Genomic DNA, 57,671 nt, shown 5'->3' on the forward strand with positions numbered 1-57,671 from the left:
GAGTACGCCGAGCGCATCGAACTGGTCAAAGGCCCTGGCGCCCTACTCTATGGCATGTCGCCCAATAACGCGGTGGGCGGCGTGATCAACGTGGTGCCCAAGCGTTCACTGGACGAGGACCTGACCCGCTTCACCGCCAGTTATGCCCAGGATGCACAGCTCGGCGGTCACCTCGACGTCAGCCGACGCTTTGGCGACGAACGCCGGTTCGGTGTGCGCCTCAACGGCAGCACGCAGCTGGGCGACACCGTCATTGAGGATCAATCCCGCCAGGTCGACATCGGCGCAGTTTCACTCGACTATCAAGGTGAGCGTCTGCGCACCAGCCTTGACTGGCTCAACCAGAAAGAACGCTTCGACGCCGCTTCCCGCCCCTTCCTGATCGCTTCGGGCGTGGACATACCCTCTGCTGCCAACGGCCGCACCAACGTGAGTCAGGACTGGGGCTGGTCGCGTACCCGGGACCAATCGGCCCTGCTGAGCGGGGAATACGACCTGAGCGACGCACTGACGGTTTTCGCCCATGCCGGCGGAGGCCAGTCTGAGGTCGCACGGATGTCCGATCAGACCCCGACCATCACCAGCGCGGCGGGCGATACGTCATCGACGCCCGGCTATTACCGATTCGAAGTGCAACGCCACACCGTCGATACCGGTGCCCGCCTGCGTTTTGATACAGGCCCGATCAGTCACCGAACGGCATTGCAGGTCAGCCGTTACAACGACGTATTGTCACGCGGGATTACCTCAAGCGCGGCGGTGCTGTCGAATATCTACCACCCGGTTGATCGGCCCCAGCCTTTGATCCCCAGACCCGATGCCCCGAAGGTGTCCGAGAGCGAACTGACCGGCGTGGCGCTGGCCGACACGCTGTCGGTGCTGGATGAGCGCGTGCAGATGACCCTCGGCGTACGCAGACAGAACATCAAGTCCGACAATTACAACGCGACTGGCGTCGTGACAACGTCCTACGACGACGGCCGTACTACGCCGCTGTTCGGCGTGGTGCTCAAGCCCTGGGATCATATTTCGCTCTATTACAACTACCTTGAAGGCCTGAGCAAGGGTGACATCGCGCCTTCCACCGCCTCCAACGCAGGCGAAATCTTTGCCCCTTATGTGTCACGCCAGCACGAGGTCGGGATCAAGGCCGACTACGGCACATTTGCCACCACCCTCGCCCTGTTTCAAATCACCAAGCCCAGCGGCGAACTGGCGTCGGGCGCGTTTTCGGTACAGGGCGAGCAACGCAACCGCGGCCTCGAGCTGAATGTGTTTGGCCAGGTTACGCCAGGCACCCGGCTGCTGGGTGGCGTGACCCTGCTCGATGCCGAACTGACTCAGACCGCTGTCGCCGGCAATCGCGGCAATACGCCGGTTGGCGTGCCGCAGGTCCAGGCCAACCTGTGGGCTGAATGGGACACCCCATGGACCGAAGGTCTGACGCTGACCGGTGGCGCCATCCACACCGGCAGCCAATACGTGAACCAGGCAAATACCCAGAAACTGGATGACTGGACGCGTCTGGACATCGGCGCACGCTACACCACTCGCATCCGTGAACGACCCACCACGTTTCGCGCCACCGTGCAGAACGTTCTGGACACCGAATACTGGTCGGGCGTCGCCTCTTATGGCGCGTTCTCCCAGGGTTCACCGCGCACTTTATTACTGTCGGCGACTGTCGATTTCTGAAGCGTTCAGCCGGACTGCGGTGGGAGCCGCCAACCGACCTGACTTTTGCAAAAGGCTTTGACCATGGTGACTTTTGATCGACGCAGCCACGCTTTCGCAGCGCTGCTACTGGCCGGGCTGCTGGGCCTGGCAATTTGCCTGATGACTGCCCGCGACGTCCAGGCCGCCGAAGCAGACTCGGCCCGCACCGAGGTGACCGACCTGCTGGGGCGCAAGGTCCAGGTTCGTTTGCCGGTCAGACGCGTGATTCTCGGTGAGGGCCGCCAGCTATACCTGGTCGCCGCCCTCGACACGCAAAACCCCATCGAGCGCATCGTCGGCTGGCGCAAAGACCTGATCCAGTCCGATCCCGACACGTATAACGCGTACCTGCGCACATTTCCCGACATTGCCAAAATCCCCACCTTCGGCGGGTTCGAAAATGGCACCTTCGACATTGAACAGGCCATTTCCCAGCGCCCGGACGTGATCATCCTCAACATCGAAGCGCAGCATGCCACCGAAGATGCGCGCTACATCGAAAAGCTCGACGCCTTGGGCATCCCGGTGGTGTACGTCGACTTTCGCAACAATCCGATGAAGAACACCGAACCGACCATGCGCCTGTTCGGCCAGCTGTTTGGCAAGGAACAACAAGCCCAGGCCTTCATCGACTTTCGCAACCAGCAGATTCATCGCGTGACCGATGTCATCGAGAAACAACACCCGCCCCGGCCTCGAGTATTCATCGAGCGCATCGGCGGCTACACCGACGACTGCTGCCTGAGTTTCGGCAACGAGAATTTCGGCCTGTTCGTCGACATGGCCGGGGGCGACAACATTGCCCGCAGCATCATCCCCACCACGTTCGGCCAGTTGAACCCTGAACAGGTCATCGTCGCCAATCCTGCGCACGTCGTCGTCACCACCGCCAACTGGGAAGCATTTGCCCCCGGCGGCCACTGGGTGGGTGTCGGTCCGGGCGCGAACATGGCGCAGGCCAGGGAAAAACTGGCGTGGTACACCCGGCGTCCGGCCTATGCCGGCATCAAGGCGCAGGAAAACCAGGCCTTTCATGCCATCTGGCACCAGTTCTACAACAGCCCTTACCAGTTCGTCGCCATCCAGCAACTGGCCAAGTGGTTCCATCCAGAGCTGTTTGCCGACCTGGATCCGGACGCGTCATTTCGCGAGCTGCACGAGCGTTTCCTGCCGGTGCCATACGAGCCCGGCTACTTTGTCAGCTTGCCGCAAACCGGGGTCAAACCATGAATGGCGGGGTTGACGCCGTGGTGGTACAGGGCGACACCTATCGCCGTCTGGTGCTGCGCAGACGCCTGATCCTTTCCGGGCTGCTGTTTTTGCTGACGTGCAGCGTGCTGCTCGACCTGGCCCTTGGCCCGGCGAGTTACAGCCTTGGCGAAGTGCTCGACGCGCTGTTCTCGCCGGCCAGCGCATCCCCTCAGGTGCGCGTTGTGATGTGGGACATCCGCCTGCCCGTGGCGTTGATGGCCGTGGCCGTGGGCGCAGCGTTGTCGCTGGCCGGCGCGCAGATGCAGACCATCCTCAACAACCCACTAGCCAGCCCGTTCACCTTGGGTATTTCCGCCGCCGCCAGCTTCGGCGCAGCCCTGGGCCTGGCCTTCGGCGTCGCGCTGTTTCCCCTGGCGGCGCAATTCATGGTGCCGCTGAACGCCTTTATCATGGCCATGCTGTCGGCGCTGCTGATCCATTTTCTAAGCATGCGGCGAGGTGTCACGGCTGAAACCATCGTCTTGCTCGGCATCGCCCTGGTATTCACCTTCAACGCGTTGTTGGCGCTGGTGCAGTTCTTCGCCACTGAACAGGCGGTGGCCGCCGTCGTGTTCTGGACCATGGGCAGCCTGACCAAAGCGACCTGGCCAAAACTCGGGATTATCTGTCTGGTGATCGTTATTACCTTGCCGATCTTCGCCAAGCGCGCCTGGGCCATGACCGCCCTGCGCCTGGGCGACGAAAAGGCCGCCAGTTTCGGTATCAACGTGCGCAGCCTGCGTTTTCAGACGCTGATCATGGTCAGTCTGCTCGCCTCGTTTCCGGTGGCGTTCGTCGGTACGATCGGGTTCATCGGCCTGGTCGGGCCGCACATCGCCCGCATGTTGATCGGTGAAGATCAGCGCTTTTTCCTGCCGGCCTCGCTGCTGACCGGCTCGCTGATCCTGTCTGCCAGCTCCGTGGTCAGCAAAACCCTGATCCCCGGCGCGATCTTCCCGATTGGCGTGGTCACGTCGCTGATCGGCGTACCCTTCTTCATATCTCTGATTCTGGGCGGAAAGAAAAACTCATGGTGACGTTACAGCTTGAGAATCTGGGTGCCCGCTACGGCCAGCGCGAGATCCTTCGCGACGTATCGACCACGACGTTTTCCGGTGGCCATGTGGTGGCCGTCGTCGGCCCCAACGCGGCAGGCAAATCGACGTTGTTCAAGCGCATGGCCGGGCTGATCGACGGTGCCGGGCAGGTGATCCTGCAAGCGTCCAAAAAAGGACACACGGGCATCAGCTACATGCCCCAGGGGCTCAACGCCAGCGCACGGCTGACGGTGTACGAGTCGGTGCTGCTGGCGCGCAAGCAACTGACGCCGGGCTGGGTCGTTCACGATGAGGAGTTGCAGCGGGTCGATGAAATTCTTACGGCGCTGGGCATCGATGAACTGTCCTTTCGCAACCTCGGTGAGCTCAGCGGCGGTCAGCAGCAACTGGTGTCCATTGCCCAAACCCTGGTGCGCGAGCCGGAAATTCTGCTGATGGACGAACCCACCAGTGCTCTGGACATGCATCGGCAGATTCAGGTGCTGAATTTCATGCGCAGTCTGGCTCGAAAACGCGAGGTCATTGTGTTTATCGCCATCCATGACCTGAACCAGGCGCTGCGTTTTGCCGATCAGGTGCTGGTGATCGCCGACGGCACTGCACAAGGCAGTGGGCCAAGCCACGACGTGATCACCGAATCGATGCTGCGCAGCGTGTACAAGGTCCAGGCCCGGATCGAGCAATGCAGCCGCGGTCAACGGCATATCGTGATTGACGGTATTGTCTGATCGTTCGTAACGACGCCCCGCTCACTCGATGGTCGTTCTCGGTATCGCAATCCGTTCACCACACTGTTGATGCTGGTGGGCGTGCTGTTGCTGTTCATCGTTCCGGAAGTGATGACGGCGTTCACGATTGTGTCGACGGTGTCAGCCATCCTGGTGATCTTCACCTGGTCGACCATCCTCGCGTCTTACATTGCCTATCGTAAAAAGCGGCCCGACCTGCATGCACAGTCGACCTACAAGATGCCCGGAGGCGTGCCGATGGCCTGGTTCTCTATGGCATTTCTGGGATTTGTGCTGGGGCTGCTCGCCTTGAGGCCCGACACCCGCATTGCGCTGATGGTCATGCCGGCCTGGTTCATCTGGCTGGCCATTGCCTACTCACTGACACACCGCAAAAAATCCCGATCCGCAGCCGATTCGGCAAGGCTGTACACCTGACACCTGCCGACTGGAATGCCAAACGCAAGGGCCGTCAGGTGTACCTGACGGCCCTTTGCGCGAACGCCTGACGGTATTTGCTCGGGTTCAGGCGCCCTGCTGTTCCAGCTTCCAGGCCCGCTTCCAGCTGTCCAGCGCTGTCAGACGCTGCAGGTACGCCTGCAAATGAGGGTATTGCGCACCAGCCTGCAATTGTTCAACCACGGTAATCGCGACAAAGGCCAGCATGAAGTCCGCGCCGGACAACCTGTTGCCGACAATAAAGGTCCTGTCTGCAAGCACACCGTCCAGAAAACCCAGGACCTTATTGAATTCGGTCCGGGTGTAGCCGTCCAGAAATGCCAGATGGGTCCCGGCATCGATCTCGAACTGTGTGAACACCTTGAGCAGTACAGGCACCATCGCCGAACTTTCCGCAAAATGAACCCATTGCAGGTACTCCAGGTAGTCCGGCGAACTGAACGCTGGCTCCAGTTGCGGAGCAAAGCGGCGGATCAGGTACTCGACAATGGCCCCTGATTCAACCAGCACGTGACCGTCGAGTTCAACGACCGGCGACTTGCCCAGCGGATGAATGCGCTTGAGTGAATCCGGGGCGAGCTGGGTGGCCGGATCGCGCTGATAACGAACCAGTGTGTAAGGCTCGCCGATCTCTTCCAACAGCCAGAGGATACGCAGCGATCGGGACGCATTGAGATGATGAAGTGTGATCATGATAACGCTCGTCGATGAGGGCGAAGCGCCTGAGCGCCGGCCGGCACTCAGGCCTGTTCAGAGGCTAGTTGAGTTGGGCGACCAGCGCCTTGGCAACCGCTTCGGAGCTGGCCGGGTTCTGGCCAGTGATCAATGTGCCGTCTTCGATCACGAACGGTGCCCAGTCAGGCCCTTTTTCATAAAGCCCGCCCAGACGCTGGAACTCGTCTTCGATCAAGAACGGCACCACATCGGTCAGCTCCACAGCGGCTTCCTCACCGTTGGTAAAGCCCGTCACGCGGCGTCCCCTGATCAATGGTGATCCGTCGGCCGCCTTCACGTGGCGCAGTGCGCCCGGTGCATGGCAGACAAAACCGATGGGCTTGCCCGCCCGTTCAAATGACTCGATCAGCGCGATGGAAAGCGGCGACTCGGCCAGGTCCCACAACGGACCATGTCCGCCTGGGTAGAACACCGTGTCGAAGTCCTCCTGGCTGACGGTATCCAGCCTGACGGTTGTTGCAAGCGCGTGCTGCGTTGCAGGGTCAGCATTGAAACGATGAGTCATTTCAGTCTGGAAGTCGGGCAGTTCACTCTTCGGGTCCAGCGGAGGCTGACCGCCCGCAGGCGATGCCAGTACGACTTCGGCACCGGCGTCTTTGAAGACATAGTAAGGGGCGGCGAACTCTTCGAGCCAGAACCCGGTTTTCAGACCCGTGTTACCGAGTTGGTCGTGAGACGTCAAAACCATCAGAACTTTCATGTATATCCCTCGCTTTTGCAGTTAGGCCCGTGACGACAATCAACGTCTTGGGCAGAGTCAAAAATGGATCACACTGTCGTCGTTCTAGCCGTTGAAGAACGCCTGGAGCGCTTGTGCTTTATCGCCATAGGGCGCACGCAGACGAAGATTGGCGGCCCCGTCCGGGCTTTGCACGACCACTGGTTTTGCATGCGTGAAGCGACGAAAACCGTGAATGCCGTGATAGGCCCCCATGCCCGACGCGCCTACTCCACCGAACGGCAGGCTGTCGATTGAGGCATGTGTCATGACATCGTTGATCACCAGGCCGCCCGATGTGGTTTGTCGGGTGAATTGCTGCTGGTCATTCAGGTCGTCGCTAAAGTAGTAAGCCGCCAGAGGGCGTGGATTGGCATTGATGTAAGCGATGGGCTCAGCGGCGGTGCGATAGGTTTTAACCGGCAGAAGCGGCCCGAAGATTTCTTCTTGCATGATTGCCATCTCATCAGTCACATCAAGCACAAGGTGCGGAGCAATCGTGCGGGATGTGGCATCGAAGGCCAGCTCACTGTCCGGGGACAGCTTGATCAGCCTCGCACCTTTTTTCTCTGCGTCGGCCAGCAGGCCAACCAGCCGGTCGAAATGACGGTCGCTGATAATCGAGGTGTATTCGGGATTGCCGATAACGCAGGCAAAGCTGGTCGCGATAAAGTCGCGGCTGAACTTGATCAGCGGCTCCACGGCGTCCTGCGGCACCATCATGTAATCCGGCGACAGGCAGATCTGGCCGGCATTGAACGTCTTGATGGTCAGCGTGCGCTCCACGGCGGTGCGCAGATCGTAGCCTTGCGCCACAACCACCGGAGACTTGCCGCCCAGTTCAAGCGTCACCGGAACCAGGTTTTGCGCCGCAGCACGCATCACGTGACGGCCGACGCCGGTGCTGCCGGTGAACACCAGATGGTCAAAGGGCAACCCGCTGAACGCAGCGCCCACGTCCGCATCACCCAATACCACGGTCAGTTCGACGGGATCGAAATAGCCTGCAATCAGCTCGACCAGAAGCTCGGACGTTCTGGGGGTCAGTTCCGAAGGCTTGAGCATCGCCGTGTTACCGCCAGCGAACACGCCTGCCAATGGGCCGAACGCCAGATTGATCGGAAAATTCCATGGACTGATGATGCCGACGACACCCAGTGGCTGCGACTCGATCCACGCTTGCATGCCCGGCCCTGGGCTTTGCACCGACTCAGGCTGCATCCACTGCTCCACGTGTTCAGCGGAGTGTTCAAGCATTTTGACGGTGGTAGCCAGGTCCGCAATCATCGACTGATAAACACTGCGATTGCCGAAGTCGGCACTGATAGCGGCACTGATGGTGGAATGATTTTCACGAAGCAGGCGTGCCGCGCGCAACAATCTATCCGTTCGGGCCGATGCATCGACAGGCCCTGCAGCAAGGTGCGCTCGTTTCATGCTGCGCAAAATCGTTTGCAGGTCGTTGGCGTCTGGCTGGTATCCCATCTCTCTTCCCCTGAACATCTGTGTATGGATGAATAAGTGCAGCCGCCTGACATCCCCAGTGGTCGTCGACAATCAGCTGCGTTCAAACGTGCCGTCATCCTATGGGGCTGGCGCCGGAGTAAAAAGACAGGTTATTTTAGGTTTCATATAAATAATTTTATGGATAGCGCATGTCACTCCTGCGATTACGGACGTTTATAGAGGTGTTTCGGCAGCGCTCCATAAGCGGAGCCGCACGCACCCTGAACCTCACGCAACCGGCGGTTTCTCAGCACATTGCCGGTCTTGAGGCCGCCATTGGCAGAAGCCTGTTTGATCGGCAGGCGCGCGGGGTCGAGCCCACCTCGGCAGCGAAGGAATTGGCGGCGGATATCGGCGACAGACTGGATGAGGCAGAAAGCGCACTCGCCTCTGCAAGAGCACGTTCGGTAGAACTGGCCGGCGCACTGCAGATCATCGGCCACGCCGACTTTCTGGCTGAGGTTGTATCCAGGCAGCTCAAGCCCTTACTGGAAGAAGGCATCCGTATCAGGATGCAGAGCGGTAACCATGAACTGATCTGCCGCATGCTGATCGATGGTGACTGTGACCTGGGGGTCTCGGCAGCGGCTCCGGACAATCCTCGTCTACGCGGCGAGTTGCTGTACACCGATGACGTGATAGCGGTCGCTGCGCCTGCGGTGGTCGAGCGACTGGTTGCGGCGGAGCATTTTGTCACTGCACTGGCGGCCGAACCTATCCTTGCCTACAGCCTCGCGTTGCCGTTGATCGACGCCTGGCTGGCCATCAACCGAATCGAAATCAAAACCTCGACGCCGGCCATGGTCGGCCAGGACTTGAGAACATTGCGTACATTACTGATCGATGGCTGTGGCTGGAGCACCCTTCCCGCCTACCTGTGCAGACCGCACATCGCACGGGGCGAGTTGCAGGAAATTCCTGCGCCGGTGGGGCACTCAAGCCGCGACTATCACTTGATCTGGATGCCAAGCGCATTGCGTCAGCCCCGGGTTGCGCATGCCAGGCAAGCCCTGCTGTGGCGGCTTAGAGGCAGTCGTCGCGAAGAATGAGTCAACGCGCTCAGACACCCAGCAGCCGCATCGTCGTCGCCATCGCCCTGTCCAACGACTGCCCTGTGCGCTGCAGCTTGTTCAGCAGACTGGCGCCCAGCCAGAGCTGGTAGAGGGTTTCCGCCAGTTCAAGGGCATCCCCTCGGGGAAGGCTTTTTTCAGCCTGCCCCTGTTCGATACAAACGGCGATGCGCGACACCACTCGCTCGGCACCATCACGCAAGGTAAGGCGCATGGTCTCGGACAGGTCGGAGACTTCGGCACTGAGCTTCACCACCAGACATTCGTCGCCATGTCCGTCCGGCACACAACGGGCCTGCCAGCCCTGCCAGTAATCCATCAACCGCTCGCAGGCGTTCAGTTCCGGCAGTGTCAGACGTCGCTCCATGTCGGCCAGATACCCAACGAAGTAATCCTCCAGCAGCGCCTGGCCGTACAGCTCCTTGGATTTGAAGTAATGGTAGAACGAGCCTTTGGGCACGCCTGCCGCCAGCAGGATTTCGTTCAGGCCAACGCTGGTGAAACCACGCTCGGCCATCATCCGGTGGCCGGTGTCGATCAGGTGCTGGCGGGTGTCGTCATAGGTCGGTTTCATGGGGAGGATTACCAGGCAATAGACCAGTCGTATTCGAAGGACCGAGAGTTTGCCACATTCGATAGCGAAAAATCCCCGAGTAAAAAAACTCTAGACGACTGGTCTAATTTGAAACTATGCTGCGCCCCGTCAACCTATTCCACAGGTGTTCAGTACGCGCAAATTCGTTGCAGTCGCTGATGCCTGATCAATTACAGGGTGCGCTATGAAAATCTTGATGGTTTTGACTTCACACGATCAACTCGGCAACACCGGCAAGAAAACCGGCTTCTGGCTGGAAGAATTCGCCGCCCCCTACTTCGCCTTCAAGGACGCCGGCGCCGAGATCACGCTGGTGTCGCCGGCCGGTGGTCAGCCGCCGCTGGATCCGAAAAGCGATGAGCCGGACGCACAGACCGCAGAAACCGACCGCTTCCGCAACGACTCCGCCGCTCAACAGGCGCTGGCCAATACCGGCCTGCTGGCAGACGTCAACGCCGATGACTTCGATGCCGTGTTCTACCCAGGCGGCCATGGCCCGCTGTGGGATCTGGCTGAAGACAAACATTCGATTGCCTTGATTGAAGCGTTCGCCCGTAGCAACAAGCCCCATGGCTTTGTCTGCCACGCGCCGGGTGTGCTGCGTCACGTTGTCGGGGCAGACGGCAAACCATTGATTCAGCATCGAGAAGTCACCGGCTTCACCAACGCCGAAGAGGCTGCAGTCGGCCTGACCGATGTCGTGCCATTCCTGATCGAAGACGAGTTTCAACGCCTCGGCGCACGCTATTCCAAAGTCGCTGACTGGCAAGTGCATGTGGTGGCTGACGGACAACTGGTCACCGGCCAGAACCCTGCCAGCTCCGCGGCGGTCGCCGAAAAACTGCTGAAGATGCTTGGTTGATCGACCTCGCCGACACCTCTTGCAGCACGTCCTGAAAAACCGTGTGCCTGTCACACGGTTTATTTTTTATCCGACTTCTAGTCGACTGGTCTAATTAGACCTGAAAGCAAGGTACACCCATGAACAACAGCAGTTTCTTCAAGCCCGCCACGCTGGGCACCCATACCCTTAAAAACCGTATCGTCCTGCCGCCACTGACCCGTCAGCGCAGCACACAACCGGGCAACGTCGCCAACGAGCTGATGGCCGAGTATTACCAGCAGCGCGCCGGCGCCGGCCTGCTGGTCACCGAAGGCACGCAGATCGAGCCCCGCGGTCAGGGGTATGCCTGGACACCCGGCATTCATACCGCCGAGCAAATTGCCGGCTGGCGCAAAGTCACCGAAGCCGTGCATGCGAAAGATGGAGTGATTTTCGCTCAACTCTGGCACGTTGGCCGGGTGTCCCACACCGCCTTGCAGCCGAATGGCGACGCCCCGGTGTCAGCCTCTGCGGTTGCCACTGATCGCGTCAGCGTGTTCATTGAAACGGCCCCCGGCGCAGGTGAACTGGTTCCACCTTCAGCGCCGCGCGCGCTGAGCACCGATGAAGTTCAGGAACTGATCCAGCTCTATATCCAGGCTGCCCGCAATGCCATGGACGCTGGCTTCGACGGCATCGAACTGCACTGCGCCAACGGTTACCTGGTCAACCAGTTCATCTCAGCACACAGCAACCTGCGTACCGATCAATATGGCGGTTCCCTGCAAAACCGCCTGCGTTTTCTGCGTGAAGTGGTCGCGGGCGTTGCCGAATGCATCGGCAAGGAAAAAGTCGGCGTACGCTTTGCGCCGCTGTTCACCACAACCGATGAAGCCCGAACCTACCTGGGCATGGTTGAGGAAGACCCACACACCACTTACATCGAGGCGATCAAGGTGCTTCAGGACGTGGGCATCGCCTACCTGTCCATCGCCGAAGCCGACTGGGACAACGCCCCGGCCATGCCGGAAACCTTCCGCCGCGCAGTGCGCGATACCTTCAAGGGCGCGATCATCTACGCGGGTCGTTACAACGCTGAGTCAGGCGCAAAATTGCTGGAGTCCGGGCTCGCAGACTTTGTGGCCTTCGGTCGCCCGTTCATGGCCAACCCTGACCTGCCTGCGCGGATTGAAAATGACTGGCCGTTGAACGAGCTGAACCCGGCAACGGTGTATGGCGGGAGCGCTGAGGGGTACACGGATTACCCTGTTTATCGCGATTGACCCACAGGATCTATCAGGCGCGCGCTCTTAAAAGAGCGCGCGCCAACCCATCAGCACACCTACCTGCCGCATTTGCTGCAGCTCATGCGGACCACCGACTGCTCTGGCACCTCATTTGCGTGTGAATTTGGCACACACATATGCATGGAGCACTGAAATGAGAGAGTGGATAACCGATGAAAAGGTCGGTGGTGATTTTCTGCAGATCATCAGAAAGGGTGTTATCGACACCGGACGCAATTTGTCCGAGCCACTAGGCGGAAATGCCAAAGACATTGCCTGTGCGATTACTGAAGACTCCAGGCTGATGGGAGGTGCTACAGGTCGTACTGAGTTTGGCCGTCTGTTTGTCAACTTCCTGTGGGTCGATCCACAATGGCGCGGAACCGGGCTCGGTGCCGAGGCGCTGCACACGCTCGAAGCGCTGGCAATCGAAAGAGGCTGCGTGGATTCAATCATTGAAACGCTGGATGATGGGGTTGCTGACTGGTATCAACGCATCGGCTATGAGCTGATCGCGCAGATCCCCAAGTATTGCGGACCGTGGAATCGGCACATTCTTTTGAAGCCACTCACTGGATGATTCATCGATGCGCAGACTGTCTTGCGTTGACCCGCTCTTCAACGTGATCGAACGCATGGCCAAATCGCCACAGACAACGATTTATTTGCAAAAAAAGCTGACCTCACAGCGCTGCTTGGTCACAAGGATGTTCTCACCATGTCGTTACAACGTATTCGCCCCCTCGCCATCTGCATCTTCCATCACCAAGGGAAGATTCTGGTAAACGAGTTCTATGACGATGCCAAACAGCAGACCTTCTTTCGCCCCATCGGCGGGGGCATCGAGTTTGGCGAAAGAAGCCGCGATGCGGTTATCCGGGAAGTGCAGGAAGAACTGGGACTGTCGATCAGCAACTTACGACTGATCGGCACGCTTGAGAGTATTTTCACCTACGCCGGCAAGCCGGGGCACGAGATAGTTCAGGTCTACGACGCGACGTTTGATGATCCTGGTGCCTACGAAAAAACCTGGCTGGACGGCGAAGAGACCGATGGGTCCTCATTCAAGGCGTCGTGGCATTCAGCGTCCAGCTTCACGACCCAGTCTCCACTCGTACCCGAGGGCCTGCCGGAGCTGCTCAAGGCGGCTTCGCTGCTTTGAGGTGCCGCAAGGCCTTGAAAACGCTGTGGCCCGGACGTGATGTGCTGAATAAACCGGGCCTGCTGCGGGAGGGAGCTTGCTCGCGATACGGGTGTTCACGCGCCACATCAATGACTGAAAGGACGCCATCGCCGGCAAGCCGCCTCCCACGGGTGATGCATTCATTCCGGCGCTTTGGCTTTGGCCCCGTTTCGCGCGTCTTCCGAGCCTCAGGGTTACACGCAAGTCCTGCTGCAGCCACCGGACTGTGGGAGGGAGCTTGCTCGCGATACGGGTGTTCATGCACCACATCAATCGCTGAAAGGACGCCATCGCCGGCAAGCCGCCTCCCACGGGTGATGCATTCATTCCGGCGCTTTGGCTTTGGCCCCGTTTCGCGCGTCTTCCGAGCCTCAGGGTTACACGCAATTCCTGCTGCAGCCACCGGACTGTGGGAGGGAGCTTGCTCGCGAGACGGGTGATCACGCGCCACATCAATGACTGAAAGGACGCCATCGCCGGCAAGCCGCCTCCCACGGTCTGATATGTCCTGCGCTGACTCACTTTGAGCACGCCATTCAGCGCAGCCGCTATCAACCATTCCCCATCATCTGCCAAAACGACGCCCCCACCCCGGTCATACTCTCCCCCGCAATCAACCCCGCCGCTGCGGTAATCGCGAAACGCTCGGTCAGGCTCGGCCAGCGGCGGCTCACCAGCCAGGTCAGGATCGCGCCGAGCGCCATCATCAGCGATACCGACGCGGGCAACACGAACGCGAGACCCAGCGCAGCCGTGCTAGGCAAAAATCTGGCACGGCTTGCAGGCAGCACGCTATCGAGAATGCCCAGCAGCACGCCAGCGAGGCCGCCGATGAAGATCGCCCAGCGGATGCTGGCGGACAGCGAGTCCAGCCCGTGGGTCAGGGTTTGTGCCACCGCTTTCCAGGTGGCGACTGCAGGTGCAGGCCATTCTTCAGTGAGCAGCATGCTCTGCGGGTCGGGAATAAGGGCCAGGTACGCGCACACGTCAACGATGCTGCCGACGAAAATTCCCAGCGTCTGCGCGATCAGCTGTTTGCGCGGCGTTGCGCCAATGGCCTTGCCGACTTTGAAGTCGTTCATGAGATCGGTGCACTGTCCTGCTGACCCGCCAGCGGTATTGGCGCTCATCAGGTTGATCGGCACCTGCCCTGGCGCAACGATGCCAAAGCTCAACTGGGACAGTTGGCCAATGGCACCGATGGGCGGAATCCCGGTCGCGCCGACCACGCGGGCGGCGACGGCGGCCAGACAGATCGCCAGCGGGATGGTCAGCAGCGCCATCCACAGATTGATGCCGAACAGCATGGCCTGAAGACCCACCACCAATACGATTGCCAGCAGAAAACCGGCGGCAGGCCCGACTTTGGGGACCGTCCACAGCGTGCCGCCGCCGTGCTTGTTGGAGCGGTACAACGACCACAGTCGAATCGCCAGCGAGGCCAGTGTCGAGCAGACCATCAGGCTCACGCCCGGCCACAGCAACCACTCCACCAGTGCGGCGAACTGTGGACCGCTGCTGTCGGGCGGTAACTGCACCAGGCCTTGCTCCAGCAGCCAGGGTGCCAGCCCGCCCCACGCCAGCAAAGCGCCGAGCAGCAGGGTCATGCCCACACGAATACCGATAATCGCGCCAAAACCCACCAGCAGCAGCGACGGGTCAGCAGTAAAGGTCAGGCGCTCCAGTTGGGCGCTGGGCGACCAGCGCGGCAACGTCCACATGAACGTGTCGACCCATTTGACCGACGCCGACAACAACGCGGCGCTGAGCAGGACCTTCAAACGCGTCGCGGCTTCATGGCCGTGGTTGTAGATGTGCAACAGGGTTTCCAGGGTTGCCATGCCTTCGGGGAACTTCAGCGCCTTGTCATTGAGCAGTGAAGGCCGCAGATACCAGGCGATCCAGATACCCAGAAAGCTCACCGAGAACACCCAGGCGATCATCGGGATGGCGTCCAGTTGCTGGCCGGTGAGCAGCGTATAGGCAGGAATCGGCGCGACCAGCCCGCCGGAAATGATCGATGCCGCGGCAGACGCCACGGTCTGATTGATATTGCTTTCGTGCAGGGTCCAGGGCAGTTGCGTGGTCGAGCGACGGGCCAGCCCTTGCCAGATACCGTAGCCAATCAGTAAGGCAATGATCGACATGTTGAACGACCAGCCGATCTTGAGTCCCGCGTATACATTGGAGGGTGTCAGGAGGATACCGAGCACGATCCCGGTAACGACAGCGCGCAGGCTTAGCTCACGTTCTACAGGTCCGGCCAGCGAAGTCGTCGACGAAAGCGATGGCGAGGCTTGGTGCATGCGAATTCCTTATCGGCAATGAAACAGAGCGGTCACTCAACGCGGCGGCTTAACAAGTGAGCGCTGTATCGTCGGAAGGTTCAGGGTGCGGTGCATAGCTGCCGGGCAAGGTCGATGAAACTGTCGGCTTCATAGTCCCAGTCCTGGGCATAATCCGCGTCGGGCGCAGGGGCTCCCCCGTACTCCATGGGCCGATGGACAAAAGCCGTCATCAGGCCGCAATCCCTGGCTGCCGCCAGATCGCTGTGATGGCATGCCACCAGACATAATTGCTGTGGTTTCAGGCCCAGTGCATCGACTGTCGTCAGGTACGCAGCAGGTTCCGGTTTATAGGTCTGGGCAAACTCCGCCCCCAGCAGTGCGTCCCACTGCAAACCGTTGTACCGGTTCATCGCGATCATCAGTTCTACGTTGGCGTTGGACAACGTCACCACGGGGAAAAGAGTGCGCAGTCGAGCCAGCCCTTCAGGCACATCGGGCCAGGGATCCAGCCGACGCCAGGCATGGGCAAGCCGCCACAATTCATCGGGATTAATCTGACTGACGTCCAGGCCATGAGTCGTCAACAGTTGTTGCAGTGTCTCGTGGTGCAAGGTGTCCAGCACCACAAAGCCTCTCGCCTCGTTGATGCACTCACGCATGGCCGGGGCGTACAGTGCGCGCCACTGCAGTGCAAACGCTTCAGGGCTGATCGAAGGCAGGTGGCTGGACAGGAACGTTGCCGTCTCACGCGCGATGCCTGAATTCCAGTCCACAACGGTTCCAAAGACATCAAACGCCAGCGCTTTTGGGAGCGTCATAGGGTTCCTCCTGAAGTTGCCATCGGAACCACTGTAGTGAGTAAACGCGGGCCTGGCGAACATGTATTGCCCGACCACCCTCTCGCCAGATCAATTGGTCTGACGAGACGGCTGACCGTGCAATAGCGGTTTTGCTTCCAGTTTCAAGGTTTTACGGATGGCCGCATCCAGAAAACCTGCTGGCGCGAAGCGACGCATGAACTGCAACTGACCTGCTGACTTACCGGCGGTGTAACGCAGCTTCGGGCGCTCGGCGCAAGCGGCCTTGAGCACCACCTGGGCGACGACGTCGGGGATGTCGGCATGGGCCATCGCGTGGTTGACCACTCTCGAAACGCTCGCGCGAATGTCCTGGTAAAGATCGAGCTTGGCGTCGGCCTCAAGGGTGTTGTTCTCGAACTGAGTCCGGGTGTAACCGGGTTCGTGGTCCACAGACTCCGAATAGCCCTCGACCGCATGCTTGCTTGCGGCATAGAGCGCCACATAAGGCAGCGACACAACACCCAGGAAGTTGGTATCGAAAAGGGCCTTGGCCTGCTCGATAGAGCGCTCCCCGGCGGCGGCAGGCGCGAGGCCGATGCCGGATGAAGCGCCGGTCACCAGCGCTACGGGTTTGTGGGTCGCCATGGGGTTTGCTTCGCAAAATGGACGGACTGAAGATGGCGCTATGATGACGACCACAATCTTAATACGTCAGCCACGTTGATGCCGAATCGGCATCATCCTATCTCGCGCGCCAGAACCGCTCTGCTTAGCGCCTATCGTCCGGTCACTCATCATTCCCGATGATAGTAACCTTCGATTTATTCGATTCGTTAATAACACCCACAGCGCAACAGAATCCGCCCCATCCTTTACTATCGGCGGAACTTCTCATGTCCCAGACAATCGCTCATCTGCGCTATCCCCTCACCGCCCTTGCCCTGGTTGTGATCAGCGCCTGTGGTCGCGCGCCTGAGGCCACTCAGGCACCGGCCGCCGCCAAGGTCAGCGTCGCCAGGGTGCTGGAACAACCCGTCAACGAATGGGACGAGTTCACCGGCCGCCTGGAAGCACCGGAAACCGTTGAAGTGCGCCCACGGGTGTCCGGCCAGATCGATCAGGTGGCGTTCACCGACGGTTCGCTGGTCAAGAAAGGCGACCTGCTGTTCCAGATCGACCCGCGTCCGTTCCAGTCTGAAGTTCGTCGCCTGGAAGCCCAGTTGCAACAAGCGCGTGCGGTCGCCCTGCGCAGCGATAACGAAGCCCAGCGCGGTGAGCGTCTGCGCACCAACAATGCCATTTCCGCAGAGCTGGCCGATTCGCGCACCACGTCGGCGCAGGAAGCCAAGGCTGGGGTCGCAGCGATTCAGGCACAGCTGGATCTGGCCCGCCTTAACCTCAGCTTCACCCGCGTAACCGCCCCGATCACAGGCCGCGTCAGCCGTGCCGAGATCACCGCTGGCAACATTGTGACCGCCGATGTCACACCGCTGACCAGTGTGGTCTCCACCGACAAGGTCTACGCCTACTTCGACGCCGACGAGCGTGTGTTCCTCAAATACACCGAACTGGCCCGCAAGGGTCAGCGCGGCCAGACCACCCCGGTTTATCTGGGCCTGTCCAACGAAAATGGCAACCCGCACCTGGGCCAGATGAACTTCGTCGATAACCAGGTCAACCCGCGCACCGGCACCATCCGTGGCCGCGCCGTGTTCGACAACAGCGATGGCAGCTTCACACCTGGTCTTTACGCACGCCTCAAGCTGGTCGGCAGCGGCACCTATTCTGCCGTGCTGATCAACGATGAAGCTGTCGGCACCGACCTGGGCAAGAAGTTCGTGCTCGTCATGGACAAGGACAACAAGCCGGCTTATCGCCCGGTCGAGCTGGGTCCGAAAATCGAAGGGCTGCGCATCGTACGCAACGGTCTTGGCAAGGACGACACCATTGTCGTCAAAGGTTTGCAGCGCGTACGCCCCGGCCAGCCTGTGGACCCTGAAGTCACGCCGATGGCCAGCGCCGACACCCTCGCCCTGCTGCTCAAACAACGTCAGGCCCTCGAAGCCAGCAATCCGCAACAGTCGGCGCCCAACGCGACCGCCAAACTCGCCAGCGCCACCGCGCCTCGCGGCTAAGGGACTCGTTCGATGAACTTCTCAAAATTCTTTATCTCGCGGCCGATCTTTGCCGCCGTGCTGTCACTGTTGATCCTGATCGCCGGTGCCATCTCGCTGTTCCAGTTGCCCATCAGTGAATACCCGGAAGTGGTGCCGCCCACCGTCGTCGTGCGCGCCAACTTCCCCGGCGCCAACCCCAAGGTGATCGGTGAAACCGTGGCCTCGCCACTGGAACAGGCCATTACCGGCGTCGAGAACATGCTCTACATGTCATCGCAGGCCACTGCCGACGGCAAACTGACCCTGACCATCACCTTCGCCCTGGGCACCGACCTGGACAACGCGCAGGTGCAGGTGCAGAACCGCGTGACGCGCACCGAACCCAAGCTGCCTGAAGAGGTGACTCGGATCGGTATCACGGTGGACAAGGCCTCGCCCGACCTGACCATGGTCGTGCACTTGACCTCGCCGGATCAGCGTTACGACATGCTGTACCTGTCCAACTATGCCGTGCTCAACATCAAGGATGAGCTGGCCCGCCTGGGCGGTGTGGGCGATGTGCAACTGTTCGGTATGGGCGACTACTCGCTGCGTGTCTGGCTCGACCCGAACAAGACCGCCTCGCGCAACCTGACCGCCACTGACGTGGTCAATGCGATTCGCGAGCAGAACCGCCAGGTTGCCGCAGGCCAGTTGGGCGCCCCGCCCTCGCCCAATGCCACCAGTTTCCAGATGTCGATCAACACGCAGGGTCGCCTGGTCACCGAGGAAGAGTTCGAGAATGTGGTGATCCGCGCCGGTGCCGATGGCGAAATCACCCGCCTGAAAGACGTGGCCCGCATCGAACTGGGTTCCAGCCAGTACGCCTTGCGTTCGCTGCTCAACAACCAGCCGGCCGTGGCGATGCCGATCTTCCAGCGCCCGGGCTCCAACGCCATCGATATTTCCAACGATGTGCGGGCCAAAATGGCCGAGCTGAAAAAGGGCTTCCCCGAGGGGATGGACTACAGCATCGTGTATGACCCGACCATCTTCGTGCGCGGCTCCATCGAAGCGGTGATCCACACCCTGTTCGAAGCACTGATTCTGGTGGTGCTGGTGGTAATCCTGTTCCTGCAGACCTGGCGTGCCTCGATCATTCCGCTGGTGGCCGTGCCGGTGTCGCTGATCGGTACGTTCGCGGTGATGCACCTGTTCGGCTTCTCGCTCAACGCGCTGTCGCTGTTCGGGCTGGTGCTGGCCATCGGGATCGTGGTGGACGATGCGATCGTGGTGGTGGAGAACGTCGAGCGAAATATCGAGTTGGGGCTTGAACCGGTCGCAGCGACTCACAAAGCCATGGGCGAAGTGACCGGGCCGATCATCGCCACGGCGCTGGTGCTCTGTGCGGTCTTCGTGCCGGCAGCGTTCATTTCCGGCCTCACCGGACAGTTCTACAAACAGTTCGCGTTGACCATTGCCATCTCGACCGTGATCTCCGCGTTCAACTCGCTGACCCTGTCGCCTGCACTGGCTGCCGTTCTGCTCAAAGGCCATGACGCGCCTAAAGACCGTTTCTCACGTTTCCTCGACAAGCTGCTGGGCGGCTGGCTGTTCCGTCCGTTCAACCGCTTCTTCGAGAGGGCCAGCCATGGCTACGTCGGCACGGTTGCCCGGGTCATTCGCAGCAGTGGCATTGCCTTGCTGGTGTACGCAGGCCTGATGGTGCTGACCTGGATGGGGTTCTCCAGCACGCCGACCGGTTTCGTACCCAGCCAGGACAAGCAGTACCTGGTGGCCTTTGCCCAGTTGCCGGATGCGGCGAGCCTGGACCGCACCGAAGACGTCATCAAGCGCATGTCTGAGCTGGCCCTGAAACAGCCGGGCGTGGAAAACGCGATTGCGTTCCCGGGTCTCTCGATCAACGGGTTCACCAACAGCCCGAACAACGGCGTTGTCTTCGTCGCGCTCAAGCCGTTCGATCAGCGCACCGACCCGAGCCAGTCAGCCAATGCCATTGCCGGCGCCTTGAACGGCCAGTTCGCGTCGATTCAGGAAGCCTACATGGCGATCTTCCCGCCGCCTCCGGTACAGGGTCTGGGTACTATCGGCGGGTTCCGCCTGCAGATCGAGGACCGAGGCAATCTGGGCTACGACGAGCTGTACAAGGAAACCCAGAATGTCATCGCCAAAAGCCGTAGCGTGCCTGAACTGGCAGGCCTGTTCACCAGCTACACCGTGAACGTACCGCAGGTCGATGCATCGATTGACCGTGAAAAGGCCAAGACCCACGGCGTGGCGATCAGCGATATCTTCGACACCCTGCAGGTCTACCTGGGTTCTCTGTACGCCAACGATTTCAACCGTTTCGGTCGTACCTATCAGGTCAACGTTCAGGCTGAACAGCAGTTCCGTCAGGATGCCGACCAGATCGGTCAGCTCAAGGTGCGTAACAACTTGGGCGAAATGATCCCGCTGGCGACCTTCGTCAAGGTCACCGACACGGCAGGTCCCGACCGCGTCATGCACTACAACGGCTTCATTACGGCCGAGATCAACGGCGCTGCAGCACCGGGTTATAGCTCGGGTCAGGCCCAGGCTGCGATCGAGAAACTGCTCAAGGAAGAGCTGCCCAACGGCATGGTCTACGAATGGACCGACCTGACCTATCAGCAGATTCTGTCGGGCAACACCGCGCTGTTCGTCTTCCCGCTCTGCGTGCTGCTGGCGTTCCTGGTACTGGCCGCTCAATACGAAAGCTGGAGTCTGCCGCTGGCGGTGATCCTGATCGTGCCGATGACGCTGCTGTCGGCGATTGCCGGGGTGATGATTGCCGGTAGCGACAACAACATCTTCACCCAGATCGGCCTGATCGTACTGGTGGGCCTGGCCTGCAAGAATGCGATTCTGATCGTCGAGTTCGCCAAGGATAAACAGGAAGAAGGCATGAGCCCGCTGGACGCCGTCCTGGAAGCCTGCCGCCTGCGTCTGCGGCCGATCCTGATGACTTCGTTCGCCTTCATCATGGGGGTCGTGCCGCTGGTCCTCTCCAGTGGTGCCGGTGCCGAGATGCGCCATGCCATGGGCGTGGCGGTGTTCTCCGGGATGCTCGGCGTCACCTTCTTCGGCCTGTTGCTGACACCCGTGTTCTACGTGCTGATCCGTAACTTCGTCGAGCGCCAGGAGGCCCGCAAGGCCGCACGGGCGCAGAAACTGCAAACACTGCCTGCGGAGACGCATTGATGAGCGCGCTTAAACTCTTCGTCCCGAGCCTGTTGGTACTGGCACTGGCAGCCTGCGCCGTCGGCCCGGACTACAAGGCGCCCGACACTGCACCGGCGAAACTGGCCGCTGCCGCACAGGGCAACTACGACCGCACCAAGGCTGATGCAGCGTGGTGGAGGCAATTCGAAGATCCGACCCTCGACAAGCTGGTCACTCAGTCACTCGATGGCAACCGGGATTTGCGCGTGGCCTTTGCACGTTTGAAAGCCGCGCGCGCCATCCGGGATGACGTCGCGAACGACGCCATGCCGGTGGTGACGAGCCGGGCCAGCAGTGATTTGGGCAAGGGCCAGCAGCCCGGCGTGACCGAGCGTCGTGTCAACAGTGAGCGCTATGACCTGGGCCTGGACATGGCCTGGGAGCTGGACCTGTTCGGGCGTATTCAGCGTCAACTGGAAGCCAGCGATGCTGACGAAGCAGCCGCGCAGGCCAATCTGTATCAGTTGCAGGTCACACTGATCGCCGAGGTGGTCGACGCCTACGGGCAACTGCGTGGCGCGCAACTGCGCGAAGCCATTGCACGGGACAACCTGAAGAATCAACAGAACTCCCAGGGCGTGACCACGCAACTTCGCGATGCCGGTGTGGGTAACGAGCTGGATGTAGTACGAGCGGATGCGCGGCTGGCAGCGGTTGAAGCCACCGTTCCGCAGTTGCAGGCCGAGCAGGTGCGCCAGCGCAACCGGATCGCGACCTTGCTGGGTGAGCGGCCCGAGAGCCTCAGCGTGGATTTGAGCCCGACCAGATTGCCCGCCATTGCCAAGGCGTTACCGATTGGCGATCCGACCCAGGTGCTGCGCAACCGGCCTGATGTGTTGGCCGCGGAGCGCCAGTTGGCCGCCTCGACTGCACGCATCGGTGTCGCCACTGCTGACCTGTTCCCACGGGTCAGCCTGAGTGGATTCCTCGGCTTCACCGCCGGGCGTGGATCGCAGATCGGCTCATCAGCGGCCAAGGCCTGGTCGCTGGGCCCGAGCATCACCTGGGCAGCGTTCGACCTGGGCAGCGTCCGGGCGCAGATTCGCAGCGCCAATGCCGATGCCGAAGGTGCGCTGGCCAATTATGAACAGCAGGTGCTGCTCGCACTGGAGGAGTCGGAAAACGCATTCAGCGATTACGACAAGCGCCAACAACGTTTGCTGTCGCTGATTCGGCAGAGTGAATCCAGCCGTGCCGCGGCGCGCCTGGCCTCGGTACAGTATCGCGAGGGTACGGCCGACTTCCTCGTGCTGCTGGACGCCGAGCGTGAGCGACTCGCGGCCGAAGACTCCCAGGCCCAGGCAGAAATCGAGCTGTATCGCGGCATCGTTGCCATCTACAAGGCACTGGGTGGCGGCTGGCAGCCACAAGCCTGATAGACAGCGCTCGGCAAACCCACCCCGCACCTGAAAAATGCGGGGTTTTTTACGCCTGTTGATCGAGCTTTTTGACGCGTAAGGTTTGACAGCGGACAGGCACTCCCCGAAGCTGCAAGCCGTCAAGCATTGGATATCGGTATGCCCAATCTGCCTTCAAAGGGCTTCTCGCCTCAATCCGCTACCCGTCGTCGCTGGCTGACAGGCGTCGCGATTGCGCTGGTCGTGTTGACGCTCTCGATCAGCTTCTGGTGGTGGCGCAGCACGCCAGCACCCGCCACTCCTGCCAATCTGAGTCATACCTACGCCCAGGCGCTGGACCAGGCTCACAATGGCAAGCCCGGTGCGGCCCGAGTGCTGTATCAGCAACTGGCGCGTACGGATCTGTCTGATGCGCACCGCATAGCCTTGCTGGCCGAACTGAGCAACTACCCCAGCCCTCAGGCCCTGAAGTTACTGGATGCTGCACTGGGGCACGACTCCGCCCCCGTACGCGAGGCCGCCATTGCAGCCAGTGTCAGGCTGGTGTCCAGCAGTCAGCGCAGTTTGTTACTCGGTCCATTGCTGGAAGATCGAGAACAATCCGTGCGGTTCGCAGCCACCCGCGCCTTGCTGGGTTTATCACCCGACGAGCTGGGACTGTACTTCGCCGTCCTGCAACAAAGCGCAGAAGCTTTCCAGGAATCCCTCAAAAGCCAGCCACCCACTGCGCAGAACCAGTTGCAGCTTGCCCGACTTTATTTGCAGACAGGTGATCTGGAACCTGCTGTAACCGCTTTGCAACGCGCCACGGATCTGGACCCGGATAACATCGAAGCTGCCTTGGCCCATATAGAACTGCTGGATAAAAAAGGTCAGGCCGAACAGGCGCGCAGTCTTTTTGCCAGGCTGTTGGAGCGACATCCCGACTCCTCGATGCTGCAGCACGCGCTGGGAATGTGGTTACTGCTCCATGACCAGGCCGAATACGCCCTGCTGAGCCTGGCCAAGGCGTCGGAACTGAGCCCTGAGAACAGCGACTATCGCTATGACCTGGCAGCAGCGCTGCACGACCTTGACCAGTTGGAAGCTGCGCAGAAACAATTGGCACAAATTGTTCAGAACGACCCCGCCAATCGCAAGGCACGTGTATTGCTCATCCAGTACTGGAAAGAAAACGGGCAATTGCAGAACGTCCAGGTCCTGCTTGCCGAGCTTGAACAGCAGAACCCGGACGACCCCGCACTGCAGCAAGGACTCTGAGCGACGCGCAAAAGCGCCAGGGCAAAAGGCCATCCCCCGCATCGCTGAAGCCCTGTCGCCCCGGCGCTTTGAGTCCATTCATACACTTCACGCACGCCGCCGTATTTGTCTGTAGGACGTTTCTTTTTTCACGGTACTCAACGCAACGTTGCGCGCCGGAATGCGGCGTCTATTATCAGAAATAACTTACACGTCGCGGCGCTCGATAACACTGCCTGTGTCTGCAACACTCAACTGAACAACGACCGGTGATTTAAGCAATTTCAAGAAGACTGTTTTCTAACCGGAAAAAAAGGTGCATCATTTACGGGCGATCGAGTTTAACTACCCCTTATCTGCGACCCTGCCAGACCGGATGGCTTAGTTTTCAGCATTGAACACGTGGGTAATGGGCAGGTATCAAACGAACGGATCAGCCAAACAGTTTTGTCTTATCGTTTTATTGGGCTGGCAACAGCCATGACATTGTCGGAGTGTGTTATTTGTCCAGACTTGCCGAGTTTCGAGCAGCAGAAAAAGCCCTTCAAGAGCAGCTGGCACAGCTGGAAGCCTTGAAGAATGACGCCGGGCTGAAAAAGGAGATTGAATTCGAGCAAAAGCTCCAGGACCTCATGGGTAGCTATGGCAAGAGCCTGCGCGACATCATCGCGATCCTCGACCCTGCCAGCTCTACATCGCTGGTTGCACCGGCTGGCCCCAAGCGCCGCCGTGCACGTATCGTCAAGGTTTATCAGAACCCGCACACCGGTGAACTGATTGAAACCAAGGGCGGCAATCACCGCGGCCTTAAAGCCTGGAAAGAGCAATACGGTGCGGACACTGTTGATTCATGGCTGCGTGCCTGATCACAACTATGTCACTCGAAGCCCTGCCACCGCAGGGCTTTTTATTGCCCGCCGGGCGATCAGTTACTAGTCGCGAAACGGGGCAAAGAGTATCGCTGCCAAGGCGTACACTTTGGCGCTACTCTCCCTGACCGGCATCTACCTGCTTAAATGAACTGCACGGTACATACAGGACGTGTCAGATTATTTACACCGAAAAAATAATGACGCCAATAATTTTTCGTTCAGGCATGCGATTCAGCTCACAGTTACAACTTGAAAAATTCAAGTTTATGTTCAGCTCTTCTTCAGGTTTAAACACTTAGAATAATTACTCAACGTGAAGATATTCGCCCTCAGGCCCATACGGGCGGGCGCCTGGAGCCAGACCCGATGAAAGGACGCAAAGAGGTTCACACTTTTTTCACATGCGGTCTTCCATGATGAAGACCGCTAAAGGAATAGCGCCCCATGCCCGCCTCGGCGGGCTTCTTTTTGCCCGCAGAAAAGCCCCTCACTCCCCTCCGTCAAGCTGGAGCCCCTCGCGAATGTGCAGCGCCTCCGCCTTGTTGTCCGCATAGCCCTGCGCCGATCCCGCATAGGACAATGACCAGGCCGTGTCCTTGCTGGCCGCCGCCACCAGCGTTTGAGTCATGACATGCACGCCGTTCTGGGTGACGGTGCAGGTGGTTTCCAGCGCAGGAACGACACTGAGCTGCCCGCTGCGCACATGCGTGCAGACACTCTGAAAACCGCTTCGGGCGAAGTTGACCTGAATTGATTTGCGCATTTCCAGCAAGACGCCCTGCACATTGACTTCGTGACCGGGAGCGAGCCGCGTCTGGGTCAATTCCATGACCATCAGCGGATTACCCAGTTGATCGTTTTTGACCGCTCGCTGTCTGACCTGCACGGAGGGTTGAGCGGGAGCATCCGTCGTAGCGGGTAACGACTCCACTTCCCAACCCGCTGGCCACATGATCACCGCATCGGCATGAGCACCAGTGGCAGCCGCAAGCAGGCACAAGCTGAGGAGCGAAGGTCGGCAGAGCGAAAGAATCATGATCATGGCCATCAGAGCGGTTAGCCGGAAATTCTGAGCCTGTCGTTAGCCGCTAGCAAGAGGGCCCCGGCTTTTATCGACACACAGGTTTGGCACACGCTGCCCCACTCCGTATCATTTGGCACTATTCACACACTGGCTGGAGACAATTCATGAGCCTGCAAGACCTCAATTCCTTCCCTGGCGTGACAGCAGAACCTGAAGCCGCTACCCAGCAGTTCGTGTTCAATCACACCATGCTGCGCGTCAAGGACATCACGGCCTCTCTGGACTTCTATACTCGTGTTCTGGGGTTTAGCCTGGTTGAGAAACGCGATTTCCCGGAAGCCGAGTTCAGCCTGTATTTTCTGGCCCTGACGGACAAGAAACTGATTCCGACCGACGACAAGGCCCGCAGCGAGTGGATGAAGTCGATTCCGGGCATTCTGGAACTGACCCACAACCACGGCACCGAGAATGACCCCTCAGCCGTGTATCACGATGGCAATAGCGACCCGCGCGGCTTTGGTCACATCTGTGTGTCGGTACCGGATGTGGTCGCTGCGTGCGAACGCTTCGAGAGCCTGGGCGTCAAGTTCCAGAAACGCCTGTCTGACGGCCGCATGAACAGCCTGGCGTTCATCAAGGACCCGGATGGCTACTGGGTAGAGATCATCCAGCCAACGCCGCTGTAAACTCGCGACGAACAAAAAAGCCCCCGGCGACGCGAGTCTCCGGGGGCTTTTAGTTTGGCGGCTGCCTGTCAGGCTGGCGCGGACGTGCGGATCAGGTGATCGAAGGCGCTCAACGAGGCCTTGGCACCCTCGCCCAGCGCGATGATGATCTGCTTGTACGGCGTCACAGTCACGTCACCGGCCGCGAAAATGCCCGGTATCGAGGTTTCACCGCGCGCATCGACCACGATCTCGCCGCGTGGCGACAGCTCGATGGAGCCTTTGAGCCATTCGCTGTTAGGCAGCAGACCGATCTGCACGAAGATACCTTCAAGCGGCACAGTGATTTCTTCACCGCTTACGCGATTCTTGTAGCGCAGGCCGTTGACCTTCTGCTCATCACCGGTCACTTCAGTGGTTTGCGCACTGGTAATGACCGTTACGTTAGGCAGGCTGTGCAACTTGCGCTGCAGTACCGCGTCGGCACGCAATTGAACGTCGAACTCCAGCAGCGTCACGTGAGACACAATACCCGCCAGGTCGATAGCCGCTTCAACGCCCGAGTTACCACCGCCGATCACTGCAACGCGCTTGCCTTTGAACAGCGGGCCGTCACAGTGCGGGCAGTAAGCCACGCCCTTGTTACGGTATTGCTGCTCGCCTGGAACGCCCATCTCCCTCCAGCGTGCACCGGTCGCCAGAATCAGGGTCTTGGCCTTCAGGCTTGCGCCGCTGGCGAATTTCACTTCATGCAGCTCACCGGCCGCGCCAGGGATCAGCTTGTCGGCGCGTTGCAGGTTCATGATGTCGACTTCGTATTGCTTGACGTGCTCTTCAAGCGCTACCGCAAGCTTCGGGCCCTCGGTGTGTTGTACCGAGATGAAGTTCTCGATGGCCATGGTATCGAGCACCTGACCGCCAAAGCGTTCGGCGGCAACGCCGGTACGAATGCCTTTGCGTGCTGCATAAACAGCCGCTGCCGAACCTGCAGGTCCGCCGCCCACCACCAGAACGTCGAATGCCTCTTTGGCATTGAGCTTGTCGGCCTGACGCGCACCGGCACCGGTGTCGATCTTCGCCAGAATCTCTTCCAGACCCATGCGGCCCTGGCCGAACAGTTCACCATTCAGGTAGATGCTGGGCACCGACATGATCTTGCGATCAGTCACTTCGTCCTGAAACAGCGCGCCGTCGATGGCGATGTGCTGGATGTTGGGGTTCAGTACTGCCATCAGGTTAAGGGCCTGGACGACGTCCGGGCAGTTCTGGCAGGACTGCGAAAAATAGGTTTCGAACTTGAATTCGCCTTGAAGATTGCGAACCTGCTCGATGGTTTCCGCGCTGACCTTGGGTGGGTAGCCGCCAACTTGCAGCAACGCCAGGACCAGCGAGGTGAATTCGTGCCCCATGGGGATACCGGCGAAACGCAGGCTGATATCGTGGCCAGGGCTGTTCAGCGAGAACGATGGCGTACGTGCATCCGATCCGCTGTCATTCAAGGTGACGTCTTTGGAAACACTGATCACGTCATTGAGCAGTGCAAGCATTTCCTGAGACTTCGCGCCGTCATCAAGGGACGCGACGATCTCGATGGGGCGAGTGACCCGCTCCAGGTAAGATTTCAACTGGGCTTTAAGATTGGCGTCCAACATGTGGCAGCTTCCTTCGACAAATTTTCAGAGGGTAGAAATAACAACGCCCAGGCGATGACCGCCCGGGCGTTTTTTGGGGCGATGCTGTTTACTTGCTCAAGAGCTCAACGCCCCTAGCCGATTCATACGACTCAGATCTTGCCGACCAGGTCCAGAGACGGAGCCAGAGTGGCCTCGCCTTCTTTCCATTTGGCAGGGCAGACTTCGCCCGGGTGAGCAGCAACGTACTGAGCAGCCTTGATTTTGCGCAGCAGCTCGGAAGCGTCACGGCCTACGCCGCCATCGTTCAGTTCAACGATTTTGATCTGACCTTCAGGGTTGATCACGAAAGTACCGCGGTCAGCCAGACCGGCTTCTTCGATCAGCACGTCGAAGTTGCGCGAGATGGTCAGAGTCGGGTCGCCGATCATGGTGTACTGGATTTTGCCGATTGCAGGCGAAGTGTTGTGCCATGCAGCGTGGGCGAAGTGGGTGTCAGTCGAAACGCTGTAGATTTCAACGCCCAGCTTCTGGAATTCAGCGTAGTTGTCAGCCAGGTCTTCCAGTTCGGTCGGGCAAACGAAGGTGAAGTCAGCCGGATAGAAGAATACGACAGACCATTTGCCTTTGAAGTCAGCATCCGAAACGTCAACGAAAGAGCCGTTCTTGTAAGCAGTTGCCTTGAACGGTTTTACCTGGCTGTTGATGATAGGCATCGGTATATCTCCTGATGGGTTGTGAATTCGATGAAGTGAAGCTTACGCAGGATCGATGACAAAGGCTCATTGGCAAACCTCATGTCACTGATTGCTTTTCGCTATGGAAGCGGCTTATCAATAGAAGAAACCTTCATATCGCCCCCGCCTTCGAAAGCGCTCTGAAACGGCGCGGCGTCAATGTAACGCATCGCGGACTTCATGTCCCTCCAGCCCACGTACGCCATCAATGACTTGAGATCCCATCCGTTGTGGTGCGCCCAACTGGCGAAACCACGGCGCAGCGAGTGACTGGTGTAAGGTTCGGCCGCAATGCCTGCGCGGGCGAGCGCGTGACGCAACAAGGGAATGACACTGTTGGCGTGCAGCCCCTCCTCGCTCAGATTTCCCCAGCGATCCACGCCCCGAAACACCGGCCCGCGCACCAGTGCCGCGCAGTTGACCCAGTCGATATAGGCCTGGACCGGACACAGCCGTTGCAGCGCAGGGGTTTGATAAGTCCTGCCCGCGTTGTCCCGATCACTTTTGCTGCGCGGCAGATAAAGGCTGATCCCCGCCCCGGCGATGGCCTTGACGTCTTGAACCTGCAGGCGACACAGCTCGTCGCTGCGAAACCCACGCCAGAAGCCGAGCAGAATCAGCGCCGCATCACGACGGCAACGCAAGACACCCGGCTGATCGCCACGCGCCTGCGCTTCCAGTGCTTCGGCGTTGAGCCTGGCGACCACGCGCTCCAGGTCGAGCAGTTGCAGCGGCTCTGCCTGTTTCTCCTGTGCGGGGTGCAGGGCGCGAATACCTTTGAGCACCTTGCGCACCACCGGTGCGCGGGTCGGATCAGCGAAACCCTGGCTGGAATGCCATTGAGCCAACCCTGACAAGCGCGATTTCAGGGTATTGACCGACAACTGTCCCGCATAGCACGCCAGGTAGCGCGCCACGCTTTCGCTGGTGGCGGGCAGAAACCCGCCCCACGTGACTTCGAAGTGCTCAACGGCCGCTCGGTAGCTGCGTCGGGTGTTGTCTCGGGTCGCCGCCTCAAGGTAGCGATCGACGTCATTCATGTGCAAAACCTGAGTGGATGTACCGAATGGAGGCCCAAAAACGCGAGGGACGCGTCTGACACGGGATAATACGCCAATATCCCGTGCGATAAAATTCAAATAATGACGAAATCAAACAGCCAATATAGTATGTAATTACAGGGTACATACCACAGTACGAAATCGTAGGAGCAAACATGGCAAGGGGTGGCGTTAACAAGGCATTGGTGCTCAAGGCAAGGGCTGCCCTGCTTGCTCGCGGGGAAAACCCCAGCATTGATGCAGTACGTATCGAAATGGGCAACACAGGGTCCAAAACCACTATCCACCGTTACCTCAAGGAACTTGAGATCACCCATGCGCCCACGCCAGACATCAACGAAGAGCTGACCGGCCTGGTGGCCAACCTTGCGCAACGTCTGCAAGAACAGGCTCAGGAACGCATCGACCAGCTGTGCCTGGATCACGACACAAAATGCAAAGCCATTCAGGAAGCTCTATCGACGGCGCAGCAAAAAATGGACGGCCTGAACGAGCACATCCAGCAGAAGGATCAGACGCTGGAACGACAAGCCACCGCCCTGCTGGATCTGCAGGAAGCACTGCAAGTCTTACGCAACGAAAACACTCGACTGACGCAGGCCAACTCAGACCAGGAGTCCCGCCTGTTGGACAAGCAGGCGCAGATCCACTCTCTTGAAGAAAAACACCAGCACGCACGTGACGCGCTTGAGCACTATCGCAACTCGATCCGCGAACAACGCGAGCAGGAGCAGCAGCGCCATGAAGGTCAGGTACAGCAACTGCAGATGGAACTGCGCCAGGCGCAGCAAAGCCTGAGCATCCGCCAGGAAGACATCACCCAGTTGAACCGCGACAACGAACGACTGCTGGTCGAGGCGCGCAGCACGCAACGCGAATTGAACAGCCAAAAGGACCTGACCGAAAAGGTCAGCAGCCAAGCCGCAGCATCAGCCAAAGAGCATCAGCACGCTCAGACGCAGTGCGCTCTGCTGGAAGAAAAACTGCGAAGCCTGCACGACGACAACGTCGACCTCAGACAGAGCCTGAAAGATGCGCAGCAGCAGAACCGGATGGTGGAACTGCTGCTGATCAAGAAAGAGACCGCGCTGGAGTCACTGCAGTCCTCCACTGAGCCCACACCCAAAGCCAGGCCATCGCGCAAGAAGCCAGGCACGCCTTGACGCAGGAACAGCCCTGGCCGCTCAGTTGTGCCGATCAACCTTGCAGGGCAGGTACAGATCGACCCGAGTCCCCTGCCCCTCGACGCTCTCGATCTGCACATGCCCACCTGTCTGCTTGATGAAGCCGTAGACCATCGAAAGCCCCAGCCCAGTCCCCTGGCCGACAGGCTTGGTAGTGAAGAACGGATCGAACACCTGATCAATCACACGCTGACTGATACCACAGCCATCATCCTCGACACTGAGCAGGACGTAGTCTCCCGGCGTCAACGTACGCTGTGGCGCAGCGACGGTCACAGCCCGGGTCAACACCTGCAGTCGCCCACCATCCGGCATGGCATCGCGCGCATTGATCACCAGATTCAACAAGGCATTCTCCAATTGATGCTCGTCCGTCCAGACCTGACTCAACGCCTCAGCCAGCTCAATGTGCAGAAAGGTCCGGGCCGACACCGTACCTTGCAGCAATTCCTGCATCGAGCGGACCATATGATTGACGTCTACAGCGCAGGTATTGAGGGCCTGACGCCTGGCGAAGGTCAGCAATCGCTGAGTGAGCGCCCCAGCGCGATTGGCGGACGCGATGGCCGCGCCCACATAACGCTCAACATCATCGAGGCGTCCTTCGGCGGCCCTGCGCTGAATCAGATCCAGCGCTCCGAGCACACCGGTCAGCATGTTGTTGAAGTCGTGAGCGATGCCTCCGGTCAGTTGACCAACAGCATCCATCTTCTGCGCATGGCGCAACACCTCTTCAGCCTGCGCCCGCTCATTGATCTGCACCTGCAGCAACTGATTGGCCGCTGCCAGTTCATGAGTACGTTCGGCGACGCGCAACTCCAGACTTTCATTGAGTTCGCGCAAGGCCTCCTCGGCGCGAACCTGAGCAGTAATGTCCGTGTGAGTGCCCAACCAATGCGTGATGTGACCCTGCTCGTCGCGCATCGGCAAGGCGCGAGAGAGAAACCAGTTGAACGCCCCATCGCGGGACTTGATCGGAAAGGTGTCTTCCCAGATCGAACCGGTCGCAAAACAATGCTGCAGTCGTGCGGCCACCCGCTCCCGATGCTCAGGGTCGAGCACTGAGCGCCAGCCCAGCGCACGCATGGACTCCAGCGAAGCACCGGTATAGGCATACCAACGCTCGTTGTACCACTGGACCCGGCCCTGAGGATTGGCCGTCCACGCCAGCTGACTCATGTTGTCGGCCAGCGTTCTGAATTGGCGTTCGCTCTCGCGAAGCCTGTCGATCTGCTGCGTTGCAGCGTGTCCCTGATCGGCCGAATGCAAAGGCATGACGACCTTCGGTCTTTCCTTGTCCACTGTCGGGGTCCGTCCTTTTCAACCTTATATACCTCGGGACTCATCCTGAGTCCCGGGCCTCGCCTGTTATCGCTGAACCGGTGTGCGCATGGTGACGAACTCTTCAGCCGCTGTCGGGTGCACACCGATGGTGTCGTCGAACACCTGCTTGGTAGCACCGGCCTTGATGGCGATTGCCAGGCTCTGCACGATTTCACCGGCGTCAGGCCCCACCATATGGCAGCCCAGAACGCGATCAGTCTTCGCATCGACAACCAGCTTCATCAGGGTGCGCTCCTGATCATCGGTCAGCGTCAGCTTCATCGGCCGGAAACGGCTTTCGAAGATCTGCACCTCATGCCCGGCTTCGATGGCCGCCTCCTCTGTGAGGCCCACCGTACCAATGTTCGGCAGACTGAAAACCGCCGTTGGAATATGGTTGTAGTCCACTGGACGATATTGTTCAGGCTTGAACAGACGTCGAGCCAGCGCCATGCCTTCAGCCAGCGCCACCGGTGTCAGTTGCACGCCGCCAATGACATCGCCAATCGCCAGAATGGACGGCTCGCTGCTCTGGTAGTGTTCGTCGACTTCAATATAGCCGTGTTTATCGAGCTTGACGTCAACGCTTTCCAGCCCGAGGTTGTCGAGCATCGGGCGGCGACCGGTCGCGTAAAACACACAATCGGTTTCCAGCGTCTCACCGCTTTTCATCGCCAACAGCAGGCTGCCATCGGACTGCTTGTCGATACGCGAAATATCGCTATTGAAGCGGATGCCCATGTGACGCTTGAGCAATTCTTCATGCAGATGCTTGCGCACACTGCCGTCAAATCCGCGCAGGAACAGCTCGCCCCGGTAAACCAGCGTCGTGTCAGCACCCAGACCGTTGAAGATGGAGGCGAACTCGACGGCAATGTAACCGCCACCCACTACGACAATGCGCTTGGGCAGCTCTTTGAGAAAGAAGGCTTCGTTCGACGAAATCGCATGCTCACGCCCAGGCACGTCAGGAATCTGCGGCCAGCCGCCCGTCGCGATCAAAATACGCTCGGCGCTGTAGGTCTGACCGTTGATTTCGACCTTCTGCGTGCCCACGATCTTCGCGTGCCCTTCGAGCAGCGTGACGCCGCTGTCGACCAGCAACTTGCGATAGATGCCGTTAAGGCGATTGATCTCGCGGTCCTTGTTGGCGATGAGCGTCGGCCAGTCGAAACTCGGCTCACCCACCGACCAGCCAAAGCCCTTGGCGTGCTCGAAGTCTTCGGAAAAATGCGAGCTGTACACCATCAATTTCTTGGGCACACACCCGACGTTGACACAGGTCCCACCCAGATAACGGCTCTCGGCAACCGCAACCTTTGCGCCGAACCCGGCGGCAAAACGGGCGGCACGTACGCCACCGGAACCCGCGCCAATTACAAACAGATCGAAATCGTAAGCCATCAATGTCTCCTTAGCAGAGGCACAGCATAACCGCTTGGCGGTCAGTCAGAAATGACAAAGCCACCCGAAGGTGGCCTTGACTTGATACGCGGACGGGCAATGAATCAGTAAGCCTTGCCTGTCTTGTAGAAGTGCTCGAAGCAGAAGTTGGTCGCTTCGATGTAACCTTCGGCGCCACCGCAGTCGAAACGCTTACCATCAAACTTATAGGCCAGAACATTACCTTCTTTGGCCTGCTTCATCAGCGCGTCGGTGATCTGGATCTCGCCACCCTTGCCCGGCTCGGTCTGCTCGATTTTTTCGAAGATGTCCGGCGTCAGGATGTAACGACCGATGATCGCGAGGTTGGAAGGCGCATCTTCAGGCTTTGGCTTCTCGACCATGTCAGTGACACGGAACAGGCCAGGCTTGATCTCTTCACCCGCAATAACACCGTACTTGTTGGTTTCCTGCGGATCGACTTCCTGGATCGCGACGATCGAGCAGCCATAATGCTTGTGCAGCTTGACCATCTGAGCCAGCACACCGTCACCATCCAGGTTAACGCACAGGTCATCCGCCAGCACCACGGCAAAGGCCTCGTTACCGATCAGAGGGCGACCGCTGAGGATGGCATGGCCCAGGCCTTTCATTTCAGTCTGACGGGTGTAGGAGAAGCTGCACTCGTCGATCAGCTTGCGAATGCCGACCAGGTATTTTTCTTTGTCGGTGCCCTTGATCTGGTGCTCGAGCTCGTAGCTGATATCGAAGTGGTCTTCCAGCGCGCGCTTACCGCGGCCGGTCACGATGGAAATCTGGCTCAGGCCAGCCGCGAGGGCTTCTTCAACACCGTATTGGATCAGTGGCTTGTTGACCACCGGCAGCATTTCCTTGGGCATGGCCTTGGTCGCTGGCAAAAAGCGAGTGCCGTAACCGGCTGCTGGGAACAAGCATTTCTTGATCATAAAAGTCCTTGATAAGGGCTGTTGGTGTTAACGGCGCAGTCTAATCAGGCGGCGGGCACCTTACAATGCCCCGCCACGGGCCACAGGATGTCATGGTAGAGGTATAGACGAACAGATAGTTCCGCACAAACGAGTATATTGCGAACACCCGGCACTGCTTTTACATACCTGGCACACCAACGTCCACGACATTTATCCTTAAAACATGGCGGAACGATGGCACGCGCCATCAGTCCAACCTGCTGCACCCGTAATCCATTTGCCCCTCTTGAAGCGAACGACATGATCAGACTTTTGTGCATTATTGCTGTGCTGGGCCTCGCTGGCTGCGCAACCGCCTCCAACACCTACCTGAAGAACGGCAAACAAGGCCTGAGCATCGACTGCTCGGGCGAAGCGATGTCCTGGGCTGCCTGTTATGAAAAGGCTGACGCTTCCTGCGCCGGAACCGGTTACGAAATCGTCGGCACTGACGGCACTCCCCAGCCCGCCGAGAGCGAAAAAACCCTGGGCGTCGATGTCGGCAACTACAAGAGCCGCAGCGTTCTGGTCGTTTGCAAGTAAAGCCGGGCCCTGCCGTTCATGCGCAGGGCCGCTGAAAGACCGGGAATTCGATCACCCCGAAATGCAGGCTTCCGCAGCGTGCTGAACGTCGCGAAAACGAATCGGCACGTTGGCCAGGCGCTCATAAACCTTGATCGAGCTGCCTCCAGAACGGTTTTCAATATCCAGCACCGCCGTTGGCGATTTGCTCAATTTCTGCGCCACGATCAAACGCAGCCCATCATGGCGGCGCTCCACTGAAGGTTGCGCACGACTGCTGCTGATCTTCTCGATGAAACAGTCAGCGTACTCCTGCGGATTCTTGCCCGAGATCACACTCATGGTGGCAGGCGTATGTTCGATGTCGTTGACGGTTGCGCAACCAGTCATCGCCAGAGCCAGGATTACCACAGCCAGTTTCATACAATCCCTCCAAATAAAGGTGCTACGACAAGCCGTGGCCCGATTAGATCCCGAACACGTCATTATTTATGCAAAAGATTGCAATTAACGAACGGTCGGCGGCAAATGAAGGGCGCCGCATGCTATCGTTTTGATTTTTCAGAAAAAGCCATTTTCCGGAGTGCCCCATGAAATTCGTACACCAGCGTGAGCATCTCAACGAAGACGATCTGGTCGTCATTGAATGCTCGCAGATCTGCAATATTCGGCTGATGAACGACGCGAACTTTCGCAGCTTCAAAAATGGCGGCCGACACACTTACCACGGCGGCGCGTTCGACACCTTCCCTGCCAAGATTGCCGCACCGAGCACCGGTTTCTGGAACATCACAATCGACACCGCTGCGCGCAAGACCGACACCAACGCCGGGCGTAAACTGCCGTTCACGCATTCGATCAAGATCGTCCGCCGCTCGACCTCTCGCCTGCGCTGATACAAGGAGTCAACATGAGCACTTCCCCCGTAAGGACCACCAAGTACGCCGTCAGCTACAAGCTCAATGGCGAACGCCGCTTCGAATTCGCACAACTTCAATCGGCATCGGTTGAAGAAGCGCGCACTGCACTGGAAAAAATGCACGGCCAGGGCGATGACCAGATCAGCGACGTCAAGGTCAGCAAGGCCCTCTAAGACACTAGCAGGTGTTGGATTCGATCATGCAACGCAAGGGCGACCCAAACGCTACCTTCGATCTGTTTGCCGACGAAGCGCCCCAGCCAGCGGCTCATGAACAGATAGGCCCACAGTCCTGGTTGCTGAGAGGCCTGGCCCTGCCCTTCATGAATCGATTGATACCTGCCCTGCGCGACACCCTGTCTCAGGCGCCGTTCAGGCGCATGACCACACCGGGCGGCCACATCATGTCGGCAGCCCTGAGCAGTTGCGGCCAACTGGGCTGGATCACCGACCGGCAAGGTTATCGCTACGGCGACAGAGACCCGAATACCGGAAAACCCTGGCCAGCAATGCCAGATGTATTCGTCGAACTGGCGCAGACAGCGTCAACGGTCGCAGGTTTTGCTGACTTCGAGCCAGACGCCTGCCTGATAAACCGCTACGTCGCCGGTGCGAAAATGTCGCTGCATCAGGACAAGGACGAACAGGACCATCGCTGGCCCGTGGTATCCGTGTCGCTGGGCATTCCCGCCACATTTCAGTTCGGCGGCTTGCTGCGCAGCGACAAGCCCGCACGCATTTCACTGTTTCATGGCGACGTTGTCGTCTGGGGAGGCGAGGACCGCCTTCGCTTTCATGGCATCCTGCCTCTCAAGCCCGCCGAACATCCGGTCATGGGCCCGCAACGCATCAACCTGACGTTTCGCAAAGCAGGCTGATAGTGACGAGTCACAGGCCATCGAGATTGCCCGAGCTACGGACCGCAGCCGGACAGACAACCCGATGCAGATTCAACGCGGTATTGATGATGCCTATGTGGCTGAACGCCTGAGGAAAGTTCCCCAGCATCCGCCCCTCACGCGGATCATATTGCTCTGCCAGCAAACCCACGTCATTGCACAGATCACCAAGTCTGGCGAACAGCGCAGCCGCCTCCTCCGCCCGCCCCAACAACACGTAGGCATCGGCCAGCCAGAACGAGCAGACCAGAAACGTGCCTTCACTCCCTGAAACGCCATCGACACTTCGCTCTGCGTTGTAACGTAACAGCAACCCGTCGCGCATGAGGGTGCGCTCGATCTGGGCGACCGTACCTATGACGCGTGGGTCCTCGGGTGGCAGGAAGCCGGTGAGGACAATCTGCAGCAGACTGGCGTCCACTTCTTCCGCCCCGTAGGTCTGCACGAAGCTGTTGAGTCGTGCATCGAAGCCGTTGCGACAGACATCGGCATGGATCTCATCGGCGACCTCGCGGTAGTGCCGTGCCAGCGCGCGGTCTTCGTCCGATTCAGCCGCCTCGGCAATCTGCATGGCGTTCCGGTCGAAAGAGACCCAGGCCATGACCTTGGAATGAGTAAAATGTCGTGGCTGCGAGCGAATCTCCCAGATTCCAGCATCTGGAAGGTGCCACACCTTCTCCAGGAACGGCATGACCACCTTGGAGATCGCCACGCTGCGTGGATGCCTGGGCATGCCGCCCTTCAGCGCCTGAATCATCGCATCGGCCACTTCGCCATAGACGTCGAGCTGCACCTGGGTCGCCGCGCCATTACCGACGCGCACCGGCCGGGAGCCTTCATAGCCACTGAGCCACGGCAGCTCGGACTCTGACAAACGACGCTCGCCGCCCACGCCATACATAATCTGGATCTGCTCGGGATTACCTGCGACCGAGCGCAACAGCCAGTCGCGCCAAGCCGTAGCCTCCTCGAAGTACCCAAGATTCATGAACGCCAGCAGAGTCATGGTCGCATCGCGCAACCAGCAGTAGCGGTAATCCCAGTTGCGCTCGCCGCCCAATTGTTCGGGAAGCGACGTCGTGACCGCCGCGACAATGCCGCCAGTGGGTGCATACGTCATAGCCTTGAGGGTAATCAGCGAGCGCTTGACCTGGGCAGTCCAGGGACCGACATCAGGGCAGCGTCCGGAAAATTCACGCCAGTAACGCTCGGATTCTTCCAGCGCCTGCTGCGCATCGATGTCCGGGAGCATCGGCTCGCTGGATGCCTGCCAGGCCAGGGTGAACACCTTGCACTCGCCCTCGCGCACCGGAAAATGACTGGCGGTGTGATGATCCTGCGCAAGCAACGGCACCGGACTGCGCAGGACGAGCATTTCCGGGCCGGCAACGGCAGTCAGGGTGTGCGGGTCTTTCTTCTCGACCCAGGGCACGCTGCTGCCGTAGTCAAACCGAATGGCCAGGTCCATCTCGAAAGCGACATCGCCGACCAGCCCGACCACCATGCGCACGACATGCCCGGCGGTGCCCATGGGCATGAAATCGACCAGCATGGCACGCCCGGTACGAGTTTCGAACACGGTTTCAAGAGTCAGCGTACCGTCGCGGTAACGCCGCTCAACGGATACAACGTCGGCTGCCGGCGCAATTTTCCAGCGGCCATTGTTACTGTCACCGAGCAAGGCCGAAAAGCATGAGGGCGAATCGAAGCGGGGAAAACACAGCCAGTCCAGCGAGCCATCCCGCGCCACAAGGGCAGCGGTCTGGCAGTTGCCGAGCAACGCATAATCTTCAATCGGTGCGGCCATTCGTAATGCTCTCTGTCGAAATGCCTGTTGCGCAGTTCAAGCCCGGGCCCGGAGTCGTCACTTTCCAGGGCAGCGCCGCCGTCAATGAGGCAGGATGTAGCGCCTGATCGCAGTGGCAACGCCATCCTGGACATTGCTGTCCGTGACGTGATCGGCCTGGCTGCGCACGCTGGCTTCGCCCTGCCCCATGGCAATCGACAGGCCAGCCTTGTGGAACATCGCCACGTCGTTGCCGCCGTCGCCAATCGCCGCCGTCTCGGCAAGATCGACGTTCAGATACCTGGCGAGCGCAACAAGCGCCGAGCCCTTGTTAGCCTCAAGCGCAGTCACGTCCAGGTAATACAGCTGCGAGCGTGCAGCCAGGGCGCGGCCTTCAAGCATCGGCACAAGACGACTTTCGAGCCCTTTCAACAGCTCGAAATCCTTGCTCGCCGCCACGATCTTGTCGACCCGATCCAGGTACGACTCAAAGCTGTCGACCAGCACCGGCTCATAGCCCAACGCATGGCGTTCATGGTCTACGTAGTCGCCCTGAGGATCGAGCAGCAGCCATTCATCGTCGGCAAACACCCAGACGGCAACCTTTTGCGTGGCGAATAGATCGAGACAGGTGCGCACCGCAGCAGGATCGATGCGATGCGCTGCCAGCACGCTCCCATCGTGGTGGGTAATCGTGCCGCCGTTGAAGGACACTGTGGGTAATTCGACACCCAGCGCCTCGATCACCTGACGCATTGCCCGAGGGGGACGACTGCTTGCCAGTGTGAAATGCACACCCGCTTTCTGCAGGCTATGAACGGCATCAATGGTGGCCTGACTGAGGCTGTGATCGGGGCGAAGCAGTGTGCCATCGATATCGGAAAGCAGAAAGCGCACAGGGGATTTGCAAGCAGGCAATTCAGACATTGAGTTCTCGCCATTCACGACCATCACGGGCCAGCAATTCATCGGCAACGGCAGGACCGTCCTGTCCGGCTTCATACAACGTGACTTCAGGTTTTTTGGCCCATGCATCCAGGAACGGCTGCACGGCACGCCAACCGTTTTCAATGTTGTCAGCACGCTGGAACAGCGTTTGATCCCCGGTCAGGCAGTCATAGATCAAGGTTTCGTAACCTGTCGACGGCTGCATCTCGAAGAAATCCTTGTAGGCAAAGCCCAGTTCGATGTCTTCCATATCCAGCGTCGGCCCGGGACGCTTGGCGAACAGGTCGAACCACATGCCTTCGTTAGGCTGGATCTGGATTCGCAGGTAATTGGGCTTCAGGCGATCAACCTCAGTGTCGCGAAACTGCGCGTAAGGTGCAGGCTTGAAACAGATGGCGATTTCGGTGCTGCGTGCACTCATGCGCTTGCCAGTACGCAGGTAGAACGGCACACCCACCCAGCGCCAATTGTCGACCATGACTTTGAGGGCCACGTAGGTTTCGGTGGTGCTGTCCTCGGCCACGCGATCTTCCTGGCGATAGCCGGCGACCTTGCGATCACCCGTCTCACCCGCCGAATACTGACCGCGCACCGAATTGGCCAGCGCCTCCTCCTCGCTCCATGGACGAATGGCACCCACCACTTTGGCTTTCTCGCCACGAACTGCGTCGGCGCCAAAAGCCGCTGGCGGCTCCATCGCAACCATAGCCAGCAACTGGAACAAGTGATTGGGCACCATGTCGCGCAGTGCCCCGGTGTTTTCGTAAAAACTGCCTCGGGTCTCGACACCGACCGTTTCAGCAGCGGTGATCTGCACATGGTCGATGTAGTGGTTGTTCCAGAACGACTCGAACAACCCATTGGAGAAGCGACTGACCAGAATGTTCTGCACCGTCTCCTTGCCCAGATAATGGTCAATGCGATAGATCTGCTTTTCACTCATGACCTTGAGCAGGCACGTGTTCAGCTCAACGGCGCTGGCCAGATCGGAGCCGAACGGCTTCTCGATCACCACCCGCCGGAACGCACCCTCGGTTTCGTTCAACAAACCGGAAGAGCCTAGCCGGGTCGCCACTTCGCTGAAGAATCGTGGCGCCGTGGCGAGGTAGAACACCGCATTGGCCGAGCCTGTGCTTTTGATCTTGCTCTCGATGTCGCGGTAGGTGGAATCATCGAGAAAGTCGCCTTGCACATAGCTGATCCGTTCAGCCAGCTTGCCCCACAACCCGGGATCAAGCGGATCCTTGCCTGACTCGGCGACCTTGGCGGCGGATTCGTCGCGAATGAAGTTCTCGAGTTTCTTGGCAAAATCGGCGTCACTGATCGCATTGTGATCGACGCCGACAATGTGCAACCCCTGATCCACCAGACCGTCACGCGCCAGATTGTAGAGCGCTGGCATCAGCAGGCGCTTGACCAGATCACCATGCGCTCCGAACAGGAACAGCGTGGTGGGCGGTGCAACTTCAGGCTTTTGCTCGGATGTGCCGCGTGACAGGCCCATTACTTGGGTTCCTTGTGACCACCGAAACCGAAGCGCATGGCAGACAGCATTTTGTCAGCGTAAGAGCTGGTCTGGCGTGAGCGGAAGCGCGCGAACAGTGCGCTGGACAGCACAGGAACCGGAACGGCCTGCTCGATGGCGGCCTCGATGGTCCAGCGGCCCTCGCCGCTGTCGGCTACCGAGCCGGAGAAAGCGTCCAGTTGCGGATCGGTCGCCAGCGCGTCGGCGGTGAGGTCCAGCAGCCAGGACGAGACGACGCTGCCACGGCGCCACACTTCGGCAATATCGGCGGTATTCAGGTCGAAGCGCTGCTCGGGCGGCAGGTGCTCGGAGTTCTTCTGCTTGAGCAGATCGAAGCCCTCTGCAAAGGCCTGCATCATCCCGTACTCGATGCCATTGTGGATCATTTTCACGAAATGGCCGGAGCCTGCCGGGCCTGCGTGGATGTAACCATGTTCAGCGCGGTCGTCGTCAGACTTGCGGTCACGGGTACGCGGGATTTCGCCGATACCGGGTGCCAGCGTGGCGAACAGTGGGTCAAGACGGTCAACGATGGCCTTCTCGCCCCCGATCATCATGCAATAGCCACGCTCCAGGCCCCAGACGCCGCCAGAAGTCCCGACATCCACATAATGCAGGCCCTTGTCAGTCAGTTCCTGAGCGCGGCGAATGTCATCCTTGTAGAAGGTATTGCCGCCATCGATGATCACATCATCGTGTTCGAGCAACTGACTCAGCATCTGAATCGTGTCTTCGGTCGGCGCACCGGCAGGCAGCATGACCCAGATGGCACGAGGTGCATCGAGCGCCTTGACCAGCTCGGCCAGATCAGCAGCTGCAGTGGCGCCTTCATTGGCCAGGGCGCCGCGTGAAGCTTCGTCACGGTCGTACACCACGGTGGTGTGACCATCGAGCATCAAACGCCGTGCGATATTGCCGCCCATGCGGCCCAGTCCAATAATCCCAAGTTGCATGAAGTTGCTCCTAAACTCGTAAAAGGGGCCTCACCTGTCATCCAGCGCTTCAACAGTGCGTGAGCATGCTGGTTAGTCAAGCGAGGCAGAACGTCGGTTCCCCTGCGGGACGATGACGGCAGCGTTGCCATCAACTGATGCACATTTTCGCGTTCAAGAAACGTTCGCGACAATGAAAAATAAAAAAGTTCCAATTTAACGCAAAAGAAATCAGAATCTGTGCCGATAGAGAGGTTAGCAGCGGCCACTCAGGGATTGATAGTCATTGCCACGGGCCTTTCTGAGGTTGAATCCGCCATTTGCGAGGTGAGCAATGGGCACTGTACTACCAGCACTTGCACCACAAACCCTGTATGTCACGATCCGCCGCGACGAATTGCGCGCGCTGAAGGAAGAACGTGAGCAGCTGCAAAAACGAGTCGCTCATCTGAGCCTCATGCTTCAGCAATCCCAACTGAGCGCTCCTGGCTCAGCGTTACACGCCTGACGAACCCTTCGTCAACTGCTCTGACTGTCACGTGGCAAGCCCGATCTGCCGGCTTGCCCCCCTCGCTACAACGGTTGACCCTCTCCAATCAAATACCCTGACTAGACAGACGATCCAGCGGTCGACGCATTTTGCGCCAGATAGGGGCGGCGGACCAGACACAATTCGCAACATGCCTGGCCGTCTTATTGATCTCTGCAGAGCATCACGCCCTCTTACAACGTCTTCTGCCAGAACATGGCACGACCCATGTCAGGGTCTAGGCAGTAGCTGTCAAAACCCTGTTTCTTGTAGGCATTTTTTGCCACTTCGTTGCCTTCCAGCACCTCAAGCGTCAGTTTGCAGCACCCGCGCTGACGCGCGATTTCTTCGACCTTGGCCAGCATCTTCTGGCTGATGCCCTTGCCCCGATGCTGGGCGATGACCGCCACATCATGAATGTTGACCAGCGGACGACAGGCAAATGTCGAGAACGCCTCGAAGCAATTGACCAGGCCTACCGGTTCGCCGGCGATGAACGCCAGAACGCTGAACGCATGAGGACGCTTGGCAAGTTCGAGAGCCAATTGCTGTCGGGTATCGTTCGACAACGGCTGGCCTCCTCCCATCACGTCCATGGCGTACTCGTTCAGGACGAATCCTATCGCTTCGGCATGTACCGGGTTGGTGTAGCTCGCTTGAAGTACAAGCACCTCTGGGGCGTCCATTTCCATCCTCATCAACTTTCAAATATTCACAACGCGCTATTCAGTGAAATATCAGACTCACCCGTGCGTCACAGGATGCCGATTCTATCTCGCCTCGCTCATAAATGTTCCGGTACAGATGTAGGATATTTCGCGTGATGCTCGTGAATCGGCCACTGCACGCACCTGGAAAAGGCAGCGCGCACAGATTCGGGCAAAAAGTCGTGACAAACGGTCGCAGCGACGAAAGCGCGACGCCACACCGTTAATTGTCGAACAATCCGACGACCGGTAAATCCCCGCTGAAAACCGTAGTACTCTGCTCTAAAAAAGCGCATGCGCCGTTTGAAGAATTGTCTGTCGGACGCACGCCGAGCCGCACGCCAGACATTTGCGTTGAAAAAAGTCGAAACTTCTCCAAATCGGGTAGGTCATCTGAACTGAGCGCCTATGCTATTGGCTGACTGCAGACTCTTGCTTCATCACGCTGCAATGTCGCCGTGCGTAGTTCAAGTAGGTACTGTTCTTGCGTAGTGCATGTGAAGGTACCGGCCATAGGAAATGGCCAATAAAAATCAAGTGATGCACCAACACTGTTTTGAACAGGAGAAAACGATGATTAGCGCCGCTGTCAAAACCCAGAAGGGAGAGAGTTTTAACCAGCCGGCCAGCGAGCTGACTCATCTGCCGGTTTTCGCTACGACGAGCGTTCCACTGCTGCAACTTCCGACTTCGACTTCACAGCCTACGATTTCTCAGGTCAACAGACGCAAGGTCCTGTTTGTCACCTCCGAGCTGGCTGACCTGGTGAAAACCGGGGGTTTGGGCGATGTATCTGCTGCTTTACCGCGAGCCATGCGTCACCTGCACGACGTCCGAGTGCTGATACCCGGCTATCCACAAGTGATCAATAGCGGCAATCCGATTCACGTCATCAGCCATCTGGGCGGCTACGCCGGTCTTCCGGCCTGCAAGATCGGTCGCATGGACATGAAAGACGGGCTGGTGATTTACGTATTGATCTGCCCCGAACTCTACGAGCGTGAAGGCACACCTTACGCCGACAGACATGGCCGTGACTGGTCCGACAACCATATCCGCTTTGCACGCCTGGGCCTGGCGGCGGCCGAGTTCGCCGCGGGCGCAGTCAAAACCCAATGGTGCCCTGAGCTGGTTCACGCCCATGACTGGCCCGCAGGCCTCGCACCTGCCTATATGAAGTGGCGTGGACAGTCGACACCGAGCATTTTCACCATTCACAACCTGGCCTATCAGGGCACGGTCAGTACGGGCTCGAGCCGTGAGTTGGGCATTCCTGACGAAGCGCTGCAGAGCGAAGGGATGGAGTTTTACGGAAAACTGTCCTTCATCAAGGCCGGTATGGCGTACGCGAACCACATCACCACGGTCAGCGCCACCTACGCCAAGGAAATCACCACCCCTGAGTTTGGCTGCGGGCTTGAAGGTTTTCTGCAGAGCAAGGCTGACAAAGGCCAGCTCAGCGGCATTCCCAATGGCATCGACGCCAGCTGGGATGCTGCCACCGATGAGCATCTGATTTGCCATTTCGCACCCAACGAATGGACGCGCAAAGAGATCAATGCCGACTACGTTCGTGAACTGTTCGGGCTCGACGCTTCGACAGGTCCGCTGTTTGCGGTGGTTTCGCGCCTTGTCTATCAGAAAGGTCTGGACCTGACGATCGGCGTTGCCGAGCACATCGTCAACAACGGCGGACAGATCGCAATCATCGGGCGCGGGGAGCCGGAAGAGGAAGACGCCATGCGCGCCCTCGCGAACCGTTTCCCGGGTCGTATCGGGGTACGCATCGGCTTCAATGAGACTGACGCCCGCCGCATGTTCGCAGGCAGCGACTTTTTGCTGATGCCGTCGCGCTATGAACCGTGCGGCCTCAGCCAGATGTATGCCCAGCGTTTCGGGTCGTTGCCCGTGGCGCGTAACACAGGCGGTCTGGCAGACACCATCGAAGATGGCGTGACAGGTTTTCTGTTCAACGAATCAACGGTTGAAAGTTACACCGAGGCGCTGAACCGCGCCTTCCAGGTATTTGCTCATCCCGAGCTGCTAAACGCCATGCGCTGCCGCGCAATGGCCGCCCCTTTCAACTGGCACCAAGCGGTCGAGCCCTACGCAGATCTCTACCGCGACCTGTTGAAGAAAAATGCGGGTGTTTCAATTCACTACTGAGGAAAAGGGGTTGATGGATGCCTCTGCGTACAGAAGTTGACTGGCGCCACGGCGCCATTCTGATTGACCCGGAACACACCCGGTTTGCCCTCTGGGCGCCGGATGCAGACAACGTAAGCGTTGAATTGGAGGATGGTCAGTCTCTGGCCATGCTCGCCCAACCTGAAGGTTGGTTCACCCTGGAGGCTCGCTGCAAGGCGGGCGTCCAGTACCGCTTCAAGATTGACGGGGACCTGGAAGTTCCAGACCCCGCCTCCCGCGCTCAGGCCGGCGACGTGCATTCACACAGCATCGTCGTCGACCCTCTCGCCTATCAATGGCAAAACACCCACTGGCAAGGCCGACCCTGGCACGAAGCAGTCATTTACGAGCTGCATGTAGGCGCCTTGGGCGGTTACGCAGGTGTTGAAAAACGCCTTCAGCACCTGGCCGACCTGGGTGTGACCGCTATCGAGCTGATGCCGCTGGCGCAGTTTCCTGGCGACCGCAACTGGGGCTATGACGGGGTCCTGCCCTACGCTCCGCAATCGTCCTACGGCACGCCCGATCAGCTCAAACATCTGATCGACACCGCCCATGGACATGGCCTGGCAGTCATCCTGGATGTGGTCTACAACCACTTCGGTCCTGACGGCAACTACCTGGGCTGCTACGCCAAAGCGTTCTTCCGCAGGGACCTGCACACACCCTGGGGCGATGCGATCGACTTCCGACGCGAACAGGTCCGGGACTTCTTTGTCGACAATGCGCTGATGTGGCTGCAGGAATACCGCTTCGACGGGTTGCGGATGGACGCGGTTCATGCGATCCGCGACGAAACTTTCCTGCCTGAGTTTGCAGAACGGGTGCGCGCTCATATCGATCGTGACCGGCACGTGTGGCTGAATCTCGAAAACGAGTTCAATCAGGCCAGCTTGCTGCAGGGCAAGGGGTTCGACGCGCAATGGAATGACGACGGGCATAACACGCTGCACGTGCTGCTGACGGGTGAAACCGACGCCTACTACTCGGATTTTGCCCAGAAGCCGACACAGAAGCTGGCCCGCCTGCTCAGTGAAGGCTTCGTCTATCAGGGCGAACAGACCCGCCACGGTCATACCCGTGGAGAGCCCAGCGGCCACCTTTCGCCCAGCGCTTTCGTGCTGTTCTTGCAGAACCATGATCAGATCGGTAATCGAGCACTGGGCGAGCGACTGCCGCAGCTTTGCCCCGCTCCGGCACTCAAGGCGGCAACCGCGTTGCTGCTGCTTTCGCCGATGATCCCGCTGATGTTCATGGGGGATGAATGGGCTGCCAGCGAGCCGTTCCTGTTCTTCACCAGCCATCATGGCGAGCTGGCCGATGCCGTACGTGAAGGTCGTCGCAGCGAATTCGCCGACTTCGCAGCCTTCGCCGACCCGGAACGCCGCGAGCATATCCCCGACCCGAACGACGTAAAGACTTTCGAGGCTTCACGTCCGGCGTTCGGCGCGCTGAATCTGGAAACCGACATCGGACTGGATCACCAAGGCTGGCTTGACCTTTACAAGGAACTGTTGGCACTGCGCAAGCAGGCAATCGTCCCTCGCCTGCCGGGCACACAGCCGCTTGGCACCGAGGTGCTTGCCGATCACGCCGTCAGCGCGCGCTGGCGGATGGGCGATGGCAGCCTGTTGCGCATCGACCTGAACCTGAGCGAGCACGCTGTCGCCGCCCCGCCGTCCGATGCTGCCCAGGTGATTTTCTCCACCCCCCCGAAATCGGCCGAACTTTCCCAGCCCGGTATCCTCAATCCATACACGGCCATTGTCAGCCTGACAGCAAGCGATGTGATGGAGAAACAGGATGAACAATGAGCAATTGGAGAGGCTTGCGACCGAAGCAGGACTGTCGGTGCACTGGGTGGATGCCAACGCTCGCCCCCAGACCGTAAGTCCTGAGGTGTTGCGCAAGGTTCTGGAAGCACTGGGTTATCCCGCAGACGGTGGTGAAGCGATAGATGCCAGCCTGCAGCGTCTGCAGGCTGCCCGTCAGGGTGAAGGAGCCCCGCCACTTCTGACGGTCGATCAGGGCAGCAACCTGAATCTGGCTGACTGGTTCGCGCCGCACACGCCGTTCACCCTGCACCTGGAAGACGGCTCTTCTGTGGATGCAAAGTTGACAGCCGATGCCCAGTTACCTGCTCTGGCGGGGCCTGGGTATCAGCAACTGGATATCGCCGGGCAGCACCTGACCATTGCCGTCGCGCCCAAATCCTGTTTTAGCGTGGCGATGGCCACTGACACACAGACACCCCGCACCTGGGGCTTGACCGTTCAGCTCTATGGCTTGCGCCGCGAGGGCGATGGCGGTTTCGGGGACACTCAGGCGCTGGAAACTTTTGCCCGCGCGGCGGGCGAACGGGGCGCAGATGCTTTGGCGATCAGTCCGATTCACGCCATGTTCGCCAGTGACCCTCAGCGCTACAGCCCGTACTCGCCGTCCAGCCGACTGTTCCTCAACAGCCTGTACGCCTCGCCCGGCGCGATTCTTGGCGAGCGCGCATGGCGTCAGGCGATCGAAGACGCCGGCGTTGCCGACGAGCTGAAACGTCTGGAGGCAATGACACTGATCGACTGGCCGGCAGCGGCCAGCGCCAAATGGAAAGCCCTGCACGCGTTGTATGAAGCGTTCAGCGCTGGCTCACACCCGCTGCACGAAGACTTCAACAGCTTTCGCCACAATGGCGGCGAGGCGCTGGAAAACCACTGTCGGTTCGAGGCACTGCGCGCAGAGTGCCCCGGCATGGGCATCAGCGATAACTGGCACGACTGGCCCGATGAACTCAAAGACCCGCGCAGCAGCGCGGTGTCGGCGTTTGCGGCACAGCACGGGCCGCAGATCAGCTTCCATGCGTTCACCCAATGGTTGATCGCTCGAGGCCTGGAGCGGGCTCAGGTCGCAGCTCGCAGCAGTGGCATGCGTGTTGGCCTGATCGCCGACCTTGCAGTAGGTGCCGATGGTGCTGGCAGCCAGGCATGGAGCCGTCAGGATGAGCTGTTGTCTGCGCTGACCGTGGGCGCACCGCCTGACATCCTCAATCGCGCGGGTCAGAGCTGGGGCATTTCAGCGTTCTCGCCCGACGGCCTCAAGCGCAACGGCTTTCGCGCCTTTATCGAAATGCTGCGGGCCAATTTCGCCCACGCAGGTGGCCTGCGCATTGACCATGTAATGGGGCTACAGCGCCTGTGGGTCGTACCGCTTGGATCGCCTCCGAGCGAAGGGGCATACCTGAATTATCCGCTGGATGACATGCTGCGGCTGTTGAGCCTTGAGTCCTATCGCCACAAGGCCATCGTGCTGGGCGAAGACCTCGGTACGGTGCCGGAGGGTCTGAGTGAGAAGCTCAGCGCTCGAGCCATGCTGGGCATGCGCGTGCTGTTGTTCGAACAGAACAATGGCCAGTTCAAGCCTATTCTGGACTGGTCCGACGAAGCACTGGCCACCACCAGCACCCATGACTTGCCCACGTTGGCCGGCTGGCTCAGCGAGCTGGACATCGAATGGAATGCGCGACTCGGTCATGTAGACGCCCAGAGTGAACAACACTGGCGTGAAGAACGCGCCCGCGAATACGACGGCCTGCGCCGGGCCCTCAGTCAGAGCAACGAAGGCCTGAGCGAGGACACCGAAGACGCGGCGCAGATCATCGACGCCAGCATCCGTTATCTGGGCCACACCCGCGCGCCACTGGTGCTGCTGCCTATCGAAGACGCATTGGGCGTGCAGGAACAGGCCAATCTGCCAGGCACTATCGACAGCCACCCTAACTGGCGCAGACGCCTTCCCGGTGATGCCGCCACACTCCTTGACAATGAACATGCTGCTCGACGACTGGAATTGCTGTCCCAATCCCGGCTGCAAGCTGCGGAGCGTGACCAATGAACCGTCCACTACAACCGTTGAGAGCCACACAACGTCTTCAGTTTCATAAAGACTTCACGCTCGATGATGCCGTGCCGCTGGTGCCTTACTTTGCCAGCCTCGGCATCAGCCACCTCTACGCTTCACCGATTCTCAAAGCGCGCGCGGGCTCGATGCACGGCTACGACGTGGTGGACCCGACCGTCATCAACCCGGAGCTGGGCGGCGAACCTGCCCTGCTCCGTCTGGTGGCGGCGTTGCGTGAACACGGGATGGGGCTGATCCTCGACATCGTATCCAACCACATGGCAGTGGGCGGTGCGGACAATCCCTGGTGGCTCGACTTGCTCGAATGGGGGCGTCGCAGCCCGTACGCAGATTTCTTCGACATTCAGTGGAACTCGCCTGATCCACTGCTGGCCGGGCAACTGTTGCTGCCGTTCCTCAGCAGCGATTACGGCACCGTCCTGCAAGCCGGAGAAATCCCGTTGCGCTTCGATGCGCAACGCGGCGCCTTCTACATCGAGCACTACCAGCACCACTTCCCGGTGTGCCCGAGCACCTACGATTCGCTCCTGACAGGCGTCGAACAGCCACAGCTGAAAGAGCTTGGCTTGCGCTTCGCCGCCCTGAACAACTACCCGCAAGCTTACGAGCGGGCGCGTCAGGCCAAGGCTGAACTGGCCGAGCTGGCGAAGGATCCACAGGTACTCACAGCCATTGAGCAGGTGATTGCGCGCTTCGACTCCAGCAAGCCTGAGGGTTTTGATCGGCTCCACCAGTTGCTGGAACGGCAGTATTACCGTCTGGCCAGTTGGCGCACCGCGGGCGACGACATCAATTGGCGGCGTTTCTTCGACATCAACGAGCTGGGCGGTCTGCGTGTCGAACGACCTAACGTCTTCGAAGCCACCCATGGCAAGATTTTCCAGCTGATTGCCGATGGCCTCATCGACGGCCTGCGTATCGACCATATCGATGGACTCGCGAACCCTCGGGGCTACGGACGCAAGCTGCATCGTCGTGTTCAGGGCCTGCTGAGCCAGCGCCCTGCCGACGCCAGACTGACGCACCTGCCTATCTTTGTCGAAAAAATCCTCGGGCCTGACGAGCCGTTGCGCCAGGACTGGAGCGTGGACGGTACGACCGGCTACGAGTTCATGAATCAGGTTTCTCTGCTGCAACACGACCCCAAGGGCGAAGCGCCGCTGGGCGAACTGTGGAGCCGCCTGAGCGAACGCACCGCTGACTTCGACGAAGAGGTGCTGGTCGCGCGCGACCTGGTGTTGCACGGCACACTGGCAGGCGACTTCGAGAACGTTGCCCAGTCATTGCTGCAGGTTGCCCGCAGCGACCTGATGAGCCGGGACCTGACGCTGGGCGCGATTCGCCGGGCGTTGCTGGCCCTGATCGTCAACTTCCCGGTCTACCGCACTTACATCAGCGTGTGCGGGCGCTCGGCAGAAGATGAGCGATTCTTTCAACAGGCCATGGACGGCGCACGCTCGACACTGAACGAAGGCGACTGGCCGGTGCTGGATTACCTGGCCCGCTGGCTGGGAGGTGAGTCGTGGAGAAAGCTGCCACGCGGCCACTTGCGCAAGCTGTACAAGAACGCCTGCGTGCGCTTCCAGCAACTGACCTCCCCTGTTGCCGCCAAATCGGTTGAAGACACGTCGTTCTACCGCTCTGCCGTGCTGCTGTCGCGCAACGATGTCGGTTTTCATCCGCAACATTTCAGTGCGCCAGTGGAAGCCTTTCACCAGGCCTGCCTCCAGCGTATGGAGACGTTTCCGAACAACCTGCTAGCGACTGCGACCCACGACCATAAGCGTGGGGAAGACACGCGCACGCGCCTCGCGGTGCTCAGTGAATGTGCCGACTGGTACGCCGAGCAGGTCGAACGCTGGCGACAGCTGGCAGCGCCGCTCAAGGGTGATGAGCCCACAATCAGTGCGGGCGACGAACTGATGCTCTATCAGGCGCTGCTGGGCAGTTGGCCACTTGAACTGGAAGGCGAGCAGGCGCACGAGGAATATGCCAGGCGCATGGTGCAGTGGCAGGAAAAGGCGCTGCGCGAGGCCAAGCTGCAAAGCAGCTGGAGTGCGCCGAACCAGCCGTATGAGGCTGCTTGCAGGGAGTTTCTGCAACGTCTGCTGCTGGCCCCGGAAGCGCTCGCGTTACGTCAGTCGTTGAGTGCCACCGCCAATCGCATTGCCACTGCAGGCGCACTCAATAGTCTGGCGCAAACCTTGCTACGCTTGACCGTACCGGGTGTGCCGGATCTGTATCAAGGCACGGAGTTCTGGGATTTCAGTCTGGTGGATCCGGACAACCGCCGGCCTGTGGATTACCCGGCTCGGGAGCAGGCGTTGAAGGACAACGTCAGTGCGCCGGATCTGCTGGGTCAGTGGCAGGACGGCCGGATCAAACAGGCACTGATCGCAGCAGCGCTGAACGTGCGCAGTGCACATTCCGCGCTGTTCAGCGAAGGAGCGTATGTGCCTCTGGAAGTGAAAGGCAGTCAGGCGCATCGGGTGCTGGCTTTTGCACGCACAACGCAGCACGAGCGGGCAATCGTCGTGGTGCCACGCACATGCAGTGAACTATTGGGCACCGCGCAGGCTCCATTCATTAACGCTGCTCAATGGGGCGACACTCACATCGTCGTGCCGTTTGCCGATTCGCAACTACAGTGGAAGGGCCTCTTTTCTGACATCGTCGTAACGAGTGCTGGGGAAATACCACTCAGTGCGGCGCTTGAAGAATTTTCTGTCAATTTGCTTATTCAAACTATGTGATACCTGGGAGTGTCGAGATGAGTGCCGACGAAAAAAGAATCCGTGAATTCGCCTATCAAATCTGGGAGTCCGAGGGTAAACCTTCGGGGCATGATGCCCGTCACTGGGAGATGGCACGCAAACTGGCTGAAGCAGAAGCGCTTGCGCCGGACAAGACTACTGCGCGTAAAGCCAGCAAACCCAAGCTGCCTGAAGTAGACACCGCCAAGGCACCGGCAAAAGGACCGGCCAAGTCTGTGGCCAAGGCTCCTCCCACGCCTAAACCTGCCGCTTCCAAACCGGCACCGGCGGCGAAGGCAAAGCCTGCTCCCAAGCCAAAGGCAACCCCTGCAGCCAATGAAACCGATGCATCCGCCAAGCCAGCACCGAAGAAACCGCGCAAGCCATCGAATACTTGAAACTCTTCTGTTCTCAAACAAGTCCATTGCAGCAGGCCTCATCTGAACCCAGGTGAGGCTTGCGGTAACCCCCACTTTAACTTCAGTGTTGAAGCCCGCTCGGCTTCGATAACGGTTTCGGCCGCTTAGAAAATCATTCGACGTCAGGAAGGCAGCATGAATACGAAGTCCACACCCGCGGCAGATGAAAGTTCGGCCACACCAGAAAACCCTGCCAGTAGCCCGTCACGCATTCGTGAAGGACTGCCCTTTCCCCTCGGTGCCAGCTGGGATGGCCTGGGTGTCAACTTTGCGATCTTCTCGGCGAATGCCACGAAGGTGGAGCTGTGTCTGTTCGATTCCACAGGTGAAGTGGAGCTGGAACGCATCGAACTGCCGGAATACACCGACGAGACCTTCCACGGCTACCTACCCGACGCTCACCCGGGTCTGATCTACGGCTATCGTGTGTACGGCCCGTACGACCCGAAGAACGGGCATCGTTTCAACCATAACAAGCTGCTGATCGACCCTTATGCCAAGCAATTGGTCGGCGAGTTGAAATGGTCCGAAGCCCTGTTCGGCTATACGATCGGCCACCCCGACGGCGACCTGAGCTTCGATGAACGCGACAGCGCACCGTTTGTTCCCAAGAGCAAGGTGATCGACCCTGCTTACACGTGGGGCCGCGATCAGCGTGTCGGTACGCCGTGGGACAAGACCATCGTTTACGAGACCCATGTACGCGGTTACACCATGCGTCATCCGTCGGTGCCGGAAGAACTGCGTGGCACGTTCGCAGGCCTGGGATCGGCCGATGTTGTTGATCACATCCGCAAGCTGGGTGTCACCTCGGTCGAGCTGCTGCCGATCCACGCCTTCGTCAACGACCAGCACCTGCTGCAAAAAGGCATGACCAACTACTGGGGCTACAACAGCATCGCGTTCTTTGCCCCGGACCCGCGCTACCTGGCTCACGGCAAGATCGCCGAGTTCAAGGAAATGGTCGCGCACATGCACCATGCCGGGCTGGAAGTGATTCTGGACGTGGTCTACAACCACACGGCTGAAGGCAACGAGCTGGGCCCGACCCTTTCCATGCGCGGTATCGACAACGCGTCGTACTACCGACTGATGCCGGACGACAAGCGCTATTACATCAACGATTCGGGCACGGGCAACACGCTCGACCTCAGCCACCCCTGTGTGCTGCAGATGGTCACCGACTCGCTGCGCTACTGGGCTTCGGAAATGCATGTCGACGGTTTCCGCTTCGACCTGGCAACCATTCTGGGTCGTTACCATGATGGCTTCGACGAGCGTCACAGCTTCCTGGTCGCCTGCCGCCAGGACCCGGTCCTGCGTCAGGTCAAGCTTATCGCCGAGCCCTGGGACTGCGGCCCGGGTGGTTATCAGGTCGGTGGTTTCCCGCCGGGCTGGATGGAATGGAACGACAAGTTCCGCGACACCGTACGTGCCTTCTGGAAGGGCGATGAAGGTCAACTGGCCGACTTCGCTGCCCGCATGACGGCTTCGGGCAACATGTTCAACCAGCGCGGTCGTCGCCCTCAGGCTTCGGTCAACTTCATCACCGCGCATGACGGGTTCACCCTGCATGACCTGGTGTCGTACAACGACAAGCACAACGAAGCCAACGACGAAAACAACCAGGATGGCAGCAATAACAACCTGTCATGGAACCATGGTGTCGAAGGCCCGACCGAAGACGCGGAAATCAACACCCTGCGTTTGCGCCAGATGCGCAACTTCTTCGCGACCCTGCTTCTGGCCCAAGGCACGCCGATGATTGTGGCCGGTGACGAGTTTGCCCGCACACAGCACGGCAATAACAACGCCTACTGCCAAGACAGTGAAATTGGCTGGGTCAACTGGGATCTGGATGGTGACGGCGAAGCGCTGCTGAAGTTTGTCACCCGCGTGATCAAGCTTCGTCAGAGCTACCCGATCCTGCGCCGCAGTCGCTTCCTGGTAGGCGATTACAACGAGGAAATCGGCGTCAAGGATGTCACCTGGCTCTCGCCGGACGGCACCGAGATGACCGTTGAGCAATGGCATGACGCCAACGGCCGCTGCCTGGGTATGCTCATGGATGGTCGCGCGCAGGAAACCGGCATTATTCGTCCGGGTGCCGACGCCACGCTGCTGCTGGTGGTCAACGCGCATCACGAAGGCGTCAACTTCAAGCTGCCGGAAGTCCCTGAGGGCACGCATTACACCTGCTTGATCGACACCAATCAGGACGATGCGCGCAGCAAGGAAACCTTCGGTTTCGGCAGTGAATACATGGTCACTCCCCGCTCGCTGTTGCTGTTTGAACTCAAGCGCGAAGACCAGCAATGACAGAGGCCTTGAGCGAGTTTCTCGACTGGCGCAGGCACGGCTATGCCGACACGCGTGCGCTTGGCGAGTGCTTGCAGGCCGTCGTCAACGAAGGGCTCGACCAGATCCCCCTGCCTGCCAGCGGCCAGACGCTTGAGCGCTGGCAGGCACTGGCCTGCGTTGCAGGCCACGATCTGGGGTTATGCAAGTTGTACGAGGGGCACACCGACGCCTTGGCGATCATGGCGGAACTGGGTGCCCCGCCCCCCGAACAATTCAGTACCTGGGGTACGTGGGCGGCCGAGCCGCCTCAGGCCCGGGTACTTCTGAGCGGCGAAGGTGACTCGCTCAGGCTCAACGGCCGCAAGGCCTGGTGCTCAGGTGCGTCCGCGCTGAGTCATGCCCTGATGACCGTCTGGGATGAAGAACAACAGCAGCAACTGGTGGCCGTGGCGCTGGATCAGCCCGGCGTACAGGTCAGCACGGATGGCTGGCGCGCAGTGGGTATGGGCGCGACCGGCAGTGTGGATGTGCTGTTCGATCAGGCTGTCGCGCAGCGCGTGGGTTCTCCCGGCGACTACCTGAACCGCGCAGGCTTCTGGCAGGGCGGGATCGGCATCGCAGCATGCTGGTACGGCGCATCGCGCGCCATTGCTCAACGCCTGTTACAGCAAGCGGGCAAGCGCAACGAACCCCACGCGCTGGCCCATTTGGGTACGGTTGATGTGGCGCTCTATAGTGCCGGCAGCCTGTTGCAGGCCGCCGCATCGCAACTGGACCACACCCCGCACGCACATGCCGAGCTACTGGCCAGACGCTGTCGTGCCGCTGTCGAAGCAAGCGCCGAACAGGTTATTCGTAACGCGGGACGCGCCCTCGGTGCCGGCCCGTATTGCAAGGATGCGCAATTCGCACGGCTGATTGCCGACTTGCCCGTGTTCCTGCGCCAGAGTCACGCCGAACAGGACCTTGCGCAATTGGGTCAGCAGCTTGCCGATCAATTACCCGTCAGCCAATTGTGGTCGCTATGACTGAACATTCCATGGATAAAAGCCCGCATCAGGAAGGCTTTGCGGTCAGTGATGACGCATCAGGCCGCGGCACCTCTCTGCAGGCCTGGAATGCCTCGAAAAAGCTCGGCGCAGTTGCAGCCATTACCGCCGATCTGCTGGTCCCGCCCAATTGCAGAGCCGTGATCATCGCCCCGCACCCGGACGATGAAGTGCTGGGCTGCGGTGGCCTTATGCGCCAGCTGGCTCAGTTGGAGCGCCCTATTCTGCTGGTATCGGTTACCGATGGCACTGCCAGCCACCCCGACTCTGCGCTATGGCCGGTTGCCCGATTGAGCGCAATTCGACCACAGGAAAGCGCGCAGGCACTGAGTATTCTGGAAATTTCCCAAGAACGCCTGGAGTGGATTCGTGGCGGTTTTCAGGATGGCGACGTTGCCAGCGACGAGGACAAGCTGGTCGCCCTGCTCGCACAGCACCTGTGCCCCACCGATGTAGTGTTCGCCAGTTGGTCTGGTGACGGCCATGGCGATCACGAGGCTGTTGGCCGGGCCTGCGCAAGCGCCTGTTCGACATCCGGTGCACAACTTCATGAAGTTCCCATCTGGGCCTGGCACTGGGCCGACCCCGAGGACGAACGCATTCCTTGGGAGCGTGCGCGCAAAATTCTGCTAGACCCTGAAACACAGGCCCGTAAACGCAGTGCTGCCCACGCCTTTGCCAGCCAGTTGCAGGGTGATCCCGGCATCGGCTTGTCACCGGTGCTGCCCTCGCCTGTTCTTGAGCGTTTGCTGCAGCCGTTCGAAGTGGTGTTCACATGAGTGTCGCCGACCGGTATTTCGACCAGCTCTTTCGCGATGATGATGACCCTTGGGCGTTTAAACAGCGTTGGTATGAACGTCGTAAACGTGCCTTGTGCATGGCTGCTCTGCCCAGCGAGCGGTATGCGGCAGTGTTTGAACCCGGCTGCGCGAACGGCGAACTGAGCGCAGAACTCGCGGCCCGCTGCGACACGCTGCTGTGCTGTGACACCTCGCAGCGAGCCGTTGAACTGGCAGGCCAGCGACTGGCTGCGTTTGCCCATGTACATGTGGCTCAGGCGCGACTGCCCCAGCAATGGCCTGAGGGTCGGTTCGACCTGATCGTACTGAGCGAACTGGGTTACTACCTGGATCTAGAGGATCTGTATCGCTTGATCGACTGCGCGCTGAATGCGTTGACGCCTGGCGGCCAGCTGCTCGCCTGCCACTGGCGGCCCGACATCGACGAGTGCCCGCTCACTGCACAGC

At 59.5% G+C, this 57,671-nt stretch carries 49 protein-coding genes and 2 pseudogenes (2 of these 51 running past the window's edge); 31 read left to right on the top strand and 20 right to left on the bottom strand.

Annotated features, from left to right (window positions below):
* The 5 genes and pseudogenes from BUB69_RS04155 to BUB69_RS04175 form a co-directional block, all read left to right on the top strand.
* Nucleotides 1–1,695, top strand: partial view of a TonB-dependent receptor gene (locus BUB69_RS04155; RefSeq protein ID WP_073162653.1) — the 3' portion only. The gene continues 720 nt to the left of window position 1, outside the view; the window shows 1,695 of its 2,415 coding nt (coding positions 721–2,415); the start codon falls outside the window, past its left edge; the stop codon is at nt 1,693–1,695.
* Between the two features lie 63 nt (nt 1,696–1,758).
* Nucleotides 1,759–2,946 (top strand): ABC transporter substrate-binding protein, encoded by a 1,188-nt coding sequence (locus BUB69_RS04160; RefSeq protein WP_073162655.1) that lies wholly within the window; start codon nt 1,759–1,761, stop codon nt 2,944–2,946.
* Nucleotides 2,943–4,004, top strand: a complete 1,062-nt coding sequence (locus tag BUB69_RS04165; RefSeq protein ID WP_073162658.1) for a FecCD family ABC transporter permease — start codon at nt 2,943–2,945, stop codon at nt 4,002–4,004. Before BUB69_RS04160 ends, BUB69_RS04165 begins: the two co-directional genes overlap by 4 nt.
* Nucleotides 3,998–4,753, top strand: a complete 756-nt coding sequence (locus BUB69_RS04170; protein WP_073162660.1) for an ABC transporter ATP-binding protein — start codon at nt 3,998–4,000, stop codon at nt 4,751–4,753. Before BUB69_RS04165 ends, BUB69_RS04170 begins: the two co-directional genes overlap by 7 nt.
* 27 nt (nt 4,754–4,780) lie before the next feature.
* Nucleotides 4,781–5,191 (top strand): annotated as a pseudogene (locus tag BUB69_RS04175) (amino acid permease); the annotation flags it as partial.
* Between the two features lie 87 nt (nt 5,192–5,278).
* Here BUB69_RS04175 and BUB69_RS04180 read toward each other — a convergent pair.
* The 3 genes from BUB69_RS04180 to BUB69_RS04190 form a co-directional block, all read right to left on the bottom strand.
* On the bottom strand, nt 5,279–5,905 hold the full coding sequence (locus BUB69_RS04180) for a glutathione S-transferase family protein (RefSeq protein WP_073162662.1): 627 nt from the start codon (nt 5,903–5,905) through the stop codon (nt 5,279–5,281).
* A 64-nt stretch (nt 5,906–5,969) separates the two neighbouring features.
* The gene (locus BUB69_RS04185) at nt 5,970–6,647 is read right to left on the bottom strand and encodes a type 1 glutamine amidotransferase domain-containing protein (protein WP_073162665.1); all 678 of its coding nucleotides are present in this window, start codon (nt 6,645–6,647) and stop codon (nt 5,970–5,972) included.
* A gap of 84 nt (nt 6,648–6,731) precedes the next feature.
* The gene (locus BUB69_RS04190; RefSeq protein ID WP_342744003.1) at nt 6,732–8,168 is read right to left on the bottom strand and encodes a coniferyl aldehyde dehydrogenase; all 1,437 of its coding nucleotides are present in this window, start codon (nt 8,166–8,168) and stop codon (nt 6,732–6,734) included.
* Between the two features lie 152 nt (nt 8,169–8,320).
* On the opposite strand from BUB69_RS04190, the gene BUB69_RS04195 reads away from it, so the two are divergent.
* Nucleotides 8,321–9,220 (top strand): LysR family transcriptional regulator, encoded by a 900-nt coding sequence (locus BUB69_RS04195; RefSeq protein WP_073162669.1) that lies wholly within the window; start codon nt 8,321–8,323, stop codon nt 9,218–9,220.
* A gap of 10 nt (nt 9,221–9,230) precedes the next feature.
* Here BUB69_RS04195 and BUB69_RS04200 read toward each other — a convergent pair whose 3' ends face one another.
* Nucleotides 9,231–9,815 carry a TetR/AcrR family transcriptional regulator gene (locus tag BUB69_RS04200; protein ID WP_073162672.1) on the bottom strand — a complete coding sequence of 195 codons (585 nt, stop codon included), beginning with the start codon at nt 9,813–9,815 and terminating at the stop codon, nt 9,231–9,233.
* Nucleotides 9,816–10,020: 205 nt separating this feature from the next.
* Here BUB69_RS04200 and BUB69_RS04205 point away from each other — a divergent pair, with 205 nt between their 5' ends.
* The 4 genes from BUB69_RS04205 (at nt 10,021) to BUB69_RS04220 (ending at nt 13,107) form a co-directional block, all read left to right on the top strand.
* Nucleotides 10,021–10,698 (top strand): type 1 glutamine amidotransferase domain-containing protein, encoded by a 678-nt coding sequence (locus BUB69_RS04205; RefSeq protein WP_073162674.1) that lies wholly within the window; start codon nt 10,021–10,023, stop codon nt 10,696–10,698.
* Between the two features lie 119 nt (nt 10,699–10,817).
* On the top strand, nt 10,818–11,942 hold the full coding sequence (locus BUB69_RS04210) for an alkene reductase (RefSeq protein ID WP_073162676.1): 1,125 nt from the start codon (nt 10,818–10,820) through the stop codon (nt 11,940–11,942).
* Between the two features lie 157 nt (nt 11,943–12,099).
* Entirely contained in the window at nt 12,100–12,525 is a 426-nt protein-coding gene (locus BUB69_RS04215; protein WP_073162678.1) for a GNAT family N-acetyltransferase, read from the top strand.
* 138 nt (nt 12,526–12,663) lie between these two features.
* Entirely contained in the window at nt 12,664–13,107 is a 444-nt protein-coding gene (locus tag BUB69_RS04220; RefSeq protein ID WP_073162681.1) for an NUDIX hydrolase, read from the top strand.
* 572 nt (nt 13,108–13,679) lie between these two features.
* Here the strand turns inward: BUB69_RS04220 and BUB69_RS04225 are convergent.
* From BUB69_RS04225 to BUB69_RS04235, 3 genes are all read right to left on the bottom strand, one after another.
* Nucleotides 13,680–15,434, bottom strand: coding sequence for an OPT family oligopeptide transporter (locus BUB69_RS04225; RefSeq protein ID WP_073162682.1), 1,755 nt, complete (start codon nt 15,432–15,434; stop codon nt 13,680–13,682).
* 80 nt (nt 15,435–15,514) lie between these two features.
* Nucleotides 15,515–16,234 carry a haloacid dehalogenase type II gene (locus tag BUB69_RS04230; protein ID WP_073162683.1) on the bottom strand — a complete coding sequence of 240 codons (720 nt, stop codon included), beginning with the start codon at nt 16,232–16,234 and terminating at the stop codon, nt 15,515–15,517.
* A 90-nt stretch (nt 16,235–16,324) separates the two neighbouring features.
* Complete coding sequence (locus BUB69_RS04235; protein ID WP_073162684.1) at nt 16,325–16,861, bottom strand: Rossmann-fold NAD(P)-binding domain-containing protein; 537 nt, start codon at nt 16,859–16,861, stop codon at nt 16,325–16,327.
* 248 nt (nt 16,862–17,109) lie between these two features.
* Here BUB69_RS04235 and mexE point away from each other — a divergent pair, with 248 nt between their 5' ends.
* From mexE to BUB69_RS04260, 5 genes are all read left to right on the top strand, one after another.
* Nucleotides 17,110–18,351, top strand: coding sequence for a multidrug efflux RND transporter periplasmic adaptor subunit MexE (gene mexE, locus BUB69_RS04240; RefSeq protein WP_073162685.1), 1,242 nt, complete (start codon nt 17,110–17,112; stop codon nt 18,349–18,351).
* Nucleotides 18,352–18,363: 12 nt separating this feature from the next.
* Nucleotides 18,364–21,555: an efflux RND transporter permease subunit gene (locus tag BUB69_RS04245; RefSeq protein ID WP_073162686.1), complete on the top strand. Its 3,192-nt coding sequence runs from the start codon at nt 18,364–18,366 to the stop codon at nt 21,553–21,555.
* The gene (locus tag BUB69_RS04250; protein WP_073162687.1) at nt 21,555–22,952 is read left to right on the top strand and encodes an efflux transporter outer membrane subunit; all 1,398 of its coding nucleotides are present in this window, start codon (nt 21,555–21,557) and stop codon (nt 22,950–22,952) included. The genes BUB69_RS04245 and BUB69_RS04250 overlap by 1 nt, the downstream gene beginning before the upstream one ends.
* A gap of 141 nt (nt 22,953–23,093) precedes the next feature.
* Nucleotides 23,094–24,194, top strand: a complete 1,101-nt coding sequence (locus BUB69_RS04255) for a tetratricopeptide repeat protein (protein WP_073162688.1) — start codon at nt 23,094–23,096, stop codon at nt 24,192–24,194.
* Between the two features lie 482 nt (nt 24,195–24,676).
* Nucleotides 24,677–25,039 (top strand): histone-like nucleoid-structuring protein, MvaT/MvaU family, encoded by a 363-nt coding sequence (locus tag BUB69_RS04260; protein ID WP_073162689.1) that lies wholly within the window; start codon nt 24,677–24,679, stop codon nt 25,037–25,039.
* A 493-nt stretch (nt 25,040–25,532) separates the two neighbouring features.
* Here BUB69_RS04260 and BUB69_RS04265 read toward each other — a convergent pair.
* Nucleotides 25,533–26,158 (bottom strand): annotated as a pseudogene (locus tag BUB69_RS04265) (DUF4946 domain-containing protein).
* 75 nt (nt 26,159–26,233) lie between these two features.
* On the opposite strand from BUB69_RS04265, the gene gloA reads away from it, so the two are divergent.
* A complete protein-coding gene (gene gloA, locus BUB69_RS04270) occupies nt 26,234–26,755 on the top strand; it encodes a lactoylglutathione lyase (RefSeq protein ID WP_073162691.1) in 522 nt (173 codons plus the stop codon).
* Nucleotides 26,756–26,823: 68 nt separating this feature from the next.
* Here the strand turns inward: gloA and ahpF are convergent, their stop codons facing one another.
* From ahpF to BUB69_RS04285, 3 genes are all read right to left on the bottom strand, one after another.
* Nucleotides 26,824–28,386 (bottom strand): alkyl hydroperoxide reductase subunit F, encoded by a 1,563-nt coding sequence (gene ahpF, locus BUB69_RS04275; RefSeq protein ID WP_073162693.1) that lies wholly within the window; start codon nt 28,384–28,386, stop codon nt 26,824–26,826.
* Nucleotides 28,387–28,517: 131 nt separating this feature from the next.
* A complete protein-coding gene (gene ahpC / locus BUB69_RS04280; RefSeq protein WP_024687933.1) occupies nt 28,518–29,081 on the bottom strand; it encodes an alkyl hydroperoxide reductase subunit C in 564 nt (187 codons plus the stop codon).
* A 101-nt stretch (nt 29,082–29,182) separates the two neighbouring features.
* On the bottom strand, nt 29,183–30,142 hold the full coding sequence (locus tag BUB69_RS04285) for a site-specific integrase (RefSeq protein WP_073162695.1): 960 nt from the start codon (nt 30,140–30,142) through the stop codon (nt 29,183–29,185).
* Nucleotides 30,143–30,318: 176 nt separating this feature from the next.
* Here BUB69_RS04285 and BUB69_RS04290 point away from each other — a divergent pair, with 176 nt between their 5' ends.
* Nucleotides 30,319–31,326 carry a DNA-binding protein gene (locus tag BUB69_RS04290; protein WP_073162697.1) on the top strand — a complete coding sequence of 336 codons (1,008 nt, stop codon included), beginning with the start codon at nt 30,319–30,321 and terminating at the stop codon, nt 31,324–31,326.
* Between the two features lie 21 nt (nt 31,327–31,347).
* On the opposite strand, the gene BUB69_RS04295 is transcribed toward BUB69_RS04290, so the two are convergent.
* The 3 genes from BUB69_RS04295 to galU form a co-directional block, all read right to left on the bottom strand.
* Nucleotides 31,348–32,622 (bottom strand): hybrid sensor histidine kinase/response regulator, encoded by a 1,275-nt coding sequence (locus BUB69_RS04295; RefSeq protein ID WP_073162699.1) that lies wholly within the window; start codon nt 32,620–32,622, stop codon nt 31,348–31,350.
* 93 nt (nt 32,623–32,715) lie between these two features.
* A complete protein-coding gene (gene gorA / locus BUB69_RS04300; RefSeq protein ID WP_073162701.1) occupies nt 32,716–34,074 on the bottom strand; it encodes a glutathione-disulfide reductase in 1,359 nt (452 codons plus the stop codon).
* 104 nt (nt 34,075–34,178) lie between these two features.
* Nucleotides 34,179–35,018: a UTP--glucose-1-phosphate uridylyltransferase GalU gene (gene galU / locus BUB69_RS04305; protein WP_073162704.1), complete on the bottom strand. Its 840-nt coding sequence runs from the start codon at nt 35,016–35,018 to the stop codon at nt 34,179–34,181.
* Nucleotides 35,019–35,300: 282 nt separating this feature from the next.
* On the opposite strand from galU, the gene BUB69_RS04310 reads away from it, so the two are divergent.
* Nucleotides 35,301–35,582 (top strand): hypothetical protein, encoded by a 282-nt coding sequence (locus tag BUB69_RS04310; protein WP_073162706.1) that lies wholly within the window; start codon nt 35,301–35,303, stop codon nt 35,580–35,582.
* A 51-nt stretch (nt 35,583–35,633) separates the two neighbouring features.
* Here BUB69_RS04310 and BUB69_RS04315 read toward each other — a convergent pair whose 3' ends face one another.
* Nucleotides 35,634–35,984, bottom strand: coding sequence for a hypothetical protein (locus BUB69_RS04315; protein ID WP_073162708.1), 351 nt, complete (start codon nt 35,982–35,984; stop codon nt 35,634–35,636).
* Nucleotides 35,985–36,151: 167 nt separating this feature from the next.
* On the opposite strand from BUB69_RS04315, the gene BUB69_RS04320 reads away from it, so the two are divergent.
* The 3 genes from BUB69_RS04320 to alkB are packed head-to-tail and all read left to right on the top strand — an operon-like array spanning nt 36,152 to nt 37,358.
* Nucleotides 36,152–36,457 (top strand): DUF1883 domain-containing protein, encoded by a 306-nt coding sequence (locus BUB69_RS04320; protein ID WP_073162710.1) that lies wholly within the window; start codon nt 36,152–36,154, stop codon nt 36,455–36,457.
* Nucleotides 36,458–36,471: 14 nt separating this feature from the next.
* Nucleotides 36,472–36,654: a hypothetical protein gene (locus BUB69_RS04325; RefSeq protein ID WP_073162712.1), complete on the top strand. Its 183-nt coding sequence runs from the start codon at nt 36,472–36,474 to the stop codon at nt 36,652–36,654.
* A gap of 26 nt (nt 36,655–36,680) precedes the next feature.
* Nucleotides 36,681–37,358 carry a DNA oxidative demethylase AlkB gene (gene alkB, locus BUB69_RS04330; protein WP_073162715.1) on the top strand — a complete coding sequence of 226 codons (678 nt, stop codon included), beginning with the start codon at nt 36,681–36,683 and terminating at the stop codon, nt 37,356–37,358.
* Nucleotides 37,359–37,368: 10 nt separating this feature from the next.
* On the opposite strand, the gene BUB69_RS04335 is transcribed toward alkB, so the two are convergent.
* From BUB69_RS04335 to gnd, 4 genes are all read right to left on the bottom strand, one after another.
* Nucleotides 37,369–39,186, bottom strand: a complete 1,818-nt coding sequence (locus BUB69_RS04335; protein WP_073162717.1) for a glycoside hydrolase family 15 protein — start codon at nt 39,184–39,186, stop codon at nt 37,369–37,371.
* An 81-nt stretch (nt 39,187–39,267) separates the two neighbouring features.
* Nucleotides 39,268–40,092 carry a Cof-type HAD-IIB family hydrolase gene (locus BUB69_RS04340; RefSeq protein WP_073162719.1) on the bottom strand — a complete coding sequence of 275 codons (825 nt, stop codon included), beginning with the start codon at nt 40,090–40,092 and terminating at the stop codon, nt 39,268–39,270.
* Nucleotides 40,085–41,617, bottom strand: coding sequence for a glucose-6-phosphate dehydrogenase (gene zwf / locus BUB69_RS04345; RefSeq protein ID WP_073162721.1), 1,533 nt, complete (start codon nt 41,615–41,617; stop codon nt 40,085–40,087). The genes BUB69_RS04340 and zwf overlap by 8 nt, the downstream gene beginning before the upstream one ends.
* On the bottom strand, nt 41,617–42,591 hold the full coding sequence (gene gnd / locus BUB69_RS04350; RefSeq protein ID WP_073162723.1) for a phosphogluconate dehydrogenase (NAD(+)-dependent, decarboxylating): 975 nt from the start codon (nt 42,589–42,591) through the stop codon (nt 41,617–41,619). The genes zwf and gnd overlap by 1 nt, the downstream gene beginning before the upstream one ends.
* Nucleotides 42,592–42,904: 313 nt before the next feature.
* Here gnd and BUB69_RS04355 point away from each other — a divergent pair, with 313 nt between their 5' ends.
* Complete coding sequence (locus BUB69_RS04355) at nt 42,905–43,078, top strand: DUF6026 family protein (RefSeq protein WP_032610534.1); 174 nt, start codon at nt 42,905–42,907, stop codon at nt 43,076–43,078.
* 215 nt (nt 43,079–43,293) lie between these two features.
* Here BUB69_RS04355 and BUB69_RS04360 read toward each other — a convergent pair whose 3' ends face one another.
* On the bottom strand, nt 43,294–43,785 hold the full coding sequence (locus tag BUB69_RS04360; protein WP_073162726.1) for a GNAT family N-acetyltransferase: 492 nt from the start codon (nt 43,783–43,785) through the stop codon (nt 43,294–43,296).
* 594 nt (nt 43,786–44,379) lie between these two features.
* On the opposite strand from BUB69_RS04360, the gene glgA reads away from it, so the two are divergent.
* The 9 genes from glgA to BUB69_RS04405 all read left to right on the top strand — a co-directional run.
* Nucleotides 44,380–45,972, top strand: coding sequence for a glycogen synthase GlgA (gene glgA / locus BUB69_RS04365; RefSeq protein ID WP_073162729.1), 1,593 nt, complete (start codon nt 44,380–44,382; stop codon nt 45,970–45,972).
* A 17-nt stretch (nt 45,973–45,989) separates the two neighbouring features.
* A complete protein-coding gene (gene treZ / locus BUB69_RS04370) occupies nt 45,990–47,807 on the top strand; it encodes a malto-oligosyltrehalose trehalohydrolase (protein ID WP_073162731.1) in 1,818 nt (605 codons plus the stop codon).
* A complete protein-coding gene (gene malQ / locus BUB69_RS04375; RefSeq protein ID WP_073162734.1) occupies nt 47,797–49,875 on the top strand; it encodes a 4-alpha-glucanotransferase in 2,079 nt (692 codons plus the stop codon). The genes treZ and malQ overlap by 11 nt, the downstream gene beginning before the upstream one ends.
* Nucleotides 49,872–52,655: a malto-oligosyltrehalose synthase gene (locus tag BUB69_RS04380; protein ID WP_073162736.1), complete on the top strand. Its 2,784-nt coding sequence runs from the start codon at nt 49,872–49,874 to the stop codon at nt 52,653–52,655. Before malQ ends, BUB69_RS04380 begins: the two co-directional genes overlap by 4 nt.
* Before the next feature lie 17 nt (nt 52,656–52,672).
* Nucleotides 52,673–53,053: a DUF2934 domain-containing protein gene (locus BUB69_RS04385; RefSeq protein WP_073162738.1), complete on the top strand. Its 381-nt coding sequence runs from the start codon at nt 52,673–52,675 to the stop codon at nt 53,051–53,053.
* Between the two features lie 156 nt (nt 53,054–53,209).
* On the top strand, nt 53,210–55,393 hold the full coding sequence (gene glgX / locus BUB69_RS04390; protein ID WP_073162740.1) for a glycogen debranching protein GlgX: 2,184 nt from the start codon (nt 53,210–53,212) through the stop codon (nt 55,391–55,393).
* Entirely contained in the window at nt 55,390–56,403 is a 1,014-nt protein-coding gene (locus BUB69_RS04395; protein WP_073162742.1) for an acyl-CoA dehydrogenase family protein, read from the top strand. The genes glgX and BUB69_RS04395 overlap by 4 nt, the downstream gene beginning before the upstream one ends.
* A gap of 11 nt (nt 56,404–56,414) precedes the next feature.
* Nucleotides 56,415–57,203 (top strand): PIG-L deacetylase family protein, encoded by a 789-nt coding sequence (locus BUB69_RS04400; RefSeq protein ID WP_073162745.1) that lies wholly within the window; start codon nt 56,415–56,417, stop codon nt 57,201–57,203.
* Nucleotides 57,200–57,671: the 5' portion of an SAM-dependent methyltransferase gene (locus tag BUB69_RS04405; protein ID WP_073162748.1), read on the top strand. 152 nt of this gene lie beyond the right edge of the window; only the first 472 of its 624 coding nucleotides appear in the window; it begins with the start codon at nt 57,200–57,202; its stop codon lies beyond the right edge, outside the window. Before BUB69_RS04400 ends, BUB69_RS04405 begins: the two co-directional genes overlap by 4 nt.

This window comes from Pseudomonas asturiensis (assembly GCF_900143095.1).
GTDB lineage: Bacteria > Pseudomonadota > Gammaproteobacteria > Pseudomonadales > Pseudomonadaceae > Aquipseudomonas > Aquipseudomonas asturiensis.

Bases quoted from the DNA above. Each gene is read 5' to 3' on its own strand.
- BUB69_RS04225 (WP_073162682.1), bottom strand. From the start codon at position 15,434: ATGCACCAAGCCTCGCCATCGCTTTCGTCGACGACTTCGCTGGCCGGA.
- galU (WP_073162704.1), bottom strand. From the start codon at position 35,018: ATGATCAAGAAATGCTTGTTCCCAGCAGCCGGTTACGGCACTCGCTTT.
- BUB69_RS04220 (WP_073162681.1), top strand. From the start codon at position 12,664: ATGTCGTTACAACGTATTCGCCCCCTCGCCATCTGCATCTTCCATCAC.
- BUB69_RS04215 (WP_073162678.1), top strand. From the start codon at position 12,100: ATGAGAGAGTGGATAACCGATGAAAAGGTCGGTGGTGATTTTCTGCAG.
- glgX (WP_073162740.1), top strand. From the start codon at position 53,210: ATGAATACGAAGTCCACACCCGCGGCAGATGAAAGTTCGGCCACACCA.
- BUB69_RS04170 (WP_073162660.1), top strand. From the start codon at position 3,998: ATGGTGACGTTACAGCTTGAGAATCTGGGTGCCCGCTACGGCCAGCGC.
- alkB (WP_073162715.1), top strand. From the start codon at position 36,681: ATGCAACGCAAGGGCGACCCAAACGCTACCTTCGATCTGTTTGCCGAC.
- BUB69_RS04325 (WP_073162712.1), top strand. From the start codon at position 36,472: ATGAGCACTTCCCCCGTAAGGACCACCAAGTACGCCGTCAGCTACAAG.
- BUB69_RS04295 (WP_073162699.1), bottom strand. From the start codon at position 32,622: ATGCCTTTGCATTCGGCCGATCAGGGACACGCTGCAACGCAGCAGATC.
- BUB69_RS04180 (WP_073162662.1), bottom strand. From the start codon at position 5,905: ATGATCACACTTCATCATCTCAATGCGTCCCGATCGCTGCGTATCCTC.
- BUB69_RS04245 (WP_073162686.1), top strand. From the start codon at position 18,364: ATGAACTTCTCAAAATTCTTTATCTCGCGGCCGATCTTTGCCGCCGTG.
- BUB69_RS04395 (WP_073162742.1), top strand. From the start codon at position 55,390: ATGACAGAGGCCTTGAGCGAGTTTCTCGACTGGCGCAGGCACGGCTAT.
- BUB69_RS04340 (WP_073162719.1), bottom strand. From the start codon at position 40,092: ATGTCTGAATTGCCTGCTTGCAAATCCCCTGTGCGCTTTCTGCTTTCC.
- BUB69_RS04250 (WP_073162687.1), top strand. From the start codon at position 21,555: ATGAGCGCGCTTAAACTCTTCGTCCCGAGCCTGTTGGTACTGGCACTG.
- BUB69_RS04360 (WP_073162726.1), bottom strand. From the start codon at position 43,785: ATGGACGCCCCAGAGGTGCTTGTACTTCAAGCGAGCTACACCAACCCG.
- BUB69_RS04200 (WP_073162672.1), bottom strand. From the start codon at position 9,815: ATGAAACCGACCTATGACGACACCCGCCAGCACCTGATCGACACCGGC.
- BUB69_RS04385 (WP_073162738.1), top strand. From the start codon at position 52,673: ATGAGTGCCGACGAAAAAAGAATCCGTGAATTCGCCTATCAAATCTGG.
- BUB69_RS04290 (WP_073162697.1), top strand. From the start codon at position 30,319: ATGGCAAGGGGTGGCGTTAACAAGGCATTGGTGCTCAAGGCAAGGGCT.
- BUB69_RS04185 (WP_073162665.1), bottom strand. From the start codon at position 6,647: ATGAAAGTTCTGATGGTTTTGACGTCTCACGACCAACTCGGTAACACG.
- BUB69_RS04355 (WP_032610534.1), top strand. From the start codon at position 42,905: ATGGGCACTGTACTACCAGCACTTGCACCACAAACCCTGTATGTCACG.
- BUB69_RS04205 (WP_073162674.1), top strand. From the start codon at position 10,021: ATGAAAATCTTGATGGTTTTGACTTCACACGATCAACTCGGCAACACC.
- BUB69_RS04235 (WP_073162684.1), bottom strand. From the start codon at position 16,861: ATGGCGACCCACAAACCCGTAGCGCTGGTGACCGGCGCTTCATCCGGC.
- BUB69_RS04190 (WP_342744003.1), bottom strand. From the start codon at position 8,168: ATGTTCAGGGGAAGAGAGATGGGATACCAGCCAGACGCCAACGACCTG.
- BUB69_RS04320 (WP_073162710.1), top strand. From the start codon at position 36,152: ATGAAATTCGTACACCAGCGTGAGCATCTCAACGAAGACGATCTGGTC.
- mexE (WP_073162685.1), top strand. From the start codon at position 17,110: ATGTCCCAGACAATCGCTCATCTGCGCTATCCCCTCACCGCCCTTGCC.
- BUB69_RS04195 (WP_073162669.1), top strand. From the start codon at position 8,321: ATGTCACTCCTGCGATTACGGACGTTTATAGAGGTGTTTCGGCAGCGC.
- BUB69_RS04165 (WP_073162658.1), top strand. From the start codon at position 2,943: ATGAATGGCGGGGTTGACGCCGTGGTGGTACAGGGCGACACCTATCGC.
- malQ (WP_073162734.1), top strand. From the start codon at position 47,797: ATGAACAATGAGCAATTGGAGAGGCTTGCGACCGAAGCAGGACTGTCG.
- ahpF (WP_073162693.1), bottom strand. From the start codon at position 28,386: ATGTTGGACGCCAATCTTAAAGCCCAGTTGAAATCTTACCTGGAGCGG.
- BUB69_RS04255 (WP_073162688.1), top strand. From the start codon at position 23,094: ATGCCCAATCTGCCTTCAAAGGGCTTCTCGCCTCAATCCGCTACCCGT.
- BUB69_RS04315 (WP_073162708.1), bottom strand. From the start codon at position 35,984: ATGAAACTGGCTGTGGTAATCCTGGCTCTGGCGATGACTGGTTGCGCA.
- BUB69_RS04285 (WP_073162695.1), bottom strand. From the start codon at position 30,142: ATGAATGACGTCGATCGCTACCTTGAGGCGGCGACCCGAGACAACACC.
- BUB69_RS04380 (WP_073162736.1), top strand. From the start codon at position 49,872: ATGAACCGTCCACTACAACCGTTGAGAGCCACACAACGTCTTCAGTTT.
- gorA (WP_073162701.1), bottom strand. From the start codon at position 34,074: ATGGCTTACGATTTCGATCTGTTTGTAATTGGCGCGGGTTCCGGTGGC.
- BUB69_RS04400 (WP_073162745.1), top strand. From the start codon at position 56,415: ATGGATAAAAGCCCGCATCAGGAAGGCTTTGCGGTCAGTGATGACGCA.
- glgA (WP_073162729.1), top strand. From the start codon at position 44,380: ATGATTAGCGCCGCTGTCAAAACCCAGAAGGGAGAGAGTTTTAACCAG.
- zwf (WP_073162721.1), bottom strand. From the start codon at position 41,617: ATGGGCCTGTCACGCGGCACATCCGAGCAAAAGCCTGAAGTTGCACCG.
- BUB69_RS04310 (WP_073162706.1), top strand. From the start codon at position 35,301: ATGATCAGACTTTTGTGCATTATTGCTGTGCTGGGCCTCGCTGGCTGC.
- gloA (WP_073162691.1), top strand. From the start codon at position 26,234: ATGAGCCTGCAAGACCTCAATTCCTTCCCTGGCGTGACAGCAGAACCT.
- BUB69_RS04160 (WP_073162655.1), top strand. From the start codon at position 1,759: ATGGTGACTTTTGATCGACGCAGCCACGCTTTCGCAGCGCTGCTACTG.
- ahpC (WP_024687933.1), bottom strand. From the start codon at position 29,081: ATGCCTATCATCAACAGCCAGGTAAAACCGTTCAAGGCAACTGCTTAC.
- BUB69_RS04230 (WP_073162683.1), bottom strand. From the start codon at position 16,234: ATGACGCTCCCAAAAGCGCTGGCGTTTGATGTCTTTGGAACCGTTGTG.
- BUB69_RS04210 (WP_073162676.1), top strand. From the start codon at position 10,818: ATGAACAACAGCAGTTTCTTCAAGCCCGCCACGCTGGGCACCCATACC.
- gnd (WP_073162723.1), bottom strand. From the start codon at position 42,591: ATGCAACTTGGGATTATTGGACTGGGCCGCATGGGCGGCAATATCGCA.
- treZ (WP_073162731.1), top strand. From the start codon at position 45,990: ATGCCTCTGCGTACAGAAGTTGACTGGCGCCACGGCGCCATTCTGATT.
- BUB69_RS04335 (WP_073162717.1), bottom strand. From the start codon at position 39,186: ATGGCCGCACCGATTGAAGATTATGCGTTGCTCGGCAACTGCCAGACC.